The following is a 44,206-nucleotide window of genomic DNA, read 5'->3' as shown; positions in this document are numbered from 1 at the left end:
GGACTGCTATATTAAACTAAAGTAGATATTCTTATGAATCTCAAAATAGAGCAGGATGAAAAAGGAAATAAAACTATAAAAAATATAAAGTATTTATATAAATTTATAGAGTTTATACGTCAGTTGGGTAGGAAATTTAATAGGAGCTTTGATTTTAGGTATAATGTTTGTAGGAACTGGTTTAGTAGATAAAGGTCCTGTAGCAGAATTTTTTGCAACTACAGCAGCAGCCAAAGCATCTATGCCGTTTATGTCTCTTTTCTTTAGAGGAGTTTTGTGTAATATTTTAGTTTGTGTCTCAGTTTTATGTTCATTTAGAACTAATAACGATAGTGCAAAAATAATTATGATATTCCTATGTTTATTTGCTTTCATAACAACAGGGTTTGAACATAGTGTGGCAAATATGACAATCTATAGTGTTTCATTATTTTCTCCAACAATTCAAACAGTTAGTATTGGAGGAGCTATTTATAATTTAGTAGCTGTAACACTTGGAAACATTGTTGGAGGAGCTTTATTTATGGGACTTGGTACTTATATACTAGGTAAAGAAAAAATTAAACAAGTTTGCTAAATAAATCTTATAACGCTCTCAATAAGTACAAATATCGTATTATTGAGAGCGTTGTTTTTAATTTTTAAAAAAATATTTGAAAGAAAAAAAGTATGATGGCATATGAATATATATGATGTATGTGATTATAAAGTTCGTTAAATTATGAATTAAAATTAGTATTATAAATAAAAAGTTAGAAGCCTCACGTAGAAAAGATGATTTTGAATACAATAATAAGTGTGATAAAATTGACTTTGTTGAAATTTTGAAGGAGGTATTTGATGACAAAAAAATTAATAATATCAAAAACTAAATTGTTTATTTTTATAATAGCATTTATATCTGCATTTATAGCTCTATTTGGAAGTAAAAATACACTTATAGGTGTGGCTATAGTAACAGCTATGCTAATGCTTTTGGAAAGAGATTTAACTATTTCTCCAATTAAAAATTTACTAAAGTACTTGATAATAAATGTAACATTAGGAGTATTATCGTTTTTTGCAGTACAAAATATGTATTTAGGAATTTTATTAAATTTTATAGCATTATTTATAATAGGATATTTATTTAGTTATGACTTGAAAAGGGCTGTATATGTACCTTTTGGTCTTATGTATATATTTATGATAAGTATACCTGTAGGATTAAGTGAATTTCCTATAAGATTATCAGCTTTAGCGAGTGGTTCACTTGTCATAATGATTGCTCAATTTGTTATGAATAGAAATAGAATGAAAAAAATTGGTGACAAAGAATTAATATCTATATGTGATGAGTTGTTGGAAAAAATAAATCTTTTAAAAAATATTATGAACAATGATAATTCTGTAAGTAAGTCTAATATGAGAAAAATAGATAGTTGTAATTACACAATAAATTCTATATCAAAAGGTCTTAAAATGGTTATATTTGATAATAGAAAAGATGACTTTTTTATTAGTATTAAAGGAATGGATATAATAAATATCTTATTTTCATTAGAAAGAATAAGTTTAATCTTAGATAGATATAAAGCAGATACTAAGGAATTTGAGGATGAAGACATAAAAAATATTCTAGAAGAAAGTAGTACAAATTGTAAAGAAGATGTTTTAGTTGTAGTATCTAAAGAAGTAAATTATATCAAGATGTGCTTAGAAAATAAAGATAATATAACTGATAAAGAAATACTTGGATTTAGAGATTATGTTATCGCTCAAGATACTAAAAATATAAATTTGAAAGAAATTTACAGTGTTTTAGAAAATCTATATGAATTTTTATTAGAATACAAAAAGGTAAAATCAAAAGAGGAAAAAAGAGCTGAAAGAAAAATAAAGATACCACATGAGTTTAAAAGAATATCAATATATAAGCAACATTTTAATTTAAAATCTATAAGATTTTCTTATGCAATAAAAATCGCTTTGGCTACAGCAATATCAGGTTTTATTATGGATTATTTTCACTTAAAAGATGGAAGATGGATAATGTTAACTGTATTTTCATTAACACAACCTTATGCAGAGAATTGTTTGCAGAAATCCAGAAAAAGAATAGAAGGTACACTAGTAGGAGCGGTAATATTTATTGTTTCATTTTCAATAATAAAAGATAACACATTAAGGTCATTAATAGTACTTTTAGCAGGATACATAAACTCATATGTAGTTGATTATAGAAAATTGATAGTGTGTGTAACTGTTTCAGCTCTTGGTTCCGCAGCAGTTATGGGAGACCCTAATGTTTTAACTATGAGTAGAATTTCATATGTGGTATTAGGTGCAATTATTGCATTAATAATAAATAAATTTGTTTTACCATATGATGCAAAAATGGGGTATCAGCATGTTATAGATGTGTATAAAGGTATAGTTAAAAATATAATTAATGAAGTTAATAAATCTATTGAAAACTCAACCAATGTTCATTATATAAAGAATCTATTATTAGTGCCATCACTTATTGAAGATAGACTTATGTTGATAAATACTATATACAAAGATGAACGTCAAGATGATTTCTTAGAAAATCAACAATTACTAATAAGTAATATGTACAATTTATATATAAATGTCAAAAAGAATAATATTAGAGATGAAGATGTAGAAAGAATATTGAGAGATACTAGTTATATTTCAAATTATGATGCTGATAAATATGATGAAGGAAGAAGTGTAATTTTAGATAGTATTGAAAATACAGTAAGCTTGGGCGATAAAATAATTTGTCTCAATTTACTTCAAACTTTAAATGGTGTAAAAGAGATGTATAGAATAAGTAATACCAGTAAAATGTTAGTGCAAGAAGTTGCATAATTTTCTAATCTAATTAAATTATATAATAAGTCATAGCTTTAAAGCAAAGTATATGACTTTTTCTTTTATACAATGTTAAAAGAAAATAGTATATTAAAAACAAAAAACATATAGTTATGAATTTTGTGTGAAAAAGGTTAAAATATTGATTTTTTTCATTAGTTGAAAAAACAATTTACTTAGGATAAACTATAATAGTATTCAAATATTATGGGGGTTAGATTTATGAGTAAAGATGTAAAGGTAAAGCGCGATAAGAAATATGATACATTTAGTATAACTATGGAACTTGAAAGACCTTTACTTTATGATGAGGTTGAAAACGAAGATGATAAAAATGATAATAGAAAATTTAATATAAAAAAGAAAATATTCATGGGAATAGGTATACTGTTTGTATTGATTCTGCTTAGTTTTTTCATATGGATAAACAAAACATATGAACCTCAAAAACTAGCAAAAGAAGCACTAGTTAGTAATAGTAAAGTCGAGGTAACCATAAATGAAAATATTTCATTTACACCTAAGGGTAGAAAAGTTTCTAAAGGTCTAATTTTTTATCCAGGAGCTAAAGTAGAAATTGAATCATATGCACCACTTGCAAGAAAAATAGCAGAAAGTGGATATGAAGTGGTAATTGTAAAAATGCCACTTAATCTAGCTATACTTGGAACTAATAAAGCACAGAAAGTTATGGATTCTTACAGTAACATAGAACATTGGGTAATGGGAGGGCACTCATTAGGCGGAGTTGTTGCATCTAATTTTGCACGTGACAATAAATTAATTGATGGAGTTGTGTTTTTATCTTCTTATCCAATGGGCAATGAACTAAGACAGTTAGGCAAAAAGGTTATATCTATATGGGGAAGTAAAGATGGAGTAGTTAACTTTAAAAACCTTATAGAAGCAAAAGAAAAACTTCCTGATGATACAACTTATGTTGAAATTGAAGGGGGAAATCATGCACAATTTGGAGATTATGGAAAACAAAAGGGCGACAATGATGCTATTATAAGTCAAGAAAAACAGCTTAAGATTACTGCAAATAGTATTATTAAATTTTTAAATAATATATCTTAAACAAAAGCTTGAAGTTTATAATATATATAAAGTATTATTTTAAGTAGATATTATTAATATAATAAAACTAAGATTGGATTACAAGGGGGATTTTAATATGGAATATGATATGCCACTTTATAGACCACCAAGTGAGGCTTATAGTCTTATAATACAAGTCACACTAGGATGTTCTCATAATAAATGTACATTTTGTAGCATGTACAAATCAAAGAAATTTAAAATAAAACCATTAGAAGTAATAAAAAATGAAATTGATATATTTAGAAGACATTATAAAAATGTAGACAGAATATTTTTAGCAGATGGAGATGCATTGATAATACCAATGGAAAAATTAAGAGATATAATATTATATATAAAAGAAGTTTTTCCAGAGTGTGAAAGAATTACTCTATATGGCTCTCCTAAGTCTATAGAGAAAAAAACTGATGATGAACTTAAAGAGTTAAAAGAACTTGGTGTTAAGATGATTTATCTAGGACTTGAAAGTGGAAATGATGAGGTATTAGAAGATATTAAAAAAGGATTTAATAGCGAACAACTGATAAAAGTTGGTAGAAAAGTTAAGAAAAATGGTATTAAATTATCAGCTACTGTAATAGCAGGTCTTGGAGGAACTAAAAAAACACATCAACATGGAGTTGATACAGGAAAAATGTTAGGAGCAATTTCCCCAGATTATGTAGGTGTATTGAGTTTAATGGTAGAACCTAATACTGAACTTTACGATTTACTTCAATCTGGTGAATTTAAAGTATTGGAAGATAAGGCTGTGCTACAAGAAATTAAAGAAATGATAAAAAATATAGATACCAATGAAAAAGTTGTATTTAGAAGTAATCATGCGTCAAATTATGTTAACTTAAAAGGAATATTACCTGAGGATAAACAACGTCTGATTGATGAGATAGATTATTATCTAAGTAACTTAAAATTAAAAAGAGAAGAATATAGAAGACTGTAAAATTTAAATATCATTAATATATATGTATAGATGTAAAATATTTAAATTATCTAGATTTTAAGTGGGGTGTCTCAGAATGAACTTTTTAGTTCATGAGGCACTCTTTTTTGTATGAAATCAAATATATTTTCATCATTTCAACAATGAAAAGGAGGCTTATCTCTATTTTGAGACAGCTCCTTTTTTGTTAAGGAATATAATTATGAAATCATAGAAAAAATCTATCAATAATGATAAAAATATGCACTGGATTAATAGATTTCCACGCATTATAATAGAGACATAAATTTAAATTACAAAAACTATAAACATAAAAACGTGTGGAGGAATAGAAATGAAAATATATCAAAATATCTTTGAACCATTAACTATAAAAAGGATGAATGTAAAAAATAGAATAGTTATGCCACCGATGGGAACAAACTTTGGTGGAGAAAGTGGAGAATTTAAAGATGAGCACATTAAATATTATGAACAAAGAGCTAAAGGTGGAACTGGACTTATAATTGTAGAAAATGCTTGTGTAGATTTTCCTTTAGGTTCTAATGGAACTACACAAATAAGAATAGACCATGACAGATACATACCTGCCTTATATAAGTTAACTGAGAATTTACATAAACATGGTGCATGTGTAGCTATACAAATTAATCATTCAGGTGCTTCAGCTATGCCAGAGAGAATAAATGGATTAACTCCAGTATCTTCTTCTAATATACCTTCAAAAAATGGAGGAACAATACCCAGAGAATTAAAGAAAGAAGAAATACTAAATATAGCTAAAAAATATGGTAAGGCAGCAAAAAGAGCTCAAATAGCTGGTTTTGATGCTGTAGAGATACACGCTGGGCACTCATATCTAATAAGTCAATTTTTATCCCCAATTTACAATAAGCGTACAGATGAATTTGGTGGAAGTTTTGAAAACAGAGCGAGATTTGCAAAACTAGTAATTGATAAAGTTAGAGACGAAGTGGGAGCATTATTTCCTATATCTTTAAGGGTAAGTGCTGATGAATTTATAGAAGGAGGAAATACTTTAGATGATACCTTAAAGCTTCTTGAATATTTAAATGAAGAAGTAGATATATATAATGTATCAGCAGCATTAAATGATTCTATACAATTTCAAATCGATACAATGACATTAGAAGATGGGTGGCGTTCATATATGTCTAAAGCAGTTAAAAAAAGATTTGGAAAAGCAACAATAATAACTGGAAATATAAGAAACCCAGAAATAGCATCAAAAATACTTAAAAATAATGAAGCGGATTTTATAGGTATGGGAAGAGGGCTTATAGCTGACCCTAATTGGGTTGAAAAAGTGCAAAATGGAAAAGAAGATTCAATAAGAAAGTGTATTTCATGCAATATAGGATGTGCAGGTAATAGAATTGGAGCAAATAGACCTATAAGATGTACAGTAAATCCAGACTTAATAAATGGAGAAGAATATAAACAGAGAAAAGTAAATAAGACAACAAATGTAGTTGTTGTAGGTGGAGGAACGGCTGGTCTTGAAGCAGCAGCCACAGCAGCAGAGGTGGGATGTAATGTATTTTTATTAGAAGAAAAAGCAGATATAGGAGGGCTTGCTGAGACAATATCAACTTTTCCAGATAAAAGTAGAATAAATGATTTTCCAAAGTATTTAAAACAGAGAGTTAAAAAATTAAAAAATTTAATTGTTTTTAAAAATACAAAAGCTGATATTAAATTTATAGAAAATTTAAAACCCGATATAATTATAAATGCTACAGGTTCAAAACCATTACTTCCACCAATAACTGGTTTGTTGGATAGGATAGACCAAGAAAATGGAAAGGTGAGTTCAATATTTAGGCTATTTAATGATATAGAAGATTTTCAAACAAAAGACTTAGAAAATAAGAAAGTAGTAGTTGTGGGTGGTGGAGCTGTTGGATTAGATGTTGTAGAATTTTTCTCGGAAAATAAGGCTAGAACTTCTATAGTTGAGATGTTACCAGTGGTAGGAAAAGATTTAGACCCTATAACAAAGGTTACAATGATGAAGATGTTAAAAGATTATAATGTTGATGTTTATACAAATACAGCATTATTGGAAGTTGAGGATGATAATTTTAAAGTTAAGAAGGATAAAGAAGAGTTATTGCTAGATTTTGATTATGGATTTATATGTTTAGGAATGAAATCTAATAATCCAATTTTGAATGATTTAAAGAAACATTTTGAATCTAAAAATGTGGAAGTTATAAATATAGGAGATAGTAAAATAGCTAGAAGAATAATAGATGGAGTTAGAGAAGGAAGAAATATAATAACAACTTTAGAAAAGTTAAATCTTCTATGATAATAGATAAAAAAGACAATTTTAGAAAAGTCAAATCTTTTGTAGAGAATAAATAATAAAAATAAAGTAATCTTAGAAAAGTTAATTCATCTTTGTTTTATAACTTTAGTACTATTTTTAATTTTAACTATATCAAAGAGTACTATTGGTAATATAGTAGATTTAAGGGAATTCCTAAAAAGATTTCCCTTAAATCTCGTTTTAAGATAAATTAGTCATAAAATATTAAACTAATTTATCAATAGCTCCTGATTGAATATGTTGAATATTTGATTGGATTTTTTCATATGACCAATCCCACCACTTAATTTTTAATAATTTTGAAATTATATCATCGTTAAATCTTTTCTTTATAATTTTTGCAGGTATTCCTCCAACAATAGAATATGGAGGGACATCATTAGTAACTACAGCTCTTGTTCCAATAATTGCACCATCACCAATTTTTACACCTGACATAATTACAGCATCATAGCCTATCCATACATCATTTCCAATTACAATATCACCCTTATTGTCCCAAGCATCTGTTATATGATTTATGTCTAAACCCCAGTCTTCATAAAAGATTGGAAATGTATAAGTAGAGAGTGATTTCATTGTGTGGTTTCCACTAGTCATTAGAAACTTTGCTTTACATGCAATTGAACAAAATTTTCCGATTATTAATTTGTCATTGTTTATAGGATACTGATATAGTACATTATTTTTTTCAAAATCTCTTGGGTCATTATAAAAGTCGTTATATATTGTATAATCTCCAACTTTTATATTGTCTCTTGTAATCACATTTTTAAGATATACAGTTTGACAATCATTACTTCTTGGATATATTTTATCTGAATTTGGAATAGTCATGTTTAAATCTCTCCTTTATATTATGTTATTTTCCTGACTATCCCATTATTACAATACATCTCTTCATAGAATCACTCCTTACATATTACTTATTTATAGTTTATTATTTTATTTTCAATAAAATATTTTTAACTAAGTCGTATTTTATGATAATTGTCTATTTATTTGATTATATCAAAGTGATAAAAAATTACAAGTATTTAAGATATACTAAATAGAAAGTATTTTTTATTAGGTTAAATAACGTTATTATTGAATTAAACTTTAATTTTCAATAGTGATTTGACTAGAATATATTGGGTATGATAGAATTATGCTTATATAAATATTTATATAGTATTTATGTAAATTTATTATCTATATTATATAAATAGATAGTATTTATATGTATTTATTTTTAGGAGGTTTTATTATGAGTCGACTAGAGAGACTCGAAATGAAGAAAGTAGAAACTAAGCATTTACAACAATTCAATCAATTGTTACGTTATGTATTTCAAGTGACAAACCATGATTTACAACAAGTAGGTTGGGAGGAAAGAGAAATAACCCTTGCTAAACTACCTGTATTAAGACAAGCAGATGTATTTGGTTGGTTTGATGAGGATAAATTAGTATCTCAAATAGCTGTTTATCCATTTAAAATCAATATATTTGGTCAAGAATACGATATGGGTGGTCTTACTGGTGTTGGAACATATCCAGAATATTCTAATTTAGGTCTTATGGATAAATTGATGCGACAAGCATTAACAGATATGAGAGAAAGAAAACAATCTATATCTTATTTATTTCCATACTCAATTCCATATTATCGTCGTAAGGGATGGGAAATAATATCAGATAAGATATCTTTTGAAATTAAAGATACTCAGTTACCAAAACCTAAAGTGGTATCAGGAGAAGTTGAGCGTGTAAGTATAGAACACGAAGATGTCAGAAATGTTTATGAACGCTTTTCTAAAAAGAGCCATGCGTCTATGATTAGAAGTGAGTTAGCATGGGAAGAATACTGGCGTTGGGATTTAGATGACTTAACATGTGCAATTTATTATGATAAAAACCATGAAGCACAAGGTTATGTGTTATATTGGATTTCTGATGAAATATTCTATATTAAAGAAATGGTATTTGTAGAAGAAGAGGCACGTACAGGATTATGGAATTTTATAAGTGCTCACTTTTCAATGATAAATAAAGTGGTTGGGAATACATATACAGATGAACCATTGGCATTTTTACTTGAAGATGGAGATATAGAAGAAAATATAAAACCATACTTTATGGGTAGAATTGTTGATATAGAACAATTTATAAACCAGTATCCATTTAAAGAACAGGAAAATGAAGTAAAGTTAGTCTTTCAATTAGAAGACCCTTTATTAGATTGGAATACAGGAGTGTTTACACTAAATGTTTCTAAAGAGGGTAAAGGTATGTTAATTGCTGGTGGTGATAAGTATGACTTGAAACTTGACATACAAACACTTACAACTATGTTAATTAGTTACAAAAGACCAACTTATCTTCATAGAATAAAAAGAATTATTTGTGATAAAGAAGTAGCAGATTTATTAGAAAATCTTATTGAACGTGAAAATCCATATTTCTCAGATTATTTCTAATAAACTTTAATAAATTTAAAAATATATCTGGGATTGTACAGAGTATTTACTTTGAAACAATCCCTTTTTAACGTATTTTTATTCCATTTTATCAATTAGATTATTGTTTTTACTATAATTAATAATAAAGTTTTTAAAACTATTAACAGCAGGAGTTAAATATTTATTTTTCATTGTAGCTAAATATATGTATCTTTCATGTATAGGATTTGTTATTGATAAAACCTTTACATTAAAATATTTAAGAGCAAAAATATTGGGAACGACTGCTATACCGTAGTTAATAGAAACTAAACCTGCAACAGCTGTATCTTCTTCTGTTTCACATATAATTTGTGGCTTTACATCAACTTTTTCAAAGAGATTATCAATAATTGGTCTAACTCCACTATCTTCACTAAAGAATATAAAAGGGTAATCCTTTGTATCTTTTAAGTCTACACTATCATTTGAGGCCAGAGGATGGCTATATGGTACTATTACAACCAATTCCTCCTGAAGTATAGCTGTAAAATCTATGTTGGGTTCATTTGGAACAAAAGAGCAAAATGCTAAATCAAACTTTTCATCTTTTAAACCCTGGATAATCTTTTTAGTGGTACCTTGGCCAAATGAAAATGAAATATTTTTATTTAACTCTTTTTCTAAAAACTTACCAAGTATATCTGGAATGAAGTAAGCTCCCAATGTATAAATAAATCCTAAGTCTATAACACCTTTTGATATACTGGTATATTCTCTAAGCTTTTTTTCTCCTCTTTCTAATTCACCCAATGCTTTATCAACATAAGTTAAAAAAAACTTACCATATTTAGTCAAACGAACATTTCTTCCTTGTTTTTCAAATAAAAAGGTTCCCAGCTCTTTTTCAAGAGCAGATATAGCATGACTTAAGCTTGGTTGAGTTATAGACAATTGTGTAGCTGCTTTTGTATAGTGTTCAACTTTGGCTAAAACTCTAAAGTAATGCAAATGATTTAGGTTCATTGATATTCAATCCCTTCATAAGTAATGAAATTCGAGTTATTTCTACATAATTATACCATAATTCATAGATTAATTCTATTAATATTAAGAATAATATGCATTATATTAATAATACTTAAATAATATAATGAAATTAGAAGAAAGAGTGTAAAAAAATTAAATGTAAGTATATTTAACCTTTAAGGTTATATAGATTATAAAAAAATATATAGTATTGAATTTTTTAAACACTTAAAAATTTAAATATATTAATGGATTTGAAATTACAGAATAGTGCGGAAAGCCCACTCCTTTAGGTGTGGGATGGATAGCATAAATAGTGTATAAAAAGTATTGACACATACACATAAAATGTTAATATAAGTATATGGAGAATAAATATAGAAGAACTCAAACAACTGTTAGTTTAATTAATTATTATTTTGTATTCTGCCCTAGATATAGAAGAAAAATATTTAATATAGAAGGCTTAGAAGATAGGTTTAAAACATTGGTTAAAAATAAGTGTAAAGAGATGGATATTGAAATTATTGCAATCGAATGTGATAAAGACCATACACATATGTTTTTAAATAGCCTTCCAACTTTAAGTCCTTCTGATATAATGCAAAATATAAAAGGTTATACAAGTAAAATATTAAGAGAAGAATTTATTGAATTATCAAAAATGCCTAGTTTATGGACTAGAAGCTATTTTGTATCTACAGAAGAAAATGTATGTAGTGAAACTATTAAAAAATATGTAGAAAATCAGAAAACAAGATATTAGAAAGTGAGGTGAACACTATGTCAAATTATATATTAACATTGCAATTAAAAACAGAAAAGTTTCAAGAAGATATTATATGTAATATTTTTGATAAGTATAGAAAAGTATATAATTCATGTTTATCAGAGCTATTTAAAAGATATAATCATATGATAGAATCTAAGGAGTATCAAGCAAATTGTAAATATAAGGGCAAACATAGAAATAGAATATTTAGTGATATTAATAAAAAATATAATTTAACAGAGTATTCACTTCATAATTTTGTTAAACCTATTTGTAAATATTATAAACTACATTCTGCCATATCTCAGAAGATAGCCACAAGATGTTTTAATGCTTTTAGTAAATACATATATCATCAAGCTAAACAGGTTAATTATATTAGATATAATGAATTAACATCAATAGAAGGGAAACAAAATTCAACTGGTATTAGTTACAAAGATGGTATTATTAAATTTAATAAAATGACTATTCCAGTAATAATAAAGAACAATGACAACTATGCTCAAAGGGCAATTCAAGATAAAATAAAATATTGTAGAATACTTAAAAAAGAAATTAAAGGTAAGACTAAATGGTATGTACAATTAGTCTTAGAAGGAAGTCAACCTAAAAAAACAACTAATCAAGGAGAAATAAAAGGACAAATTGGTTTAGGTAATGTAGGTATAGATATTGGAACTCAAACTATAGCTATATCTAGTAAATGTGATGTTAAGTTATTGGAGTTAGCTCCTAATGTTAATAATATATATAGGCAATTAAAATTAATTCAACGAAAAATGGATAGAAGTAAACGTGCAACCAATCCTAATAAATTCAATGATAATGGTACTATAAAACAAGGAAATAGAGATAAGTGGATATTTAGTAATCACTATATTAAATTAAAAACACTAATGTTAATGGTGTCGACAGATACTTTGTTAATAAAAGTCTTAGGGAATATGATTAGTGATAATATGTTGTAGGTTATGATTCATTATAACTGAGAGTATTGTAGAAATTCATGTAATACCTAAGAACCCCACGCCTTTAGGCGTAGGAGTTTCAGGATATAATAATATTGTGAAGTAAAATGAATATAAAATCTGATAAAACTTCTATATTTGTGGAGGAGAAATATGAAAAATATAGTACAAGTAAAAAATATTAGAATAGGAGAAGGTATACCTAAAATCTGTGTACCAATAGTTGGAAAAACTAAAGAAGAAATTATTGAAGAAGTTAATGACTTAAAGGGAATTCGTTTGGATGTTGTAGAATGGCGTGTTGATTTCTTTAAGAGTGTAGAAAATATTCAACAAGTTAAAGAGGTCCTTAACGAATTAAGAAAATATATACCAGATATACCTCTATTATTTACATTTAGAAGTATAAAAGAAGGTGGAAAAAAATTAATATCAAAAGATTATTATACTATTTTAAATAAGGAAATTTCTAATACAGGATTAATAGACTTAATAGATGTAGAGCTATTTATGGGAGATGAAATTGTAAATGAAATAGTCGAGTTTGCTCATAAAAAAGAAGTAAAAGTAGTCATGTCAAATCATGATTTTAATAAAACTCCCAAAAAAGAAGAAATTATATGTCGTTTATGCAAAATGCAAAAACTAGGAGCAGACTTACCTAAAATAGCTGTTATGCCACAAAATGAAAGAGATGTTCTAGTGTTGCTTACAGCTACAAATGAAATGGTTCAAGTTTATGCAGATAGACCAATAATAACTATGTCTATGGCAGGAATGGGAGTTATAAGTCGTTTGTGTGGAGAAATATTTGGCTCTTCATTGACTTTTGGAGCAGCTAAAAAGGTTTCTGCACCAGGTCAAATATCAGTTGAAGAACTAAATTCAATACTACACATATTACATAAAAGTATTAATTAATTTAAAAGTATTGATTATATATGATGAAGGTTGATGATGTACTATAAAATATGATTTTGTAGATTTAGTAGGTAATATTATTAATATAACTAATATGTGAAATTATGGAAAAGTAATAATTTTATAAAAATAATTGATAAATATAAATTAAATTATATATGTATATTATGTATATATTGTAGTCCAATAGTGATATAATAATATAAAAAATTTTTATAGAGAGTGAGATTACATATGCGAAAACTTGAAGAGATATTAGAGTATAATAAATCATTTGTGGAAAATAAAGAATATGAACAGTATGCAACATCAAAACATCCAAATAAAAAAATAGTAGTCTTATCTTGTATGGATACAAGATTAACTGAACTTTTACCTAAAGCTATGAATCTTAAAAATGGAGATGTTAAACTGATAAAAAATGCAGGTGCTACTATAATGCATCCATTTGGAAGTATTATGAGAAGTATTTTAGTTGCAATTTATGAATTTGATGTGGATGAAGTTATGGTTGTAGGACACCATGGATGTGGTATGTGCAATGTGGATACAGATAAATTACTAAATAAAATCTTAGATAGAGGAATATCAAATGACGTAATACTTACACTTCGTAGTGCCGGAATTGATACAAAACAATGGTTACATGGATTTGATTCAGCAGAAGATTCTGTAAAAGATAGTATTAATTTAATAAAAAATCATCCTTTAATTCCAGAAGGAATTATTGTGCATGGTTTGATTATATCACCAGAAACTGGAAAAATAGATGTTGTTGTAAATGGATATGAGGATAAATAATATACTGTTATAATATATAAGTAATATATTATTAAATAAGAAGTTGTTTCAAAATTTATTTTATTTTGAGACAACTTTTTTTATTGATAAATTTATGAAAAGGTTTATCTTAAGGTTTTTAATGAAAAATATAAGTAGTTAGCTAATTAAAAAACTTACTATTATTTATTAAAATCATAATCAATTAATAAAAAAATATTTAATAAATGAAATTTATATGAATTTTTTATAAATATATTGAAAAAATGCATATGTTATAGTAAAATAATCATTAGCCGACTAAGTAATATAAAAATAAGGAGGGTAAGTATGAATAGTAATTCTGAAGAAAAATTAAATGATGTTTTTTTGCAATTGATGCGAATATATTTTATAAGAACTCATTTTTATTTTGATAAATTAGGTTTGTACCATGGTCAGCCACAAATACTATTTTCTCTTAAGATGAAAAATGGCCAAAGTCAAAAAGAATTAGCAGATAAAAGAAAAGTAAAAGCATCTACAACTACAGTTATGGTAAAGAGAATGGAAAAAGCTGGGCTTGTAGAAAGAAAACAAGATGAAAAGGACCAAAGAATTTCTAGGATTTTTTTAACAGATAAAGGTCTAGAAGTATGTAACAAAGTAGAGGAATTTAACAAAGAATTAGAAAGAGAATTCTTCTTAGGGTTTAGTGAAGAAGAAAAGATAGTACTTAGAAGACTCCTAATGCAAGTTAGAGACAATTTGAAAGCAGGATGTCATAAGCATGAGCATGAAAAATATTTTTAAGGTTTAAAACAATGTTTTTCAATTTAATGCTATTAGACTAATTAATATTACAGAGGGGAAGAAGTGTATGTTTAAATTAATTAAATATTTAAAGAAGTCAGCCTTATCAATAGTAGTAATAGTATGCTTATTGGTAGTTCAAGCAGTATGTGACCTTTCTTTACCAAAATATACATCTAATATAGTAAATATAGGTATACAGCAAGGTGGAGTAGAAAACTCTGTTCCATCTATAATTAGAAAAAGTGAACTAGATAAGATTACTTTATTTATGGATAAAGATAATAAGGATAAAGTATTAGATAATTACACTTTACTGAATAAGGAAGATTACAGCAAGTATAAAGATAAGTATCCAAATTTAAAAGACGAATCTCTTTATGAGTTAAATACTAAAGACAAAGATACTATAGATGAGTTAAATAGTATTTTTGGTAAATCTATTTTAATTGTATCAGGTCTTGAAGGAGATAGTAAAGAAGTAAAAGCAATGAAATCTCAGATAATGAGTCAACTTCCTACACAAGGGACTCAAGGTGGAGAAGTTGATATATTTAAAGTGTTATCAATGATGCCAATAGAACAACTAGACAAATTAACTAAAGAGATGAGCAAAAGCTTTGAAAGTATGCCAGAAAGTATGATAACACAAAGTTCAGTATCATATGTAAAAGCAGAATATGAAAAAATAGGTATTGATACAGAAAATATGCAAAATAATTATATCTTACTTACTGGTGCAAAAATGCTTGGTATAGCTATGATTAGTATGGTAGCTACAATTACAGTTGGATTTTTAGCAGCAAGAGTAGCAGCAAGTGTAGGAAGAAATTTAAGAAGTGGAGTTTTTAGAAAAGTTATGTCATTTTCAAATAGTGAAATGAATGAGTTTTCTACAGCATCACTAATCACTCGTAGTACAAATGATATTCAACAGATACAAATGTTGATGGTTATGCTACTTAGAATAGTTTTTTATGCTCCAATAATGGCTATAGGAGGAATAATAAAAGTTTTAAATACTAATACTGCAATGGCTTGGATTATAGCAGTTGCAGTAGTAGCTATTTTATCTTTAATAATTGTATTATTCTCAGTTGTTATGCCTAAGTTTAAATTGGTTCAAAAGCTTGTTGATAAGTTAAACTTAGTAAGTCGTGAGATAATTACAGGTATTCCAGTTATCAGAGCTTTTAGTACTGAAAAACATGAAGAAAAAAGATTTGATGAAGCAAATAAAAATTTAACTAAAACAAATCTTTTTGTAAATAGAGTTATGACATGTATGATGCCTGCTATGATGCTTATAATGAACCTTATTACAGTTCTTATAGTTTGGAGAGGTGCATATAGTGTTGATTCTGGAGCAATGCAAGTTGGAGATATGATGGCATTTATACAATACACAATGCAGATAATAATGTCATTCTTGATGATATCAATGATATCTATTATGCTTCCAAGAGCGTCTGTTTCAGCTACACGTATAGATGAAGTATTGGTATCAGATATAAGTATCAAAGACCCAGAAAAATCAAAAGTACAAGAATTTAAAGAAGATAAAAAAGGTCTTGTTGAATTCAAAAATGTTTCATTCATGTATCCAGATGCAGAAGAAGCTATATTGACAGATATATCCTTTACAGCAAAACCAGGAGAAACAACTGCATTTATAGGAAGCACTGGTAGTGGGAAGTCTACTCTTATAAATTTAATTCCTCGTTTCTTTGATGTTACTGAGGGGGAAATATTATTTGGTGGAGTTAATATAAAAAATGTTTCTCAACATGATTTAAGAGAAAAAATTGGATATGTACCTCAAAAAGGAGTATTGTTCTCTGGTACTATAGAATCCAACTTGAAATATGGTAGAAAAGACGCAACAGATGAAGAAATGAGAGCTGCAGCTGAAATAGCTCAAGCTACAGAATTCATTGATTCTAAACCAGAAGCTTTTAAAACTGAAATTTCTCAAGGTGGAACAAATGTCTCTGGAGGTCAAAAACAAAGACTTTCTATTGCAAGAGCAATAGCAAAAAATCCAGAAGTTTATATATTTGATGATAGTTTTTCGGCTCTTGACTTAAAAACTGATGCAGCTCTTCGTAAAGCTTTAAAATCACAAACTGCTGAGAGTACAGTATTAATAGTTGCACAAAGAATTAGTACCATCTTGCATGCAGAACAAATAGTTGTTTTAAATGAAGGAAAAATAGTTGGAATAGGAACACATAAAGAGCTTCTAAAAAATTGCGAAGTTTATGAACAAATAGCTTTATCACAACTTTCAAAGGAGGAGCTAGCTAATGAGTAGAATGGGAAAAGGTCCTATGGGAAAATCTATAGGAGCAGGACAAAAAGCAAATGACTTTAAAGGGACCATGCGAAAACTAATTGCATACTTATCTAAATTTAAAATATCAATAATTTTGGTAATTGTATTTGCTATTGGTAGTGCATCGTTTTCTATAGTAGGTCCAAAAATTTTAGGTAAGGCAACTACAAAGATATTTGAAGGATTAGTGAGCAAAGTTTCTGGAGGCAATGTAGGTATAGATTTTGATGCAATTGGAAAAATTTTAGCATTATTACTTTGCCTTTACTTGGTAAGTGCACTATTCTCTTTTATACAAGGATTCATAATGAGTGGAATTTCTCAAAAAGTATCCTATAATTTAAGACAAGAGATTTCAGTAAAACTAGATAGATTGCCAATGAAGTATTTTGACACTAAAACACATGGTGAAATACTATCAAGAATTACAAATGATATAGATACTCTAAATCAAAGTTTAAATCAAAGTATGACACAACTTATAACATCAGTAACAACTATGATAGGTGTTTTGATAATGATGCTATCTATAAGTGGTATTATGACATTAGTGGCAATTTTAATATTACCAATATCAATGTTTGTAATTTCAAGAATAGTAAAGAAATCACAAAAATACTTTAGATCTCAACAAGAATATTTAGGGAATGTAAATGGGCAAGTTGAGGAAACTTATAGTGGTCAAACAATAGTAAAAGCATTTAATCGTGAAGAAGAAGCAATTAATGAATTTGATAAATTAAATGATAGTTTGTATAATTCAGCATGGAAATCTCAATTTTTGTCAGGGATAATGCAACCACTTATGATGTTTATTGGAAACTTAGGGTATGTAATGGTATCAATCTTAGGAGGTTGGCTTGCAATCAAGAAGACAATTGAGGTTGGAGATATACAGTCATTTATACAATATGTAAGAAACTTTACACAACCAATGACTCAGATTGCACAGGTTGCTAACTTACTACAGTCAACAGCAGCAGCTTCTGAAAGAGTATTTGAGTTTTTAGAAGAGGAAGAAGAAGACCAAGTTGTTGAAAATGCAGTTTCAATAGATGGTTTAGAAGGTAAGATTGATTTTGAAAATGTCAATTTTGGATATAATTCAAATAAGACTATAATAAATGATTTCTCAGTAAATGTTAAACCTGGTCAAAAAGTTGCTATTGTTGGACCTACAGGAGCAGGTAAAACTACTATAGTTAAGCTTTTAATGAGATTTTATGATGTTAATAGTGGTTCAATACTAATTGATGGTCATAATATTAAAGATTTCAATCGTAGTGAGCTTAGAGAAATGTTTGGTATGGTTCTTCAAGATACATGGTTATTTAGTGGCTCGATTATGGAAAACATAAGATATGGTAAACTAAATGCTACAGATGAAGAAGTTATAGAAGCAGCTAAATCTGCACATGTTCATAGATTTATCAAAACATTGCCAGATGGATATAACATGAAATTAAATGAAGAAGCAAGTAATGTTTCTCAAGGTCAAAAACAATTATTGACTATAGCTCGTGCCATTTTAGCAGACCCTAAAATCTTAATATTGGATGAAGCTACAAGTTCTGTTGATACTAGAACAGAAGTATTAATTCAAAAAGCTATGGATAATCTTATGGAAGGTAGAACAAGCTTTGTTATAGCACATAGATTATCAACTATACGTGATGCTGATATGATTCTTGTTATGAATGAAGGAGATATAGTTGAACAAGGAAACCATGAGGAACTTCTAAAGAAAGGTGGATTCTATGCTAATCTTTACAATTCTCAATTTGAAGAAGACGAAGCAATGTAGTAAGAATTTACTTTAAAATATTAGTATCGTTATGAGATAAATATAGAATAAACTAGGTAGATAAGATTATATTTTGTAAGATATAATCTTATCTATTTTTTATGTATTTACAAAGTATGTATTTTGTTATAATATATAGTAAGGAAAATGTTGGAGGTGATTATCAAAATGTATATTTAATCGTATTCTTTAAATTTTATTAATAATAAAATTTAATTTTAATAGTTAACAATTATGTAAAGTTGTGTATTTTAGTTACTTTTATTAGTTGTGTAAAAAACTACTTAAATTTAAGAATTGGGTTAAATATAATATAATAATCACATATTAGTCAACTAGATTGGCATATTTTTAATATATATTTAGAATTTTAATCCTTCTTATAATGTAAGTAGCTTGTTTTGTATTACTTAGATTTATAAGGAGTTTTTTTATTGAAAAAACTACATAATATAATTGAGGAGAGGTGTTTTAAAGTGATTTTTTATATAAGATTAAGAAAATAACGCACGATTATGGTTATTATAATATTAAATTAGAAGTATAATTTAAGGATAAAATTAAACAAGCAAATTCTTAACGAATTTAATTATAGAGCCATAATCTCGTGCTATATATTAAATAAAAAATAGTATATAAGGAGAATATGGATATGGCAAAAAAAGGAATAATAGTAGGACTAAATATAAATAATAAATCTGAGGATTTTAATGAACTAGTGATTGAGCTTGAAAACTTATGTTTAGCATGTAATATTGATGTTGTAGGAAGTATAACTCAAAATGCAAAGCAGGTTAATAGAGCATATTATATTGGTACAGGTAAAGTTGAAGAATTATTAAATTTAATAGAGCAAGAAAAAGCGGATATAGTTGTATTTTATAATGAGCTTTCTACATCACAGCTTAAAAACCTTGAAGAAAAATTTAACTGTGAAATTATAGATAGAACAGCATTAATACTTGATATATTTGCACAAAGGGCAAAAACTAGAGAAGCCAAGCTTCAAGTGGAAGTAGCAAGCTTAAGATATATGTTACCAAGACTTATAGGCTCAAATGAAAATTTAGGGCGTCAAAGTGGTGGAGTAGGTACTAAAAATAGAGGTTCTGGTGAAAAGAAATTAGAGCTTGATCGTAGAAGAATAGAAGAAAAGATAACTTCTCTAAACAGGGAATTAGATGATTTAAAATTCCAACGAGAAACTCAAAGAAATATGAGAAAAAAATCGAATCTTCCAAATGTAGCTTTAGTTGGATATACAAATGCTGGAAAATCTTCAATAATGAATGAATTAGTTGATATATTTAAAAACTCTGAAGAAAAGAAAGTATTTGAAAAAAACATGCTATTTGCGACATTAGAAACTTCTATTAGAAACATAGTTCTTCCAGATAATAAAGAATTTTTATTGTCTGATACAGTTGGATTTGTAAGTAATCTACCACATGATTTAGTAAAAGCATTTAGGTCAACATTAGAAGAAGCATGCGAAGCAGATGTGTTATTACATGTTATTGATGTTTCAAATCCAAGCTATAAAAATCATATTAAAGTAACAGAAGATACTTTAAAGCAAATTGGTGCAAATGATATCCCTATAATAAATGTTTACAATAAAATTGATTTAGTTCAGGAAGAATTATTAAATGATATTGTAGATGATATAGGCAAGGAAGGGATATTTGTTTCAGCCAAAAAAAATATAAATATAGACAAAATGATAAAATGTATTTGTGATAGTATATTTAAAGATTATGTAAGATGTAAGCTTTTGATTCCGTACAGTGAAGGGCATGTAGCTTCTTATTTTAATAATAATACAAGTGTCATAAATACAGAATATATGGAAGAGGGAACTCTTTTAGATGTAGAATGTAGTAATATAGAATATAACAAGTATAAAAAGTATGTTTTAGAATAAACTTTGTAAAAGGTATTGTAATCTAGAATTTACTTAAAGCAGTTAATTTAGAGTTAAGTTGTAAAATTATTATAAATTATAATTTGTATAAAGCGGTATAGCTATCTAAGCTATACCGCTTTATTATATATAATAAAAAATAAGATTATTGACATAAAAGTAATTAATTAATATAATATAAGGTAACTAGTTACTAATTATAGCTACTATCAATATTAAGGAGATAATTGACATGAAAAATACAGTGATAATTTATAAAAGTAAGTATGGTTCAACAAAAAAATATGCTAAATGGCTTTCAGAATCATTAGATTGTGATATTTTTGAAATTAAGGATATTAATCTAGAAAAGATTAGAGATTACAATACAATTATTTTAGGAGGAGGTCTTTATGCTTGCAATATAGCAGGAATTTCTTTTTTTAAAAAGCATTATGAGAAATTAGCAGGTAAAAATCTAATTGTTTTTGGTGTAGGAGCATCTCCATATGATGATTCAGTAATAAGAAAATTGAGAGAAGTTAATTTTAAAGATAAGTTGAATAATATTCCTTGCTTTTATTGTCGTGGTGAATGGGATGAAACAAAAATGTCATGGCTTGATATTACTCTTTGTAGTTTTCTTAAAAAGTCAATAGCTAAAAAACAACGTCAAGGTTTTAATCCAATAGAAGCGCCTTTATTATTAGGAGAAGATTTTGATTGGTGTGATAAAAAGTATCTAAATCCAATACTTGATTATGTGGATAAACTTCAAAACACAAACTTATAACTATATTGTAGTTTATAGAGTAATTAATTCTTAAAAATACAATTTCTTTATCAGTTCTCCTGCATCTAAAAGGGGGGCTTTTTTTATTTGTAAATTTATGTTATATTGATAAGAATTTATTATTGTATAAAAATGATATTAATAGAAATTTAAACAATTTGTTTTAAAAATAGAGTAGTCTAAATTCTTAAAGAGGGGGTTTTAAATAGTGGATATAAATAAGCTAGTAATGATGCAAAGGGAATACTATAATACAGGTAAAACAAGAGATGTATCATTTCGTTTAGGACAGTTAAAAAGGCTAAAGTCAGCTATATTACAAAATGAAGATAAAATACTTGTGGCATTAAAACAGGATTTAAATAAATCAAATTTTGAAGGATTTATGACAGAAGTAGGTATTTTATATAGTGAGTTGAATTTTGCTATAAAAAATATAAAAAAATGGAGCAAAACGAAAAGAGTTCGTTCAAGTATGGTCAATTTTCCATCTATATCTAAGATTATTCCTCAACCTTATGGTGTCACACTTATAATGTCACCTTGGAATTATCCATTTCAATTAGCTCTTATACCATTAGTTTGGTCATTAGCAGCAGGAAATTGTGCAATAATAAAACTTTCTGAGTACTCTGTATTAACTTCACATATAATTAAAGATATACTTGAAAGTATATTTTCAAAAGAATATATTGCAGTAGTTCAAGGTGACCAAGAAGAAAGCGAAAAAGTACTTTTAGAAAAATTCGATTATATATTTTTTACAGGAAGTACTGCTGTAGGTAAAGTAGTTATGAAAGCAGCATCAAAGCATTTAACTCCTATAACTTTAGAGCTAGGAGGAAAAAGCCCTTGTATTATATTAGAGGATGCAGATATAAATCTTACTGCAAAAAGATTGACATGGGGAAAACTAATAAATGCAGGACAAACTTGTGTAGCTCCAGATTATATTTTAGTACATGAGAATAAAAAAGATGAATTAATAGAGAAAATAAAATATTATATTGAACAGTATTTTGGAGAGAATCCATGTGATAATGAACAATTTCCTAAAATCATAAATGAAAAACATTTTAAACGTATAATATCCCTTATTGATATGGAAAAGGTAGTATATGGTGGTAACTATAATAACCATACATTAAAAATAGACCCAACTATAATAGATGATGTTAGTTGGGATGATGATATAATGAAGGAGGAAATATTTGGACCAGTATTTCCTGTTTTGACATATAAAAGTTTAGAAGAAGCTATACAAGAAGTTATACAAAGACCAAATCCACTAGCTCTTTATATATTTACAAAAAATAAGTATCTGGAAAATAAAGTTTTAGAAATGATTCCAGCAGGAGGATGTTGTGTAAATGATACAATTATCCATATAGCTACTAATTACTTACCATTTGGGGGTGTTGGTGAAAGTGGTATGGGCTCATATCATGGTAAAGCAGGATTTGATACATTTACTCATTATAAAAGTGTATTAAAAAAATTAAATTTAGATATTCCTATTAGATATGCACCATATAATGATAAATTAATTAAAATTCTTAAAAAAATGATGTAAACTATATTGTAGAAAAAATACAAATCAAATTAAAAATATATATTTTGATTATATTTTATCAAATTAAAAATTTTAATTTGGCATATTTGTTATAAAAGTAGTAATTTTGTGATAAAATTTAATTATATAGAAATAAGGAGGAACAAATGAAAATTAATTGGAATACAAAGTACACGACAATAGCAATTTATACGTTTATAATAGCTGCTTGTAGTATTATATTCTATCTTGTATCATCACAAATTGATGTATTCTCTAACAATTTAGATATTATGTTTACAACATTGCAGCCATTTATAATAGGGTTTGCTATTGCATATCTTCTGAATTTTATTCTGAAATTTTATGAAGAAAGGCTTTTTATCAAAAGTGAAAAATTAAAAAAACTAAAACAAAAATCAAAAAGAGGATTAGGCCTTTTATTAACATATGCAACAGCTGCATTGATACTTTACTTATTTATGCAATTCGTATTACCTCAAGTAATTGAGAGTATTGTTGGATTAGCAAATGATATACCTATGTATGTAAACAACGCAACTAAGCTTCTTGATAAATTAATGACTGATTTAAATCTTGATGAACAATACTTTAATTTAGCAGTAGATAAATGGAATGAATTTGTCACATACATTATAAAATTTGTAACAGACTTAATACCAATATTAGGAAACATGTTGAAGAATATAGCTTCTAGCATATGGAATATTGTACTAGGATTGATTGTTTCAGTATATTTACTAATTGATAAAGAAAAATTCTATGGATTAAGTAAAAAAATAACTTATGCACTTTTTACAGAAACACAAGCTGCTAAAATTCTAGAATTAACTCACAGAAGTAACTATACATTTGGTAGATTTTTAGGTGGTAAGATATTAGATTCATTTATTATAGGTATTTTGACATTTGTAATACTTACAGTAGTAAAAATGCCATATGCATTATTAATATCAGTAATAATTGGTATTACAAATATTATTCCATTCTTTGGACCACTATTTGGAGCAATACCATCTACAATAATAGTAATGTTTGTTTCTCCAATACAAGCACTATGGTTATTGTTAATTATATTAATAATACAACAGATAGATGGAAATATTATAGGACCTAAAATACTTGGAGACTCAATTGGGATATCTGCATTTTGGATTTTATTCTCATTGTTGGTTGCAGGTAAATTATTAGGCTTTGTTGGAATGGTAATAGGAGTCCCTCTATTTGCAGTAATTTATTCTATAATTAAAGATGTTATTGAGGGTAAATTAGATAAAAAGGGATTACCAACAGATACTTCTGATTATATGTAGTTAAAAATATATAAGTTAATAAAATATTTAAAGCACTGAGACAGCTAAAATCTTGGTGCTTTTTAGATAATAAATTCATTATAGAAGAGGTGTTTTTTGTGGCATTTATAGAATGTAAATTTAAATCAAAATATACAGGAGGAGAAACTGATATAATCGTAGTTTTACCTGTAGCAAATGGAAAAGAACTTTTTACTGGTAAAGAAATATATGATTTTGAAGGTAAGTTTAAAACATTGTACTTGTTTCATGGGCTGGAAGATGACCAAAGTTCATGGATTAGATACACTAATGTAGAACATTATGCCAAAAGTAAAAATATAGCTTTAGTAATACCAAGAGTAGAAACTAGTTTTTACACAGATATGGTGTATGGACATAAATATTTCACCTTTGTAAGTGAAGAGCTACCTAGATTTGTTAGAGCTATATTTCCTTTATCAGATAAGAGAGAAGATAATTTTGTAGCTGGGATGTCTATGGGAGGATATGGAGCTTTAAAATTAGCACTTTCAAAACCAAATGAATTTTCAGCTGTAGCAAGTTTTTCTGGTTCACCTGATATGATTCACGAGTTGGAAAATCAGCAAATAGAAACAAATGCTGATATTCTATTCCATGACTTTGGAAAACCAGAAGATGCTAGAAATAGTGAGAATGATTTACTTTACATACTTAAGAATCTTAAAGAGAGTAATAAAGATATTCCCAAAATTTATCAATTTTGTGGTGATAGGGATTTTTTATATAAGAATAACCAAACCTTTAAAAAATATGCAGAATCTTTAGATGTTGATATTGTATATGAAGAGTGTGTTGGTGGTCATGAATGGCGTCTATGGGATTTGTGGATAAAAAAATTTATAGATGTAATTGGATAAATACTTTATTGTCATTAGGGCAAAACACTATAAAGTATTTTTAAACGTAATAAAGACTGAAATATTAAAATGCAATTATGATTTCAAAATTTCAGTCTCTAAAAAGTTCAATAAAATTTTATTAAGTTCTTATGCGAGTTATTATTGGAGTAAAATTATCAACTATATCTATATAGTATTTACTTAATTCCTCTAAAATATCTTCGCATAAATCAGTGCTGTGACCAAGGTTAATTAGAAACTGTTTTGTAAAATATTTTATTACAGATTGAGAAGATATATCATATTTATGTGAAGTATAGACCCTAATTATCTCTGGTTTCATAGCGAGTATACCAATACAAGAAAGTATCAATTCGTCATGTTCTATAGATTCTTTTTCATTAACATATCTTTTCATGACCATTTCAGTTACACTTCGTTGATAGCTTAAAATAGCTTCCTCATAAGCTATATCTAAATAAAAGTTTCTATATGCTTCATTTTTTAAAAGAAAACAAAGGTCAGCATTCATAGCAAGAAAGAACATCATCATTGTACCTTCTTCATGATAATTATAGATTAAAGATTGCATTTCATCCCTTATATCTTCATATATTATAGCTCCGATTTCACTTTTACTTGAGAAATAATAACTTATTAAGCCTAAATTTATATTGGCTCTTTCTGCAATTTGCCTAGTTGTTGTCTTGTGATAACCTTGTTCAAAAAATAATTCTCTAGCAGCACTTATAATACTAGCTTTTGTTTCCTTACCTTTTTCTGATTTTGACATATTTACTGTGTATACCTTTCTTTTCAATCTTTTTTTGAAAATTTGCTAACTATAAGTATCGTAACCGAACCACCTATTATAGGTACTAGAATTCTGTCAAAGACAGTGAGGATGCCAATCATATTTAAAAATGCTAATATTGCACTTACTATAACAGCACAGATAGCTCCTTTTTTTGTAGCACCTTTCCAGGAAAGACCAATGACAAATGGTGCAAATATTACGCCTGTACATAATGGTGCTGGCCAAAACAATAGTTCTAATAAACTATCAAACTTGAGTGCTATAACTGCTCCTATTATAGCTGTTAAAGCTGAGGCAATTTGAGAGTATTTAAGAGTATTTTTTAAATCATTAAACTCTATATTAGGATGCAATAATTTATTATAAATATCTCTCGATATTATGGCACTCATTGAGGTCATTAATGAGTCAGCCGTAGACATTATGGCAGCTAATATAGCAGCTAAGAATAATACAGAAATTAAAGGAGGTAGAGTTGTTGATATCATTTGAGGTAAAACCTGAACAGATGATATGTTTGGAAATAAACTACCACCAATAGCTCCAATTATGCCTATAGGGAAAGCAAGAAATAATAGTATAAATCCTGCAATAACACTGCTTTTAACTGCATTTTTAGCATTATCAGCACATTGGTATCTCAAAAAACTTTCATAAGAAAATATTGAGCCTAAAACCAATGGTAAAACTGTATACATAAAATCACTAAGCGACTTATTTCCTGGGAAGAATGGTTCTTTTACCATTGATTGTAACATAAGTAAAGGGTTGTCGCCAACTAATTTTAAGCTTATATAAGCCACTATTGGCAAAAATACTACACAAATAGCTAGTTGAATAAATGCTGATACTGCAACTCCCCACATTCCTGATGCATAAGTATATATAATGATTACTATGACTCCTACAATTACAGCTATATCATAAGGAATACCAAATGCAGTAGATACAGAACCAAAAGATATTAATTGACTGCCCATAATAGCTAATATTGATATTGGTGTTACAAGACATTGATAAGCTCTTAAGAATATACTATGACCATATCTAGTTTCAATATAGTCAGCAGGTGTTATATCACAGGATAAGCTTCTTAATTTTCCTGCAAAAAATGCATTTACAAAACAAGCTAAAGCCGCACCTATAGTAGAGTACATACCAACCCATAGTCCTCTTTCAGTTCCCCATTGAACTCCACCAACCAAACATCCTCCCCCAAAAGATGTAGCAGCAATAGTTGCGGCAAGTATGGGTAAAGGAAGATTTCTACCCGCAATTAGGAAATCGGATGCTGTTTTAACTTTTTTAGAAAAATAAAAACCAATCCATATGTACACTGCACACGTAGCAATTAAAAGTAACATAATTTTTTCTCCTTATATAATATTTTTTAAATAAAATTTATAAAATATATTTTAAATATATTTTATATCAAAGTAAGACAATATTGATTTTAACTGGCTTTGGATTAGTGTAGCTACAATAATTTAACATATGATGTTATGTAAAAGTTAGATAAAACAAGAAAATTGAAAATTCTGAAATTAAAGATTATAATAAACGTTTACTTGGTATATTCTTTTTTGTAATTGTAACATGCTTTTATTTTAAAATCAATAGTACATGTATAAAAATAAAAGGGATTTAAAAGGTGGGAAAATATTTTTAATATCTACTTGTAGTATATAAATATAGCGTAAAAATTATTCTTGAATAAATTTATAATGATTTAAAATAACTAGAATTTTGATGAAATAATTTGAAATATATGTTTTAGTGCCACTTTAGATGCATATATTAATAAAAATATATATTTAAATTAAGTATAAATGCCTTTTTAGTTCATTTAAGTAACAAAAAAATAAATCCAAAAAGTGTTTGACAATTATGAATTTTGAGAATATAATTAAATTAAAATTATACACATATAAAAATTTGATTCGAATTATAGAAAGCATGGAGTAGGGTTGAAAATCAAATTATTATACGTGAATAAAAATAAAATAAAGAATAAATTATGTTAAGGAGGGGTAGATGTGAGTAGTCAAGAAAGCAAACCAAAAGGAAATCTTATATCAAACTTTAGAGATGATATGAGAGACCCTAAAAAGAGAGCAGTATACACTTACTCAGGTTCTATAAATTTGGCATATAATTTTATAGGCTACTTTGTATCAACAGTAACAAACATATTTTTAACTGATGTAGCAAAGCTTGGGGTAATTATGGCAGGTGGTATGCAAATAATACAATCTTTCATAAAAATGGCTGTGGCTCCGATAACAGGGACTATATTTGACAAGCAACCATTTAAAAAAGGAAAATATTATCCTTGGCTTAGGTATGCACCTGCAGCATTAGCGCTAACATATGGAGTATTTTTCATAGTTCCATTAATGAAAATAAGTCCAACATTACTTTTACCTTTAATGACAGCATTATTGTTAATAGCATCTTGTGCTCAACAAGTAGTTTTCACTATAATCTATGCTATTTACCCTGTAGTTACTAAAACACCTAGAGACAGAGTTATAGGTTCAACTACTACAAATATATTCAAAGAAGTTGGAAAATTTTTAGTAGGTTTTTCATATCCGTTATTATTAGTTTTATTTGCAGATGTACTAGGTGGAGAAGGAATGGGTTATTTAGGTACTTATCTATTCTTTGCAGTAGGGTGTCTTCTAGTATTTTGGTTTTCTTCAACAGAAATAATAAAGTCTGGAGCAGAAGCTGAAGTACTTCAAAAAGAAGAAAAACCAAAAATTAAAGCAAGTGAAATGCTAAAAGCTTTATTTACTAATGTACCACTTATGATGGCATTCTGTTTAGAGTTTCTTATATGCATAAGATCTATAGGGCTAGGACCTTTAGCTCCTTATTACTTTAAGTATGTAATAGAAGATGAACGTGGTTTGGCAGTATTTTTAGCAATAATGCCTTTGGTAAGTGTAGGATTTATGTTTTTCGCACCAGTGTTTATAAGAATTTGTAAAGAACAAAAATTAGCTTCAATAATTTCTTTCTCTATATGTGCATTATGTCACTTGTTAGTTGCATGGACTCCTTGGGGGAGAACAACTTTAGGTGTAACTATGCTACTGGCAATTGGTGGAGGTTTCTCAAATGTAGTATCAATAATAAATCTTAACTTCTTTGCTGGTTCTTGTGATTATGGACATTGGAAATCAGGAAAAGATTTACCAGGTCTAAGTATGTCACTATATCCAGTTGCAATACAAGTAGGTGTACTACTTGCGACTACTATAAGAACAATTTTAATGAATTCAATGGGATATCAAGCTGATATGGTAGTTACAGCAGCAGTTAAAACAGGTTTTATAAATATGATTTCTTACTCTATGGCAATACCTTTAATAATAGCTATTGTTATAGCAATCTTATATCCAGTAAGTGATAAAAAATTAAATCAAATAAGAGAAGAATTAAATCAAAGAAATGCTTAATAAAAAATTTGAGTAAATGACTTAGTTTAGTTGTTAGAGTAAGTAGGCGCAATAGCGTTTATATAAATGAAAATACATATACAGGGGGGACTTTTAAAAATGATAGAAAAATTATTGAGAAATACAGTAAAAGAATTACATCAATATGTTCCAGGCGAACCAATAGAAAAAGTAAAAGAAAAATATGGTGTAAAAGAAATAATAAAACTAGCTTCAAATGAAAATCCTCTAGGACCATCACCAAAAGCAATGGAAGCTATGATTGAAATGTTAAAACAAGGTCAACTTTATCCAGAGCCAGAAGCTAATGAACTTAGAAGAAAATTGGCTGAAAAATTGGATTTAAAACCAGAAAATTTCATTGTTGCTAATGGCGCGGATAACGTTATCACACTAATAGGTGAAGCATTTATAAATAGAGGAGATGAAGTTATATACTGTGACCCAACATTCCCATCTTATAGAACAGCAACTGTTAAAAATGAAGGAATACCAGTAGAAGTACCTTTAACAGAGGATTATAAGTATGATTTACAAGGTATATTAGATAAGATTACAGATAAAACAAAATTAATATGTATATGTAATCCTAATAATCCAACAGGAACAATTGTAGATGATAAAGAATTGGAAGAATTTTTAAAGAAAGTCCCTGAAAATATTATAACTATATTAGATGAAGCATATATAGAATTTTTAACAGTACCTAATTATGTGGATGGTCTTAAATATGTAAGAGAAAATTACAATGTTATAGTGACAAGAACTTTCTCTAAAATATATGGTCTTGCAGGACTTAGAGTAGGGTATGGTATTGCTAAAGATGAGATAATAAGAACTTTATTTACAGTAAAAGAACCTTTCTCTGCTAATCGTGTTGCGATAAGTGGAGCAACAGCCGCACTTGATGATGATGAATTTATAAAGGAAACATATGAGTTAAATAGAGCTGGAATGGCTTATTTCAAAGAAGAGTTCACAAAAATGGGATTTGATGTTGTAGATTCACAATCAAACTTCATTTATGTAGATATGAAAACAGATATACCTAAGTTATTTGAAGACTTAAAACAAAGAGGTTTTGTAATAAGACCAAATGCTACACATGCGCGTGTAAGTATTGGAACTATGGAAGAAAACAAGAAATTTGTAGCAGTTTTAAAAGAAATATTAAATCTTAAAGAAGAACCAAGTATTAGTTAATAGATAGAAATATTACGAAATGGGGTGTAACTATGAGTTTAAAAATAAACGCAGAGAGATGTAAAAGTTGTGAATACTGCGTTATATCTTGTAAAAAAGGAGCATTAAAAATATCCGATAATATAAACACAGAAGGATATACTCATGTAGAAGTTGATGAAAGCAAATGCATACTTTGTGGAATTTGTTATCAAGTATGTCCAGATAATGTATTTGAAATAATTAAAGAAGAAGCATGTCAAGAGGCTTAAAAGGAGTTGGGAGAATATGAAAAAAATGTGGAAGGGGAACCACGCCATTGCAGAAGCAGCTCTAAGAGGTGGTTGTGAATTTTATGCAGGATATCCAATCACACCACAAACAGAGGTAATGGAATTTTTATCACATAGAATGTCTGAACTTGGAAGAACTTTTATACAATCTGAAAATGAAATGGCTGCTATATATATGGTATATGGAGCATATGCAAGTGGAATGAGGTCTATGACAAGTTCTTCAGGGCCAGGAATATCTTTAAAACAAGAAGGAATCTCATATTTATGTGCAAACCATTATCCTTGTGTAATTGTAAATGTACAAAGATGGGGACCTGGTCTTGGTTCACTAGATTCAGCACAAACAGACTACCTAAGAGACACTAGAGGGGGAGGAAATGGAGATTATCATTTAATAGTTTATGCACCAAATAGTATTCAAGAAACTGTAGATTTAATGTATAACTCATTTGATGTAGCGGAGAAATATAGAGTTCCTGTTGAAATTTTGACAGAAGCAGCTTTAGGTCAAATGATGGAACCAGTAGAGTTTCCTGAATTTAAGAAAAGAGAAGAAGACTTAGGTTGGACTTATGATGGTAGTAATAGAGACCATGCAAAAGTTCCAGATAACCAAAAACCAGCTTTTTGTATGGAAAAGCGTATGAGAATAACTGAAAATGAACAACAATGGGAAGATTATCAAGTTGAAGATGCAGAATATGTGTTTGTAGCGTTCGGTATACCATCAAGAACAACTATGAATGCTGTTAGAAGACTTAGAGAACAAGGAGAAAAAGTTGGAATAATAAGACCAATAACAGTGTGGCCTTTCCCATATAAAGCATTTGAAAAGGTAAATAAAGATGTAAAAGGATTTATCTCAGTAGAGTCAACTGATACAGGTCAGTTAGTAGAGGATGTTGCATTAGCTTCAAAGAAAATATGCAAAGAAAATGTACCTGTTTATGGATTATTTAGTGGAAATCATATACCAAAAACATTACAAGTAATGGACACTTACAGCAAAATAAAATCTGGCGAAATTAAGGAGGTGTTCTAATATGGCTACAGATAGATTAACACCTAGCATTGTTTCAATACCAAACAAATTTTGCCCAGGTTGTGGTCATGGAATAGTAAACCGTATAATAGCAGAAGTGATAGAAGAAAATGGATATGAAAAAAATCATGTATTAACTTTAGGCGTTGGCTGTGTTTGTAATATGAATTTTAGCTGGAATGGTGATAAGATGCAAACTGCACATGGTAGAGCTTCATCTACAGCCATAGGAGTTAAAGTAGCACGACCAGATATGTTAGTTATGACTTATCAAGGTGATGGAGATGCATATGTTATAGGTCTTTCTGAAACATTAAATACTGCATATAGAAATCATAATATAACTGTATTTGTAATAAATAACAATAACTTTGCAATGACTGGTGGTCAAATGTCATGGACTACTATGCCAGGTCAAGTTACAACAACAAGTGTAAATGGAAGAGATATAAAAACTACTGGTAGTCCATTAAAAGTTCCTGAAATGGTGGCAAATTACTTTGATGTAGCCTATGTAGCAAGAGGTTCAGTTCATAGCCCAAAAGAAATAATTAATCTAAAAAAATATATAAAGAATGCTATAGAAGCTCAATTAAATGGAGAGGGATATTCATTGGTTGAAATATTAGCACCTTGCCCAACTAACTGGGGTGTATCATTAGAAAAATCTATCCAGTGGATGGAAGAAGAAATAGTGCCATATTATACTCTTGGCGAATTTAAGCAAAGGGATGGTGAATAGTTATGGAAAAAGAGTTAGTATTTGCAGGATTTGGTGGTCAAGGAGTCTTAACTTTAGGTTTAATTGTAGCTGAATCAGCACTTGAATTAGGAAAACAAGTTACTTGGATGCCAGCATATGGTCCAACTATGAGAGGTGGAAAAGCATATAGTGTGGTTAAATTTTCTGATGAGAGTATAGGTGGACCTGATATGGAAGAAATAGATGTTTTAGTAGCGATGAATAAGCCATCCTTAGATTATATAAATTTAGTAAAAGAAGGAGGAACAGTAGTTATTAATACGTCTGCGATAGATGAAAATATAGTATTAAGAGAAGATGTAAATGTAGTTAAAATAAATTGTCAGGAATTAGCTCAAAAGGCAAACAATCCAAAAGCTGCAAATGTAGTAGTTCTTGGAGCATTGATTGCAAAAACAGGATTATTTGAGAAAGAATTAGCCATAAAAACTATGTGTGATTTCTTTGAGGAAAAAGGAAAAGGCAAATTTAATGTTCAAAATGAAGCAGCATTCATGGAAGGCTATAATAACGCCATTTAATAAATTACCCTTATCTTAAGTGATTCATCTCAAGATTTAACAAATCTTAAGTGCCAAGAGAAGCTTTATCTTGAGATAGAATTCACTTAAAATCACAACTATAAATATATAGGAGAGTGAATTTATGAGTTTGGAAAAACTTATTAGACCAAAGAGTATTGCTATAGTAGGAGTTACTGATAAACTTGGCTTTGGTAGAAGTGCAGCACTTAGTATAGTAAAAAGTAAAAATACAGACAGAGTATATTATGTAAATCCCAAAAGAGAAGAATTATTTGGGAGAAAGTGCTATAAGACAATACAAGAAGTTCCAGAAGTTGTAGACTGTGTGGTAGTATGTACACCTAGAAATGTAGTTCCATCTGTGTTAAAAGATTCTGGAGTATTAGGAACAAGGGCAGCAGTGGTATATGCGAGTGGATTTGCAGAAGAAGGAACAGAAGATGGAGTAGATTTAGAAAATCAACTTATAGAAATATCTAATACATATGATATGAAAATATTAGGTCCAAACTGTATGGGATTATTAAACTGCATAGATAAAGTTAATCTATGGGCTGGTGGTTCTAAGTGGGATTTGGATACTAAAAAACCAGGGATAGGAATTGTAGGGCAGAGTGGATTTATAACTGCAGAAATTGTTTCAAGTGATTATTTTAATATATCTTATGGTTTTTCAACAGGAAATGGAAATATAGTTACACTAGAAGATGCAGTAGATTTTCTTGTAGATGATAATTATGCATCAGTAATAGCTATTTATCTTGAGGGACTAAAAAATCCTCAAAAATTTATAAATGCACTAAAAAAAGCAGCTCAAAAAAGAAAACCAGTAATAATCTTGAAATCAGGAAGGTCAGAAAAAGGAGCTATATCAGCTGCTTCTCATACAGGAAACTTAGCTGGTTCAAGTAAAGCTTTTGAGAGTATTTTTGAAAAGTATGGAGTAATTTCTGTAGAGAATTTAGAACAATTTATGAGTTTAGCTCAGGCTTTTAGTGTTTTAGATGGTAATTTACCTAAAAATTCTAATTTTGCAGCAATAAACTTCTCAGGGGGAGAAAATACTATTTGTGCAGATTTAGCAGAAGAAAATTGTGTAGAACTTGCAGAAATATCCACTGAAACTAAAGAAGAGATGAAAAAATATCTTCCAGGATTTGCAACACCTAAAAATCCATTGGATGCTACAACTGCATTATTTCATGAAAAAGATATGATAGTAGGTTTATTACACACATTTGATAAAGATGATAGTGTTGGATTTACTATGATAGGTGCAAATATAAGAGATGAAGAAAATGAAATGCATGAGACTCTTTGTCAAGCTGTAAGTGAAGCTAGAGAACAAGGATTGAAGAAGCCTGTATTTGCAGTTCCTACACTTGAAGGAAATAGATATCTAAATTATAGGGCTAGATTAGAAAATAGTCAAGTACCTATAATGTCATCAGTTGGAACTACATTTACTTGTTTCAATAAAATGGCTAAATTTGTAGATTATGATTATTCAAAGAGAACTTTAGAATTTGAAGCTGTTAAGAAAAGAGACTCAAACAATGTAGTAGCCTTATCAGAATTAGATAGTAAAATTGAAATGAAGAAATATGGAGTACCAGTGCCAGGTCAGGGTATTGCAAAAAGTATTGATGAATTAGATAAAATTTTGAAGTACATCAACTATCCTGTTGTATTAAAAATAAACTCTTCAGAGATATTACACAAATCTGATGTTGGAGGAGTCAAAGTAGGAATCAATAATAGAGAAGAGGCAATAAGTGCATATAATGAGATTTTAATTAATGTAAAAGAAGCAAAACCAAATGCCAAGATTGATGGTATATTGGTTCAAGAAATGGTTGAAAGTGGAATAGAAATAATTATTGGTATAACTAATGATGACCAATTTGGACCAATGCTATTAGTTGGTTTAGGTGGAGTATTTGTAGAAGTATTTAAAGACACTACTTTATATCCATTACCTATAAATCATGATGAAGCTATAATGATGCTTAAAAAATTAAAATCATTTAAGCTTTTAAACGGATACAGAGGTAGCGAACCTTGTGATGTTGATGCTCTTGCAGAAATGATGGTTAAATTAGGTAAATATGCTTATGAAAACAAGGATGAGGTTAAGGAAATAGATTTAAATCCTGTATTTGTATATCCTAGGGGAAAAGGTGTATGTGCAGTAGACGCTTTAATAGTTAAATATAAATAGTTAACAAGTTTTGGTATTCAACCATAATCAAAGTAGCGACTGAAAATCACACTAATTTATAGATTGTGATTTTCAGTCACCCCACATTTAATTATAGAATACTTTAAGTTAAAAATAGAGTTTTAAATATGATTGTAAAATAGAAATGTATAAAAAGTAAAATACTACATATAAGACAAATCATAAAGGGTGTTTTAATGAATAGAATCAATCTTGATTTTCATTAAAACACCCTATCTATTATACTAAAAATTTTAACGTTAATATTTTTATATTGTTACAGGTGGATTTGTTGGTGCTGAATATATACGAGTAGCCAATTCTTGGTCTACAAAGAATAACCCACCTTCTCCAGCAAGTTTAACACGTTTTATATTGTCTTCGCAAGTTGTCTCTTCTTCTGCTTGTTCAGATATAAACCAAAGTAAGAATTGAGAAGTTCTAAAGTCTGCTTCAGAGTTTGCTACAGCAGCTAGATTGTTTATTAAAGCAGTAACCTTTTGTTCATGAGCTAATGTACGTTCAAGAATATCCATTGCAGAAGTGAAGTCTGCATCTGGCATTGGTATAGCATCAAGTTGAACTTTTCCTCCTACATTATGTAAGTATTTGTAAAAATACATAGCATGGTCTGTTTCTTCTTTATATTGAACATAAAACCAATTAGAAAATCCTTTAAGTCCTTCTGCTTCAAGGTAAGAAGACATAGAAAGGTAAAGATATGCAGAATATAATTCATGGTTAATCTGTTCATTAAGTAATTTTTCCATTTTAGCTGAAATCATTTTTATACCTCCAAATTTTAAACGCTCTTATAAGATATAATAATATTAAATGGAAAAATATTCAACAAAACTAATTAAATATTTTAATATTTTACATGTTTAATCAAAATTTATACTACCATTAAAAAAATTATAGCTTACTATGGCTACAGAGCCAATTAGTGGTGCATTTGCTCCAAAATTTGAATGTCTTACATTTATTTTTTTATATTTAGAAAAACTTGCTGAAGCAGTCAATTTTTTTAATAATGTATTTTCTATAAATGTACCAGGGATATTAAAGTCATAACCTATTATTATAGAACTACAATCAATTAAGGTAAGTGTATTTACTAATGCATATGATATATATGTACAAAATTCATCAAGCAAAAACATCCCTAGATTATCCTTGTTATTGGCTTCATCTATTAACTTGACTAGAGAAAAATCTTTACAATTAATTAGTGGAGAATCTGGATAAATATGACTTAATGATTCAATTCTTTTAATTAACTTACTCACACTTGTATAATAGTCTAGACATCCATTATTTCCACAACTACATACTGGACCACTAAAATTAATAGATGTATGTCCTATTTCACCACTTTGACCTAAATTACCAGTGTGAAGTTTATTTTCTAATACTAAACCAGCTCCAATTCCATTCATTATATGTAAATATATATAATTTTGAATATCTTTGCCTAGACCATACATTTTTTCAGCCAAAGCACCTGCATTAGCATCATTTATCAAAAATATAGGTAAATCAGATATTTCTCCTATAAAATTTACTATGTTTAGGTTTGATACATTTCCAAAGTCTGGAGGATTTAATATTATACCATTTATATTATCTACAGGACCTATTGAAGAAATGCCAATTCCAATTATATCTCTTTTGTTATTTTTCATTATTTTAGTAAACATTCTTTTTATTATATCTTTTAAAACATCATTTGACAGATATTTAGGGTAAGTCTCAAAAAGTTGTTTGACAATATTACCTTTTAAATCCGCAATGATTACCTTACAAATATTTCTTCTTATCAAAATGCCACAAACACAAGGAGATATATTAGAAATATCTAATAAAATAGGTTTACGACCTGATGAATGTGCATTTAAAGTTGATGATTCTATCTCTCTAATCATGTTTTCATTAATAAGCTCAGTGACTAGATTTGATAAAGTCATTTTAGTAAGACCTGTAGATTTAGCTAAATCAACTCTAGACATAGGAGTATTTGTAGAAAGTAGTTTCAGTATTATTAACTTATTTTTAATTTTTACATCTTTTATGTTAGAACCTTGTTTGTTGCTCATTGGAAATCTCCTTAAAAAAGTTAAGTATTTTTATGTATTTTCATATATATACTATGACCTTATAATAAAATAACATTTGATTAAGTTCGAAAATACCATTAACTAGAATATATCACATTATATATTAGAATAGCACTAAAAATATGTTATAATAGGATGAAAAAATATTAAAGTAAATTAAGGTATATAATAATAAATTAGAATTTGAGGTGAAATACTATAGATAATTATACAAAAGAAGAATTGGTGGAAACACTGAGAGTAGTATCTTCAGTTATCAGTAGATGTGAAAAAGCACAACTAAAGTTTATGGAAGGGACTTCTCAACACTCACTCCTTAAGAATAGGATAAAAGCGATGTATATTTCGAAATCATTAATAACAGAGGAAAATATAATCGATAAATATACAAAAGAAGAATTAATAGAAGCACTACGACCTGTATCTTCAAGTATAAATAAATGTGAAAAAGCACAGTCAAAATTTGCAGAGGGTACTACTAATTACAAACGATTTAGAAATATAATAAAAGCAATGTATATTTCTAAATCATTAATAACAGACGAAATTAATAGAAGAAGTTAAATTCCAGATTTTTAAGTTATTATAAGCTTATTTTTTAGGTTATTTTGAAAAAATAATTATTTATATTTCTAAAATGAGAAAGTCACTTTATATAATCAATTGGAATAATAGAAAGCCACTTAAATGCTAGATTTTGTGGCTCTTTTTGATTTATTATGCTTAGAATTTCCTAATAAATTTGTCAAATTACTTATTTAAATTAAGTTTTAATTTTTATAATATATTTATTCAATAATAAAAGTATTATATAATTTATGATAAATTTTTATATGCAATAAATTTCATTATTGTATAATTTTAAAATAAATATAAGGTGTATTTATCAATTTTTATTACAAATTGTTACCGAATATGTATGTATTAGAACTGAAATATGGGAAATTGTAACTAAAATGTAAATTTTTTCTCTAATCTATCTAATATTATGGAAACTTTTTGTAATTTATGATATAATAAGAAACATATAATTATTAAATTATAATAAATGACTATAGCGTAGATGTATTACTATGTTATAGTCATTTTTGGATTAAGCTTGATATATCAAGGGGGAAGAATATGAGAACAATTAAAAGAGTTTTAGCATTAGGTTTAACATTAGCTATATTTCTAATGAATGCACCTAATGTAAGTGCATTAACATCAGATACCATTAAAGGTAAGAACATATATGAGACGGCTGGATTAATAGCAGATAAAACGAGCTATGATACAGCCATTGTGGTAAATATGGATAGTTCTATAGCAGATGGTCTTTCAGCAAGTGGTCTTGCTGGTGCTGTAGATGCTCCAATTTTGCTTGCTCAAAAAAGTAACATACCAAATGAAACAAAACAAAGATTAAAAAATGTAAAAAAGATATACATAATAGGTAAAGAGTTGTCAATAAGTAAGTCAGTAGAAACTGAGCTGAAAAATACAGGAGCACAAGTAACTAGATTAGGTGGAGATGATAGAATAAAGACTAGTTATAGTGTTGCCAAAGAAGTAAGTACCATTAAAAAAGTTGATGAAGTTATATTAACTAATGCATATAAAGGAGAAGCTGATACTATAAGTGCTGCACCTGTCTCAGTAAGAGATGTAGCTCCTATAGTACTTACAGATGGAAAAAGTGTTCCTTTTTCAACAAGTAATGTAAAATCATATGCTGTAGGTGGAAGTATTTCTATGAGTACTAGTTTAGTTAACAAGACTAACTCTAAGAGACTTGGTGGTTCAGATAGATATGATACAAATAAAAAAGTTATAAAAGAATTTTATCCAGATTCATCAGAATTTTATTTAAGTGATGGATATGATTTAGTGAATGCTCTTACAGGTTCTACAATTGCTAAAGATAATCCAATTGTACTAGTATCAGAAGATAGTGATAAATCCATACTAGCAGGAGCAGATAAGATTACTAGACTAGGTTCAATAAGCGATAGTGTGTATAATAAATGTGTTTCTGCTGCACAGAATAATGGTGATTCATCTACAAAAGGGGATTCACCTATAAAAGATGAGACAAGTATATTAGGTGAACCAACAGCTAGTTTAGAAGCTTGTCTAAAATGGGCTAAATCTAAAAAAGCAAATGATTTATTTATAGAATTGATACCAATACTATATGATACAGCTGTTCAAGAAGGTGTAAATCCTGTTTTAGCAGTAGCTCAATCAGCAAAAGAAACTGGTTTCTGTAATTTTGGTGGAGTATTAGATGCATCATTTAAGAATCCTTGTGGACTTAAGACTTCTGTTGGTGGTTCTGATACTGACAAAAATGCACACTCAAGATTTGATACTTGGGAAGAGGGAATACTAGCTCAAATTCAACATTTATGTCTATATGCAGGACAAGAGGGCTATCCACTTTCAAATCCAGTAGACCCTAGACATGAAAAATCTTTATTTGGGAAAGCTAAAACAGTTGAAAGTCTTTCTAATAATTGGGCTGGTGGTCAATATGGACAAGACTTAGTTAGAATGATGGGAGAAATTGAGGCGACAAAGTAATTAAATTATTAATTTAAAAGCTATATTTATTGGGTTTCATTTAAATAGCTAATTTAAAATTACAAATAAGGAAAATTTATCATGAAAAAAAGTAATGTTTTTAGTATTATATTTCCTACAATCATAATGTTATTAATGTTTTTAACTTTTGCTACAGATATATTTAATATACCAGATATTCCTGCCAAAGGGATTTTTGTAATAGGTATGGTTTTGATTTTTCCAATTGCTTTTTTAATTCAAGGGATAGTTTGTGTATTGAGTAAAACTAACTTGATTTTATCACTTGTAGTATCTTTAATAACTTATATAATATTAATGTATATATTTTTAAATGATTCAGCATATATCTATGTTTTACTTTATGCAGCCTTTTATATGATTGGATATATAACCACTAAGATTTGTCAAAAAATGCAAATTTTTAAAAGATAAATTAAATAAAATATATTAAACAAAATGTATTAATAAGGAAGTGTCTGAATTGATTTTATAAAATCAATTTAGACACTTCCTTTTTTGTATAAAAATAAGGTATTTCTTTAAAGAGGAAGTATTGTAAATAAAATTTAACTATTATCATTTTCTTTTAACAATTGTATACAATAAACCTGTAGTATAATTAAGGTAGATAAAATAAAGGGAGGGATAATATGAATTTAATTGATAATCATATTCATACTAATTTTTCAAGTGATGGAAAGGATTCAATGGAAGATACAATAAAAAAAGCTATAAGTATAGGTGTTAGATATTTGACTTTTACAGACCATTTAGAGCATGATGAAGGTAAGGGATTTTGTATAGATTATAACAAATATGTCCCAGTGTTTAATAAACTAAAAGAAAAGTATAAAAAGGATATAGAGTTATTATTAGGTGTTGAAGTAGGATATAGAAAACATTTAAAAAATGAAATAAAAGATGTAATAAATTCACATCCTTTTGATTTTATATTGTGTTCAACTCATACAATTGATAATGTACCTGTTCCATCGAAAAAATACTTTGAAGGACTTAGCAAAGAAGATGCATATTATAAATATTTTAATAGTATACTTGAAACTAATCATGAATTTAAAGATTATAATATATATGGACATTTAGATTATATATCTAGATATGGGATATATTCAGATAACAGAGTAATATATAATGACTTTAAAGATGTTATTGATGAAGTCTTAAAGTCAATAATTAATAATGGAAGTGGAATAGAGTTAAATACATCTGGTTATAGATATGGATTAAATGCTATACATCCAAATGAAGATATCTTAAAAAGATATAGAGAACTTGGAGGTTTTATAGTTACTGTAGGTTCTGACTCTCATAGAGTAGAAGATATATGTAAAGATTTTGATGTGGCTTATGATATGCTTAAATATCTTGATTTTAAATATGTATCATTATTTAAAGAGAGAGAAACTTATTTTTTAAACATAGAAAAAGTTAAATCTAATAATATAGCATAGGGAGCTAATATAGTATATATAGTCTTTTTAAATAATTTAAAAGTTAGTATAAAAATTAATAGTATGACATTGTATCCTCTAGGAAAATACTAGAGGTTTTTATTTTGCAAAAAATAATAATAAAGATAAGATTTATTTTAATAAAAGTGATTATTGTAGCTTAGAAAACTATTGTTATGATATTTAACTATTATATCTTTTTATTATGATATAATAGTTAAATATATTGACCTATCTTTAAATTATGTAAATTATTAGAAAGAAGGGATAAAGTTGTCTAATAAAAATAAAGAAAATATAACTTTAAACAATCAAATCACAGAATCAACTCAACAAACTTTAACAAAAGAAGCTATATTACATATACCAATGAGCAACTATGCTTATGGCTATGATAGAGAAACATTACATATAAGAATTAGAACTAAAAAAAATGAGGTAAAAAAAGTGACCTTAAGGATAGGAGACCAATATGTATGGGACAAAGGAGGTGCAGGAGGAGGGAATCTAAATGCATCTGGACTTGGTTGGTCTGGTGGAACAAATATAATGATGAACAAAGAAGTAGAAACAGAATTATTTGATTATTGGATAGCTGAGTGTAAGCCTTTAAATAAACGTTCGAGGTATGGATTTATAATAGAAGGTCAAGAAGAAAAAATTTTATTTACAGAAAAAAAGATAATAAAATTAGGAAACGAAAATGATGAGAAAGAGTTATGTGAAATAAGTAATTTTTTTGGATATCCATATTTGAATCATATAGATATACCTAAAGTCCCAAATTGGGTAAAGGATACTGTTTGGTATCAAATATTTCCTGATAGATTTTCAAATGGAAATCCATCTATAAATCCAGAAGGAGTAGATATATGGGGAGCTATTCCAACAAGAGATAATTTTACAGGTGGAGATTTACAAGGTGTAATAGACCACCTAGATTATTTGAGCGATTTAGGAGTAAATGGAATTTATTTTTGTCCTATTACAGTTGGAAAAACTAATCATAGATATGATACGATGGACTACATGGAAATAGACCCTACCTTAGGTGATAAAGCTACTTTGAAAAAACTGATAGAAGAAGCACATAAAAGAAATATAAAAATAATGTTGGATGCTGTATTTAATCATATAGGATATTATTCTAAACAGTGGCAAGATGTAGTTAAAAATAAGGATAATTCGAGATATAAAGATTGGTTTTATATAAAAGATATGAGTAAAGTTGATACTCCAATAAAAGAAATAGATGAAAAAAACATACCTTATGAAACTTTTGGGTGTGAAAAATACATGCCGAAACTTAACACAGAAAATTCAGAAGTAATAGAATACTTATTGAGTGTAGGGAGGTATTGGATACAAGAATTTGATATAGATGCATGGAGATTGGATGTATCAAATGAAGTAGATCATGTTTTCTGGCGAAAATTTAGACAAGAGATTAAAATAATAAAACCTGATATATACATATTGGGAGAAATTTGGCATGGAAGTTTACCATGGTTGATGGGAGACCAATTTGATTCAGTTATGAATTATTTAATGTCAGAAGCTATGAAACAATTCTTTTGTACAAATGAGATAAATGCTGAAGAATTTAAATATATGATAAATGATGTAATAGTAAGTTATCCAATGCAAGTTAATGAAGTTATTTTTAATTTACTTGGAAGTCATGATACCACTAGGATATTGACTTATGCAAATGGGAATATAGATAAATTTAAACTTGCGTATTTATTTATGTTTATACAATCAGGAAGTCCTTGTATATACTATGGTGATGAAATAGGAATGCAAGGAGAACTAAGTCCAGTATCTGAAGGACAAAGAAAATGTATGGAATGGAATGAAGAAAAGTGGAATAAAGATATATTTGATTTTATGAAGAAGATTATTAGACTTCGTAAATCAAATAGAGAACTTAGAACTGTATCAAATGAATGGATACTAGCAGATAAAAAAAATGGAACAGTTATATTAAAAAAAGAATCTATTACAGTAATAATAAATAATTCATCCAAAGATTTAATCTTAAAGTTACCAGATTATTTGGTGAATAGAAAAGTAAAAGATTTATATGAAGAAAAGATAATTGATTTAAAGGAAGAAATAACATTAAAAAAATACGAGTTTATTATTTTAAAATAATGTAACAATGTGCTTGATTTAAAATTAACTATAACTTTTTATAT

The 44,206-nt window shown here is 27.9% G+C and carries 35 protein-coding genes and 1 pseudogene; 30 read left to right on the top strand and 6 right to left on the bottom strand.

Translation table 11 applies throughout. The features are described from left to right. Positions 1–124 precede the first annotated feature (124 nt). The 5 genes and pseudogenes from KGF48_RS16000 to KGF48_RS15980 all read left to right on the top strand — a co-directional run. Positions 125–577: pseudogene (locus KGF48_RS16000) on the top strand (formate/nitrite transporter family protein); the annotation flags it as partial. Between the two features lie 263 nt (positions 578–840). Then, complete coding sequence (locus KGF48_RS15995) at positions 841–2,859, top strand: FUSC family protein (protein WP_227868243.1); 2,019 nt, start codon at positions 841–843, stop codon at positions 2,857–2,859. Between the two features lie 225 nt (positions 2,860–3,084). Then, positions 3,085–3,942 carry an alpha/beta hydrolase gene (locus tag KGF48_RS15990; RefSeq protein ID WP_227841053.1) on the top strand — a complete coding sequence of 286 codons (858 nt, stop codon included), beginning with the start codon at positions 3,085–3,087 and terminating at the stop codon, positions 3,940–3,942. A 97-nt stretch (positions 3,943–4,039) separates the two neighbouring features. Beyond that, positions 4,040–4,909, top strand: coding sequence for a radical SAM protein (locus KGF48_RS15985; protein ID WP_227841054.1), 870 nt, complete (start codon positions 4,040–4,042; stop codon positions 4,907–4,909). A 334-nt stretch (positions 4,910–5,243) separates the two neighbouring features. Beyond that, positions 5,244–7,244: an FAD-dependent oxidoreductase gene (locus KGF48_RS15980; RefSeq protein WP_227868242.1), complete on the top strand. Its 2,001-nt coding sequence runs from the start codon at positions 5,244–5,246 to the stop codon at positions 7,242–7,244. 225 nt (positions 7,245–7,469) lie between these two features. On the opposite strand, the gene KGF48_RS15975 is transcribed toward KGF48_RS15980, so the two are convergent. Continuing rightward, a complete protein-coding gene (locus KGF48_RS15975) occupies positions 7,470–8,102 on the bottom strand; it encodes a CatB-related O-acetyltransferase (protein ID WP_227828841.1) in 633 nt (210 codons plus the stop codon). Positions 8,103–8,514: 412 nt separating this feature from the next. On the opposite strand from KGF48_RS15975, the gene eis reads away from it, so the two are divergent. Continuing rightward, positions 8,515–9,726, top strand: coding sequence for a GNAT family N-acetyltransferase (gene eis, locus KGF48_RS15970; RefSeq protein ID WP_227868241.1), 1,212 nt, complete (start codon positions 8,515–8,517; stop codon positions 9,724–9,726). Positions 9,727–9,804: 78 nt separating this feature from the next. On the opposite strand, the gene KGF48_RS15965 is transcribed toward eis, so the two are convergent. After that, positions 9,805–10,713 (bottom strand): LysR family transcriptional regulator, encoded by a 909-nt coding sequence (locus KGF48_RS15965; protein WP_227841057.1) that lies wholly within the window; start codon positions 10,711–10,713, stop codon positions 9,805–9,807. Positions 10,714–11,080: 367 nt separating this feature from the next. Here KGF48_RS15965 and tnpA point away from each other — a divergent pair, with 367 nt between their 5' ends. From tnpA to KGF48_RS15905, 12 genes are all read left to right on the top strand, one after another. Continuing rightward, entirely contained in the window at positions 11,081–11,482 is a 402-nt protein-coding gene (gene tnpA / locus KGF48_RS15960; RefSeq protein WP_227868240.1) for an IS200/IS605 family transposase, read from the top strand. Positions 11,483–11,499: 17 nt separating this feature from the next. Further along, positions 11,500–12,459: a hypothetical protein gene (locus tag KGF48_RS15955; RefSeq protein WP_227868239.1), complete on the top strand. Its 960-nt coding sequence runs from the start codon at positions 11,500–11,502 to the stop codon at positions 12,457–12,459. A gap of 153 nt (positions 12,460–12,612) precedes the next feature. Continuing rightward, on the top strand, positions 12,613–13,380 hold the full coding sequence (gene aroD / locus KGF48_RS15950) for a type I 3-dehydroquinate dehydratase (RefSeq protein ID WP_227868238.1): 768 nt from the start codon (positions 12,613–12,615) through the stop codon (positions 13,378–13,380). A 234-nt stretch (positions 13,381–13,614) separates the two neighbouring features. Then, positions 13,615–14,181, top strand: coding sequence for a beta-class carbonic anhydrase (locus tag KGF48_RS15945; protein WP_227828837.1), 567 nt, complete (start codon positions 13,615–13,617; stop codon positions 14,179–14,181). A 309-nt stretch (positions 14,182–14,490) separates the two neighbouring features. After that, positions 14,491–14,952, top strand: a complete 462-nt coding sequence (locus tag KGF48_RS15940) for a MarR family winged helix-turn-helix transcriptional regulator (protein WP_227841331.1) — start codon at positions 14,491–14,493, stop codon at positions 14,950–14,952. A gap of 67 nt (positions 14,953–15,019) precedes the next feature. Beyond that, the gene (locus KGF48_RS15935) at positions 15,020–17,266 is read left to right on the top strand and encodes an ABC transporter ATP-binding protein (protein WP_227868237.1); all 2,247 of its coding nucleotides are present in this window, start codon (positions 15,020–15,022) and stop codon (positions 17,264–17,266) included. Further along, on the top strand, positions 17,259–19,091 hold the full coding sequence (locus KGF48_RS15930) for an ABC transporter ATP-binding protein (RefSeq protein WP_227434881.1): 1,833 nt from the start codon (positions 17,259–17,261) through the stop codon (positions 19,089–19,091). Before KGF48_RS15935 ends, KGF48_RS15930 begins: the two co-directional genes overlap by 8 nt. Positions 19,092–19,743: 652 nt before the next feature. Further along, on the top strand, positions 19,744–21,015 hold the full coding sequence (gene hflX / locus KGF48_RS15925; protein ID WP_413840276.1) for a GTPase HflX: 1,272 nt from the start codon (positions 19,744–19,746) through the stop codon (positions 21,013–21,015). Between the two features lie 232 nt (positions 21,016–21,247). Continuing rightward, positions 21,248–21,787, top strand: a complete 540-nt coding sequence (locus tag KGF48_RS15920; protein WP_227861468.1) for a flavodoxin domain-containing protein — start codon at positions 21,248–21,250, stop codon at positions 21,785–21,787. A 208-nt stretch (positions 21,788–21,995) separates the two neighbouring features. Further along, entirely contained in the window at positions 21,996–23,360 is a 1,365-nt protein-coding gene (locus KGF48_RS15915) for an aldehyde dehydrogenase (protein ID WP_227868236.1), read from the top strand. A 146-nt stretch (positions 23,361–23,506) separates the two neighbouring features. Then, complete coding sequence (locus tag KGF48_RS15910) at positions 23,507–24,673, top strand: AI-2E family transporter (RefSeq protein WP_227828831.1); 1,167 nt, start codon at positions 23,507–23,509, stop codon at positions 24,671–24,673. A gap of 98 nt (positions 24,674–24,771) precedes the next feature. After that, positions 24,772–25,554 carry an alpha/beta hydrolase gene (locus KGF48_RS15905; RefSeq protein ID WP_227840922.1) on the top strand — a complete coding sequence of 261 codons (783 nt, stop codon included), beginning with the start codon at positions 24,772–24,774 and terminating at the stop codon, positions 25,552–25,554. Between the two features lie 121 nt (positions 25,555–25,675). Here KGF48_RS15905 and KGF48_RS15900 read toward each other — a convergent pair whose 3' ends face one another. Together KGF48_RS15900 and KGF48_RS15895 are read right to left on the bottom strand one after the other, a co-directional pair. Continuing rightward, a complete protein-coding gene (locus KGF48_RS15900; protein ID WP_227840923.1) occupies positions 25,676–26,329 on the bottom strand; it encodes a TetR/AcrR family transcriptional regulator in 654 nt (217 codons plus the stop codon). 23 nt (positions 26,330–26,352) lie between these two features. Next, positions 26,353–27,717 carry a sodium:solute symporter family protein gene (locus tag KGF48_RS15895; RefSeq protein WP_227868235.1) on the bottom strand — a complete coding sequence of 455 codons (1,365 nt, stop codon included), beginning with the start codon at positions 27,715–27,717 and terminating at the stop codon, positions 26,353–26,355. 672 nt (positions 27,718–28,389) lie between these two features. Here KGF48_RS15895 and KGF48_RS15890 point away from each other — a divergent pair. The 7 genes from KGF48_RS15890 (at position 28,390) to KGF48_RS15860 (ending at position 35,848) form a co-directional block, all read left to right on the top strand. Further along, on the top strand, positions 28,390–29,820 hold the full coding sequence (locus KGF48_RS15890; protein WP_227828827.1) for an MFS transporter: 1,431 nt from the start codon (positions 28,390–28,392) through the stop codon (positions 29,818–29,820). Positions 29,821–29,919: 99 nt separating this feature from the next. Next, on the top strand, positions 29,920–31,023 hold the full coding sequence (gene hisC / locus KGF48_RS15885; RefSeq protein WP_227840924.1) for a histidinol-phosphate transaminase: 1,104 nt from the start codon (positions 29,920–29,922) through the stop codon (positions 31,021–31,023). A 32-nt stretch (positions 31,024–31,055) separates the two neighbouring features. Then, positions 31,056–31,274: an indolepyruvate ferredoxin oxidoreductase subunit alpha gene (locus tag KGF48_RS15880; protein ID WP_227434869.1), complete on the top strand. Its 219-nt coding sequence runs from the start codon at positions 31,056–31,058 to the stop codon at positions 31,272–31,274. 16 nt (positions 31,275–31,290) lie between these two features. After that, the gene (gene vorB / locus KGF48_RS15875; RefSeq protein WP_227434866.1) at positions 31,291–32,340 is read left to right on the top strand and encodes a 3-methyl-2-oxobutanoate dehydrogenase subunit VorB; all 1,050 of its coding nucleotides are present in this window, start codon (positions 31,291–31,293) and stop codon (positions 32,338–32,340) included. A gap of 1 nt (position 32,341) precedes the next feature. Further along, positions 32,342–33,082 (top strand): thiamine pyrophosphate-dependent enzyme, encoded by a 741-nt coding sequence (locus KGF48_RS15870; RefSeq protein ID WP_227828824.1) that lies wholly within the window; start codon positions 32,342–32,344, stop codon positions 33,080–33,082. A 2-nt stretch (positions 33,083–33,084) separates the two neighbouring features. Next, entirely contained in the window at positions 33,085–33,624 is a 540-nt protein-coding gene (locus KGF48_RS15865) for a 2-oxoacid:acceptor oxidoreductase family protein (RefSeq protein WP_227840925.1), read from the top strand. Between the two features lie 124 nt (positions 33,625–33,748). Then, on the top strand, positions 33,749–35,848 hold the full coding sequence (locus KGF48_RS15860) for an acetate--CoA ligase family protein (protein ID WP_227840926.1): 2,100 nt from the start codon (positions 33,749–33,751) through the stop codon (positions 35,846–35,848). A gap of 269 nt (positions 35,849–36,117) precedes the next feature. Here the strand turns inward: KGF48_RS15860 and KGF48_RS15855 are convergent, their stop codons facing one another. Both KGF48_RS15855 and KGF48_RS15850 read right to left on the bottom strand, forming a co-directional pair. Continuing rightward, on the bottom strand, positions 36,118–36,633 hold the full coding sequence (locus KGF48_RS15855; RefSeq protein WP_227840927.1) for a ferritin: 516 nt from the start codon (positions 36,631–36,633) through the stop codon (positions 36,118–36,120). A gap of 99 nt (positions 36,634–36,732) precedes the next feature. Then, a complete protein-coding gene (locus KGF48_RS15850; RefSeq protein WP_227840928.1) occupies positions 36,733–37,944 on the bottom strand; it encodes an ROK family transcriptional regulator in 1,212 nt (403 codons plus the stop codon). Between the two features lie 246 nt (positions 37,945–38,190). On the opposite strand from KGF48_RS15850, the gene KGF48_RS15845 reads away from it, so the two are divergent. From KGF48_RS15845 to KGF48_RS15825, 5 genes are all read left to right on the top strand, one after another. Beyond that, positions 38,191–38,529 carry a hypothetical protein gene (locus tag KGF48_RS15845; RefSeq protein ID WP_413894815.1) on the top strand — a complete coding sequence of 113 codons (339 nt, stop codon included), beginning with the start codon at positions 38,191–38,193 and terminating at the stop codon, positions 38,527–38,529. Between the two features lie 558 nt (positions 38,530–39,087). Next, positions 39,088–40,530: a cell wall-binding repeat-containing protein gene (locus tag KGF48_RS15840; RefSeq protein ID WP_227828819.1), complete on the top strand. Its 1,443-nt coding sequence runs from the start codon at positions 39,088–39,090 to the stop codon at positions 40,528–40,530. Between the two features lie 81 nt (positions 40,531–40,611). Beyond that, on the top strand, positions 40,612–40,965 hold the full coding sequence (locus tag KGF48_RS15835; protein ID WP_227841466.1) for a hypothetical protein: 354 nt from the start codon (positions 40,612–40,614) through the stop codon (positions 40,963–40,965). Positions 40,966–41,183: 218 nt separating this feature from the next. After that, the gene (locus KGF48_RS15830; RefSeq protein ID WP_227841467.1) at positions 41,184–42,005 is read left to right on the top strand and encodes a histidinol-phosphatase HisJ family protein; all 822 of its coding nucleotides are present in this window, start codon (positions 41,184–41,186) and stop codon (positions 42,003–42,005) included. A gap of 273 nt (positions 42,006–42,278) precedes the next feature. Next, on the top strand, positions 42,279–44,162 hold the full coding sequence (locus tag KGF48_RS15825) for a glycoside hydrolase family 13 protein (protein WP_227868234.1): 1,884 nt from the start codon (positions 42,279–42,281) through the stop codon (positions 44,160–44,162). Positions 44,163–44,206 lie beyond the last annotated feature (44 nt).

Origin of the sequence: Clostridioides sp. ZZV15-6388 (assembly GCF_020657755.1) — a bacterium.
GTDB lineage: Bacteria > Bacillota > Clostridia > Peptostreptococcales > Peptostreptococcaceae > Clostridioides.
Note: the sequence above shows the minus strand (reverse complement) of the source record. Positions and strands in the feature narration are given on the sequence as shown.

Coding starts and splice junctions, on each gene's coding strand:
- KGF48_RS15995 (WP_227868243.1), top strand. CDS start 841: ATGACAAAAAAATTAATAATATCAAAAACTAAATTGTTTATTTTTATA.
- KGF48_RS15990 (WP_227841053.1), top strand. CDS start 3,085: ATGAGTAAAGATGTAAAGGTAAAGCGCGATAAGAAATATGATACATTT.
- KGF48_RS15985 (WP_227841054.1), top strand. CDS start 4,040: ATGGAATATGATATGCCACTTTATAGACCACCAAGTGAGGCTTATAGT.
- KGF48_RS15980 (WP_227868242.1), top strand. CDS start 5,244: ATGAAAATATATCAAAATATCTTTGAACCATTAACTATAAAAAGGATG.
- KGF48_RS15975 (WP_227828841.1), bottom strand. CDS start 8,102: ATGACTATTCCAAATTCAGATAAAATATATCCAAGAAGTAATGATTGT.
- eis (WP_227868241.1), top strand. CDS start 8,515: ATGAGTCGACTAGAGAGACTCGAAATGAAGAAAGTAGAAACTAAGCAT.
- KGF48_RS15965 (WP_227841057.1), bottom strand. CDS start 10,713: ATGAACCTAAATCATTTGCATTACTTTAGAGTTTTAGCCAAAGTTGAA.
- tnpA (WP_227868240.1), top strand. CDS start 11,081: ATGGAGAATAAATATAGAAGAACTCAAACAACTGTTAGTTTAATTAAT.
- KGF48_RS15955 (WP_227868239.1), top strand. CDS start 11,500: ATGTCAAATTATATATTAACATTGCAATTAAAAACAGAAAAGTTTCAA.
- aroD (WP_227868238.1), top strand. CDS start 12,613: ATGAAAAATATAGTACAAGTAAAAAATATTAGAATAGGAGAAGGTATA.
- KGF48_RS15945 (WP_227828837.1), top strand. CDS start 13,615: ATGCGAAAACTTGAAGAGATATTAGAGTATAATAAATCATTTGTGGAA.
- KGF48_RS15940 (WP_227841331.1), top strand. CDS start 14,491: ATGAATAGTAATTCTGAAGAAAAATTAAATGATGTTTTTTTGCAATTG.
- KGF48_RS15935 (WP_227868237.1), top strand. CDS start 15,020: ATGTTTAAATTAATTAAATATTTAAAGAAGTCAGCCTTATCAATAGTA.
- KGF48_RS15930 (WP_227434881.1), top strand. CDS start 17,259: ATGAGTAGAATGGGAAAAGGTCCTATGGGAAAATCTATAGGAGCAGGA.
- hflX (WP_413840276.1), top strand. CDS start 19,744: ATGGCAAAAAAAGGAATAATAGTAGGACTAAATATAAATAATAAATCT.
- KGF48_RS15920 (WP_227861468.1), top strand. CDS start 21,248: ATGAAAAATACAGTGATAATTTATAAAAGTAAGTATGGTTCAACAAAA.
- KGF48_RS15910 (WP_227828831.1), top strand. CDS start 23,507: ATGAAAATTAATTGGAATACAAAGTACACGACAATAGCAATTTATACG.
- KGF48_RS15900 (WP_227840923.1), bottom strand. CDS start 26,329: ATGTCAAAATCAGAAAAAGGTAAGGAAACAAAAGCTAGTATTATAAGT.
- KGF48_RS15895 (WP_227868235.1), bottom strand. CDS start 27,717: ATGTTACTTTTAATTGCTACGTGTGCAGTGTACATATGGATTGGTTTT.
- hisC (WP_227840924.1), top strand. CDS start 29,920: ATGATAGAAAAATTATTGAGAAATACAGTAAAAGAATTACATCAATAT.
- KGF48_RS15880 (WP_227434869.1), top strand. CDS start 31,056: ATGAGTTTAAAAATAAACGCAGAGAGATGTAAAAGTTGTGAATACTGC.
- vorB (WP_227434866.1), top strand. CDS start 31,291: ATGAAAAAAATGTGGAAGGGGAACCACGCCATTGCAGAAGCAGCTCTA.
- KGF48_RS15870 (WP_227828824.1), top strand. CDS start 32,342: ATGGCTACAGATAGATTAACACCTAGCATTGTTTCAATACCAAACAAA.
- KGF48_RS15865 (WP_227840925.1), top strand. CDS start 33,085: ATGGAAAAAGAGTTAGTATTTGCAGGATTTGGTGGTCAAGGAGTCTTA.
- KGF48_RS15860 (WP_227840926.1), top strand. CDS start 33,749: ATGAGTTTGGAAAAACTTATTAGACCAAAGAGTATTGCTATAGTAGGA.
- KGF48_RS15855 (WP_227840927.1), bottom strand. CDS start 36,633: ATGATTTCAGCTAAAATGGAAAAATTACTTAATGAACAGATTAACCAT.
- KGF48_RS15850 (WP_227840928.1), bottom strand. CDS start 37,944: ATGAGCAACAAACAAGGTTCTAACATAAAAGATGTAAAAATTAAAAAT.
- KGF48_RS15840 (WP_227828819.1), top strand. CDS start 39,088: ATGAGAACAATTAAAAGAGTTTTAGCATTAGGTTTAACATTAGCTATA.
- KGF48_RS15835 (WP_227841466.1), top strand. CDS start 40,612: ATGAAAAAAAGTAATGTTTTTAGTATTATATTTCCTACAATCATAATG.
- KGF48_RS15830 (WP_227841467.1), top strand. CDS start 41,184: ATGAATTTAATTGATAATCATATTCATACTAATTTTTCAAGTGATGGA.